This window comes from Wolbachia endosymbiont (group B) of Silvanus unidentatus (assembly GCF_964028615.1).
Taxonomy (GTDB): domain Bacteria; phylum Pseudomonadota; class Alphaproteobacteria; order Rickettsiales; family Anaplasmataceae; genus Wolbachia.
The window spans coordinates 1,038,089-1,095,261 of sequence record NZ_OZ034795.1 but is presented as its reverse complement, the minus strand read 5'-3'; the positions used below and the strand labels follow the sequence as shown (position 1 = coordinate 1,095,261).

57 protein-coding genes, 2 tRNA genes and 6 pseudogenes (2 of these 65 running past the window's edge) are annotated in these 57,173 nt (G+C 34.0%); 34 read left to right on the top strand and 31 right to left on the bottom strand.

The genetic code is table 11. The features are described 5' to 3' along the window. On the bottom strand, positions 1-91 hold the start of the coding sequence (locus tag ABWU65_RS05205) for a complex I NDUFA9 subunit family protein (protein ID WP_213863883.1). Its footprint begins 860 nt before the window's first position; the window shows 91 of its 951 coding nt (coding positions 1-91); it begins with the start codon at positions 89-91; the stop codon falls past the left edge of the window. A gap of 48 nt (positions 92-139) precedes the next feature. Beyond that, positions 140-1,516 carry a UDP-N-acetylmuramoyl-tripeptide--D-alanyl-D-alanine ligase gene (locus ABWU65_RS05200; RefSeq protein WP_019078639.1) on the bottom strand — a complete coding sequence of 459 codons (1,377 nt, stop codon included), beginning with the start codon at positions 1,514-1,516 and terminating at the stop codon, positions 140-142. Between the two features lie 184 nt (positions 1,517-1,700). Between ABWU65_RS05200 and ABWU65_RS05195 the strand changes: the two genes are divergently transcribed. From ABWU65_RS05195 to mdh, 7 genes are read left to right on the top strand one after another with little or no spacing between them, the layout of a single operon-like run. Next, a complete protein-coding gene (locus tag ABWU65_RS05195) occupies positions 1,701-2,435 on the top strand; it encodes a hypothetical protein (protein WP_254229885.1) in 735 nt (244 codons plus the stop codon). Positions 2,436-2,438: 3 nt separating this feature from the next. Continuing rightward, complete coding sequence (locus ABWU65_RS05190) at positions 2,439-2,723, top strand: hypothetical protein (protein ID WP_019236871.1); 285 nt, start codon at positions 2,439-2,441, stop codon at positions 2,721-2,723. Between the two features lie 6 nt (positions 2,724-2,729). Then, positions 2,730-3,098 (top strand): HIT domain-containing protein, encoded by a 369-nt coding sequence (locus ABWU65_RS05185; protein WP_006014413.1) that lies wholly within the window; start codon positions 2,730-2,732, stop codon positions 3,096-3,098. Positions 3,099-3,115: 17 nt separating this feature from the next. Further along, positions 3,116-3,469 carry an NADH-quinone oxidoreductase subunit A gene (locus tag ABWU65_RS05180; RefSeq protein WP_012481929.1) on the top strand — a complete coding sequence of 118 codons (354 nt, stop codon included), beginning with the start codon at positions 3,116-3,118 and terminating at the stop codon, positions 3,467-3,469. Further along, on the top strand, positions 3,460-3,963 hold the full coding sequence (locus tag ABWU65_RS05175) for a NuoB/complex I 20 kDa subunit family protein (protein ID WP_007302257.1): 504 nt from the start codon (positions 3,460-3,462) through the stop codon (positions 3,961-3,963). Before ABWU65_RS05180 ends, ABWU65_RS05175 begins: the two co-directional genes overlap by 10 nt. A 1-nt stretch (position 3,964) precedes the next feature. Next, positions 3,965-4,540 carry an NADH-quinone oxidoreductase subunit C gene (locus ABWU65_RS05170; RefSeq protein ID WP_007302258.1) on the top strand — a complete coding sequence of 192 codons (576 nt, stop codon included), beginning with the start codon at positions 3,965-3,967 and terminating at the stop codon, positions 4,538-4,540. Positions 4,541-4,543: 3 nt separating this feature from the next. Next, the gene (gene mdh / locus ABWU65_RS05165) at positions 4,544-5,488 is read left to right on the top strand and encodes a malate dehydrogenase (protein ID WP_007302259.1); all 945 of its coding nucleotides are present in this window, start codon (positions 4,544-4,546) and stop codon (positions 5,486-5,488) included. Between the two features lie 5 nt (positions 5,489-5,493). Here mdh and ABWU65_RS05160 read toward each other — a convergent pair whose 3' ends face one another. Genes ABWU65_RS05160 through ABWU65_RS05150 form a run of 3 tightly spaced genes read right to left on the bottom strand, consistent with a single transcriptional unit; the run spans position 5,494 to position 7,352 of the window. After that, on the bottom strand, positions 5,494-6,282 hold the full coding sequence (locus tag ABWU65_RS05160; RefSeq protein WP_007302260.1) for a TatD family hydrolase: 789 nt from the start codon (positions 6,280-6,282) through the stop codon (positions 5,494-5,496). Beyond that, positions 6,272-6,760 (bottom strand): RNA pyrophosphohydrolase, encoded by a 489-nt coding sequence (locus ABWU65_RS05155; RefSeq protein WP_007302261.1) that lies wholly within the window; start codon positions 6,758-6,760, stop codon positions 6,272-6,274. The genes ABWU65_RS05160 and ABWU65_RS05155 overlap by 11 nt, the downstream gene beginning before the upstream one ends. Then, complete coding sequence (locus ABWU65_RS05150) at positions 6,753-7,352, bottom strand: AAA family ATPase (protein ID WP_052264674.1); 600 nt, start codon at positions 7,350-7,352, stop codon at positions 6,753-6,755. The genes ABWU65_RS05155 and ABWU65_RS05150 overlap by 8 nt, the downstream gene beginning before the upstream one ends. 128 nt (positions 7,353-7,480) lie before the next feature. Here ABWU65_RS05150 and rsfS point away from each other — a divergent pair, with 128 nt between their 5' ends. Beyond that, positions 7,481-7,798, top strand: a complete 318-nt coding sequence (gene rsfS / locus ABWU65_RS05145) for a ribosome silencing factor (RefSeq protein WP_007302263.1) — start codon at positions 7,481-7,483, stop codon at positions 7,796-7,798. A gap of 228 nt (positions 7,799-8,026) precedes the next feature. Then, positions 8,027-9,289, top strand: a complete 1,263-nt coding sequence (tyrS, locus tag ABWU65_RS05140; protein ID WP_012481931.1) for a tyrosine--tRNA ligase — start codon at positions 8,027-8,029, stop codon at positions 9,287-9,289. 102 nt (positions 9,290-9,391) lie between these two features. On the opposite strand, the gene ABWU65_RS05135 is transcribed toward tyrS, so the two are convergent. Further along, complete coding sequence (locus ABWU65_RS05135) at positions 9,392-10,144, bottom strand: ankyrin repeat domain-containing protein (protein WP_007302265.1); 753 nt, start codon at positions 10,142-10,144, stop codon at positions 9,392-9,394. 509 nt (positions 10,145-10,653) lie between these two features. Between ABWU65_RS05135 and ABWU65_RS05130 the strand changes: the two are divergent. Beyond that, positions 10,654-11,034, top strand: a pseudogene (locus ABWU65_RS05130) (IS4 family transposase); the annotation flags it as partial. Between the two features lie 79 nt (positions 11,035-11,113). On the opposite strand, the gene ABWU65_RS05125 reads toward ABWU65_RS05130, so the two are convergent. Continuing rightward, positions 11,114-11,665 carry a hypothetical protein gene (locus ABWU65_RS05125; RefSeq protein WP_007302267.1) on the bottom strand — a complete coding sequence of 184 codons (552 nt, stop codon included), beginning with the start codon at positions 11,663-11,665 and terminating at the stop codon, positions 11,114-11,116. A gap of 389 nt (positions 11,666-12,054) precedes the next feature. On the opposite strand from ABWU65_RS05125, the gene ABWU65_RS05120 reads away from it, so the two are divergent. Both ABWU65_RS05120 and ABWU65_RS05115 read left to right on the top strand, forming a co-directional pair. Next, positions 12,055-13,074, top strand: coding sequence for an Mrp/NBP35 family ATP-binding protein (locus ABWU65_RS05120; RefSeq protein WP_007302268.1), 1,020 nt, complete (start codon positions 12,055-12,057; stop codon positions 13,072-13,074). Between the two features lie 149 nt (positions 13,075-13,223). Beyond that, positions 13,224-13,451: pseudogene (locus tag ABWU65_RS05115) on the top strand (IS5/IS1182 family transposase); the annotation flags it as partial. A gap of 200 nt (positions 13,452-13,651) precedes the next feature. Here ABWU65_RS05115 and ABWU65_RS05110 read toward each other — a convergent pair. Together ABWU65_RS05110 and ABWU65_RS05105 are read right to left on the bottom strand one after the other, a co-directional pair. After that, entirely contained in the window at positions 13,652-14,215 is a 564-nt protein-coding gene (locus tag ABWU65_RS05110) for a DNA-3-methyladenine glycosylase (protein ID WP_214303133.1), read from the bottom strand. Positions 14,216-14,275: 60 nt separating this feature from the next. Then, positions 14,276-15,265, bottom strand: a complete 990-nt coding sequence (locus ABWU65_RS05105; protein ID WP_007302270.1) for a hypothetical protein — start codon at positions 15,263-15,265, stop codon at positions 14,276-14,278. 157 nt (positions 15,266-15,422) lie between these two features. Here ABWU65_RS05105 and mraY point away from each other — a divergent pair, with 157 nt between their 5' ends. Beyond that, a complete protein-coding gene (gene mraY, locus ABWU65_RS05100; protein ID WP_007302271.1) occupies positions 15,423-16,403 on the top strand; it encodes a phospho-N-acetylmuramoyl-pentapeptide-transferase in 981 nt (326 codons plus the stop codon). A gap of 5 nt (positions 16,404-16,408) precedes the next feature. Further along, positions 16,409-17,002 carry a ribonuclease HII gene (locus ABWU65_RS05095; RefSeq protein ID WP_007302272.1) on the top strand — a complete coding sequence of 198 codons (594 nt, stop codon included), beginning with the start codon at positions 16,409-16,411 and terminating at the stop codon, positions 17,000-17,002. Positions 17,003-17,009: 7 nt separating this feature from the next. On the opposite strand, the gene virB9 is transcribed toward ABWU65_RS05095, so the two are convergent. The 5 genes and pseudogenes from virB9 to ABWU65_RS05070 all read right to left on the bottom strand — a co-directional run bounded on the left by virB9 (position 17,010) and on the right by ABWU65_RS05070 (position 21,275). Beyond that, positions 17,010-17,795 carry a P-type conjugative transfer protein VirB9 gene (virB9, locus tag ABWU65_RS05090; RefSeq protein WP_007302273.1) on the bottom strand — a complete coding sequence of 262 codons (786 nt, stop codon included), beginning with the start codon at positions 17,793-17,795 and terminating at the stop codon, positions 17,010-17,012. A gap of 315 nt (positions 17,796-18,110) precedes the next feature. Then, a pseudogene (tnpA, locus tag ABWU65_RS05085) lies at positions 18,111-18,529 on the bottom strand (IS200/IS605 family transposase). A 346-nt stretch (positions 18,530-18,875) separates the two neighbouring features. After that, on the bottom strand, positions 18,876-20,120 hold the full coding sequence (gene ltrA / locus ABWU65_RS05080) for a group II intron reverse transcriptase/maturase (protein ID WP_007302363.1): 1,245 nt from the start codon (positions 20,118-20,120) through the stop codon (positions 18,876-18,878). Between the two features lie 529 nt (positions 20,121-20,649). Further along, positions 20,650-21,015 (bottom strand): histidine phosphotransferase family protein, encoded by a 366-nt coding sequence (locus tag ABWU65_RS05075; RefSeq protein ID WP_353280642.1) that lies wholly within the window; start codon positions 21,013-21,015, stop codon positions 20,650-20,652. After that, a complete protein-coding gene (locus ABWU65_RS05070) occupies positions 21,000-21,275 on the bottom strand; it encodes a hypothetical protein (protein ID WP_012481935.1) in 276 nt (91 codons plus the stop codon). The genes ABWU65_RS05075 and ABWU65_RS05070 overlap by 16 nt, the downstream gene beginning before the upstream one ends. A 137-nt stretch (positions 21,276-21,412) precedes the next feature. On the opposite strand from ABWU65_RS05070, the gene purM reads away from it, so the two are divergent. Further along, entirely contained in the window at positions 21,413-22,450 is a 1,038-nt protein-coding gene (gene purM / locus ABWU65_RS05065; protein WP_007302275.1) for a phosphoribosylformylglycinamidine cyclo-ligase, read from the top strand. Here the strand turns inward: purM and purC are convergent. Next, positions 22,447-23,169: a phosphoribosylaminoimidazolesuccinocarboxamide synthase gene (purC, locus tag ABWU65_RS05060; protein ID WP_007302276.1), complete on the bottom strand. Its 723-nt coding sequence runs from the start codon at positions 23,167-23,169 to the stop codon at positions 22,447-22,449. The genes purM and purC overlap by 4 nt on opposite strands. 65 nt (positions 23,170-23,234) lie before the next feature. On the opposite strand from purC, the gene trmD reads away from it, so the two are divergent. The 4 genes from trmD to ABWU65_RS05040 all read left to right on the top strand — a co-directional run bounded on the left by trmD (position 23,235) and on the right by ABWU65_RS05040 (position 26,607). Continuing rightward, the gene (gene trmD, locus ABWU65_RS05055; RefSeq protein ID WP_149169005.1) at positions 23,235-23,933 is read left to right on the top strand and encodes a tRNA (guanosine(37)-N1)-methyltransferase TrmD; all 699 of its coding nucleotides are present in this window, start codon (positions 23,235-23,237) and stop codon (positions 23,931-23,933) included. Further along, positions 23,930-24,307, top strand: a complete 378-nt coding sequence (gene rplS / locus ABWU65_RS05050; RefSeq protein WP_007302278.1) for a 50S ribosomal protein L19 — start codon at positions 23,930-23,932, stop codon at positions 24,305-24,307. Before trmD ends, rplS begins: the two co-directional genes overlap by 4 nt. A 252-nt stretch (positions 24,308-24,559) precedes the next feature. After that, positions 24,560-25,813 (top strand): PstA family ABC transporter permease, encoded by a 1,254-nt coding sequence (locus tag ABWU65_RS05045; protein WP_007302279.1) that lies wholly within the window; start codon positions 24,560-24,562, stop codon positions 25,811-25,813. Further along, positions 25,810-26,607: a phosphoribosylformylglycinamidine synthase subunit PurQ gene (locus ABWU65_RS05040; RefSeq protein ID WP_019236865.1), complete on the top strand. Its 798-nt coding sequence runs from the start codon at positions 25,810-25,812 to the stop codon at positions 26,605-26,607. Before ABWU65_RS05045 ends, ABWU65_RS05040 begins: the two co-directional genes overlap by 4 nt. A 106-nt stretch (positions 26,608-26,713) precedes the next feature. Here ABWU65_RS05040 and pdxH read toward each other — a convergent pair whose 3' ends face one another. The 3 genes from pdxH to ABWU65_RS05025 are packed head-to-tail and all read right to left on the bottom strand — an operon-like array spanning position 26,714 to position 28,238. Further along, complete coding sequence (gene pdxH / locus ABWU65_RS05035) at positions 26,714-27,307, bottom strand: pyridoxamine 5'-phosphate oxidase (RefSeq protein WP_006014087.1); 594 nt, start codon at positions 27,305-27,307, stop codon at positions 26,714-26,716. Positions 27,308-27,322: 15 nt separating this feature from the next. After that, positions 27,323-28,138, bottom strand: a complete 816-nt coding sequence (gene mutM, locus ABWU65_RS05030) for a bifunctional DNA-formamidopyrimidine glycosylase/DNA-(apurinic or apyrimidinic site) lyase (RefSeq protein WP_149168767.1) — start codon at positions 28,136-28,138, stop codon at positions 27,323-27,325. Continuing rightward, positions 28,104-28,238: a hypothetical protein gene (locus tag ABWU65_RS05025; protein WP_284143183.1), complete on the bottom strand. Its 135-nt coding sequence runs from the start codon at positions 28,236-28,238 to the stop codon at positions 28,104-28,106. The genes mutM and ABWU65_RS05025 overlap by 35 nt, the downstream gene beginning before the upstream one ends. A 28-nt stretch (positions 28,239-28,266) precedes the next feature. On the opposite strand from ABWU65_RS05025, the gene ABWU65_RS05020 reads away from it, so the two are divergent. Beyond that, positions 28,267-28,339: transfer RNA gene (locus ABWU65_RS05020), tRNA-Thr, on the top strand. Between the two features lie 538 nt (positions 28,340-28,877). Here ABWU65_RS05020 and ABWU65_RS05015 read toward each other — a convergent pair. From ABWU65_RS05015 to ABWU65_RS05000, 4 genes are all read right to left on the bottom strand, one after another. After that, entirely contained in the window at positions 28,878-29,132 is a 255-nt protein-coding gene (locus tag ABWU65_RS05015) for a hypothetical protein (protein ID WP_019236861.1), read from the bottom strand. Positions 29,133-29,197: 65 nt separating this feature from the next. Further along, positions 29,198-30,424: a hypothetical protein gene (locus ABWU65_RS05010; protein ID WP_353280401.1), complete on the bottom strand. Its 1,227-nt coding sequence runs from the start codon at positions 30,422-30,424 to the stop codon at positions 29,198-29,200. A gap of 671 nt (positions 30,425-31,095) precedes the next feature. After that, on the bottom strand, positions 31,096-32,622 hold the full coding sequence (locus ABWU65_RS05005; RefSeq protein ID WP_007302285.1) for an acyl-CoA carboxylase subunit beta: 1,527 nt from the start codon (positions 32,620-32,622) through the stop codon (positions 31,096-31,098). Between the two features lie 124 nt (positions 32,623-32,746). After that, entirely contained in the window at positions 32,747-33,571 is an 825-nt protein-coding gene (locus ABWU65_RS05000) for a hypothetical protein (RefSeq protein WP_353280400.1), read from the bottom strand. Between the two features lie 135 nt (positions 33,572-33,706). Here ABWU65_RS05000 and der point away from each other — a divergent pair, with 135 nt between their 5' ends. From der to lpdA, 5 genes are all read left to right on the top strand, one after another. Continuing rightward, a complete protein-coding gene (gene der / locus ABWU65_RS04995; RefSeq protein ID WP_353280398.1) occupies positions 33,707-35,032 on the top strand; it encodes a ribosome biogenesis GTPase Der in 1,326 nt (441 codons plus the stop codon). Positions 35,033-35,164: 132 nt separating this feature from the next. Then, positions 35,165-36,196: a hypothetical protein gene (locus ABWU65_RS04990; RefSeq protein ID WP_353280396.1), complete on the top strand. Its 1,032-nt coding sequence runs from the start codon at positions 35,165-35,167 to the stop codon at positions 36,194-36,196. Between the two features lie 98 nt (positions 36,197-36,294). After that, on the top strand, positions 36,295-36,786 hold the full coding sequence (locus ABWU65_RS04985; RefSeq protein WP_012481943.1) for a disulfide bond formation protein B: 492 nt from the start codon (positions 36,295-36,297) through the stop codon (positions 36,784-36,786). Beyond that, on the top strand, positions 36,774-37,652 hold the full coding sequence (locus tag ABWU65_RS04980) for an aminoglycoside phosphotransferase family protein (protein WP_019078632.1): 879 nt from the start codon (positions 36,774-36,776) through the stop codon (positions 37,650-37,652). The genes ABWU65_RS04985 and ABWU65_RS04980 overlap by 13 nt, the downstream gene beginning before the upstream one ends. 638 nt (positions 37,653-38,290) lie before the next feature. Further along, the gene (gene lpdA / locus ABWU65_RS04975) at positions 38,291-39,676 is read left to right on the top strand and encodes a dihydrolipoyl dehydrogenase (protein WP_353280394.1); all 1,386 of its coding nucleotides are present in this window, start codon (positions 38,291-38,293) and stop codon (positions 39,674-39,676) included. A gap of 1 nt (position 39,677) precedes the next feature. Here lpdA and ABWU65_RS04970 read toward each other — a convergent pair whose 3' ends face one another. Continuing rightward, entirely contained in the window at positions 39,678-40,037 is a 360-nt protein-coding gene (locus ABWU65_RS04970) for a hypothetical protein (protein WP_012481944.1), read from the bottom strand. 73 nt (positions 40,038-40,110) lie between these two features. On the opposite strand from ABWU65_RS04970, the gene ABWU65_RS04965 reads away from it, so the two are divergent. Next, entirely contained in the window at positions 40,111-41,133 is a 1,023-nt protein-coding gene (locus ABWU65_RS04965) for a UDP-N-acetylglucosamine--N-acetylmuramyl-(pentapeptide) pyrophosphoryl-undecaprenol N-acetylglucosamine transferase (RefSeq protein WP_007302295.1), read from the top strand. On the opposite strand, the gene gshB is transcribed toward ABWU65_RS04965, so the two are convergent. Then, positions 41,118-42,044 (bottom strand): glutathione synthase, encoded by a 927-nt coding sequence (gene gshB, locus ABWU65_RS04960; RefSeq protein ID WP_007302296.1) that lies wholly within the window; start codon positions 42,042-42,044, stop codon positions 41,118-41,120. The genes ABWU65_RS04965 and gshB overlap by 16 nt on opposite strands. A gap of 63 nt (positions 42,045-42,107) precedes the next feature. On the opposite strand from gshB, the gene bcp reads away from it, so the two are divergent. The 4 genes and pseudogenes from bcp to ABWU65_RS04940 form a co-directional block, all read left to right on the top strand. After that, positions 42,108-42,575 (top strand): thioredoxin-dependent thiol peroxidase, encoded by a 468-nt coding sequence (gene bcp, locus ABWU65_RS04955; protein ID WP_007302297.1) that lies wholly within the window; start codon positions 42,108-42,110, stop codon positions 42,573-42,575. 8 nt (positions 42,576-42,583) lie between these two features. Next, a pseudogene (locus tag ABWU65_RS04950) lies at positions 42,584-43,114 on the top strand (AAA family ATPase); the annotation flags it as partial. A gap of 227 nt (positions 43,115-43,341) precedes the next feature. After that, complete coding sequence (locus tag ABWU65_RS04945; RefSeq protein WP_353279985.1) at positions 43,342-44,286, top strand: IS110 family transposase; 945 nt, start codon at positions 43,342-43,344, stop codon at positions 44,284-44,286. A gap of 223 nt (positions 44,287-44,509) precedes the next feature. Then, a pseudogene (locus ABWU65_RS04940) lies at positions 44,510-45,058 on the top strand (DNA replication and repair protein RecF); the annotation flags it as partial. Between the two features lie 15 nt (positions 45,059-45,073). Here the strand turns inward: ABWU65_RS04940 and ABWU65_RS04935 are convergent. The 3 genes from ABWU65_RS04935 to ABWU65_RS04925 all read right to left on the bottom strand — a co-directional run bounded on the left by ABWU65_RS04935 (position 45,074) and on the right by ABWU65_RS04925 (position 48,620). Continuing rightward, on the bottom strand, positions 45,074-46,234 hold the full coding sequence (locus ABWU65_RS04935; protein ID WP_353280393.1) for an aspartate kinase: 1,161 nt from the start codon (positions 46,232-46,234) through the stop codon (positions 45,074-45,076). Between the two features lie 89 nt (positions 46,235-46,323). Further along, positions 46,324-48,042 carry a monovalent cation:proton antiporter-2 (CPA2) family protein gene (locus tag ABWU65_RS04930; RefSeq protein ID WP_353280391.1) on the bottom strand — a complete coding sequence of 573 codons (1,719 nt, stop codon included), beginning with the start codon at positions 48,040-48,042 and terminating at the stop codon, positions 46,324-46,326. 5 nt (positions 48,043-48,047) lie between these two features. Then, on the bottom strand, positions 48,048-48,620 hold the full coding sequence (locus ABWU65_RS04925; protein ID WP_264684874.1) for a thioredoxin family protein: 573 nt from the start codon (positions 48,618-48,620) through the stop codon (positions 48,048-48,050). 102 nt (positions 48,621-48,722) lie between these two features. Between ABWU65_RS04925 and tmk the strand changes: the two genes are divergently transcribed. Next, entirely contained in the window at positions 48,723-49,340 is a 618-nt protein-coding gene (gene tmk / locus ABWU65_RS04920; RefSeq protein ID WP_264684875.1) for a dTMP kinase, read from the top strand. A gap of 132 nt (positions 49,341-49,472) precedes the next feature. Here tmk and ABWU65_RS04915 read toward each other — a convergent pair. After that, a tRNA-Met gene (locus tag ABWU65_RS04915) sits at positions 49,473-49,549 on the bottom strand. Positions 49,550-49,645: 96 nt separating this feature from the next. Here ABWU65_RS04915 and ABWU65_RS04910 point away from each other — a divergent pair. Genes ABWU65_RS04910 through ABWU65_RS04900 form a run of 3 tightly spaced genes read left to right on the top strand, consistent with a single transcriptional unit; the run spans position 49,646 to position 54,451 of the window. Next, positions 49,646-51,670 carry a ComEC/Rec2 family competence protein gene (locus tag ABWU65_RS04910; RefSeq protein ID WP_353280389.1) on the top strand — a complete coding sequence of 675 codons (2,025 nt, stop codon included), beginning with the start codon at positions 49,646-49,648 and terminating at the stop codon, positions 51,668-51,670. 45 nt (positions 51,671-51,715) lie between these two features. After that, positions 51,716-53,521: a hypothetical protein gene (locus tag ABWU65_RS04905; RefSeq protein WP_353280387.1), complete on the top strand. Its 1,806-nt coding sequence runs from the start codon at positions 51,716-51,718 to the stop codon at positions 53,519-53,521. A gap of 18 nt (positions 53,522-53,539) precedes the next feature. Further along, positions 53,540-54,451, top strand: a complete 912-nt coding sequence (locus ABWU65_RS04900) for an RluA family pseudouridine synthase (RefSeq protein WP_353280385.1) — start codon at positions 53,540-53,542, stop codon at positions 54,449-54,451. A gap of 11 nt (positions 54,452-54,462) precedes the next feature. On the opposite strand, the gene ABWU65_RS04895 is transcribed toward ABWU65_RS04900, so the two are convergent. The 3 genes and pseudogenes from ABWU65_RS04895 to carB form a co-directional block, all read right to left on the bottom strand. Continuing rightward, positions 54,463-54,813 carry a diacylglycerol kinase gene (locus tag ABWU65_RS04895; protein WP_063630843.1) on the bottom strand — a complete coding sequence of 117 codons (351 nt, stop codon included), beginning with the start codon at positions 54,811-54,813 and terminating at the stop codon, positions 54,463-54,465. Between the two features lie 197 nt (positions 54,814-55,010). Continuing rightward, positions 55,011-55,839: pseudogene (locus tag ABWU65_RS04890) on the bottom strand (IS630 family transposase). A 165-nt stretch (positions 55,840-56,004) separates the two neighbouring features. Then, positions 56,005-57,173 carry the 3' portion of a carbamoyl-phosphate synthase large subunit gene (gene carB / locus ABWU65_RS04885; RefSeq protein ID WP_264684878.1) on the bottom strand. Its footprint extends 2,107 nt past the window's final position, so the window shows 1,169 of its 3,276 coding nt (coding positions 2,108-3,276); the start codon falls outside the window, past its right edge; it ends in the stop codon at positions 56,005-56,007.

Below are 57,173 nucleotides of genomic sequence, written 5' to 3'. Positions count from 1 at the left end.
TTCTTATTAAATACCCCGCCGCTGCCAAGCGTCTTACGATGTGTTTTCCTATAAATCCCGTTCCACCAAAAATAATTATACGTTTTATCACAGTTAAAACTTCCAATAACTTAACTTTAAATTAATACAATAGTTTTATTTAATATTCTATTGTGAATTCCTGCACTATAAGGTCCATTCTCATTCCATGAGAACCTTTAACTAAAATTACATCATTACCTTGAACAATATTAGCTAAATTACTTTTCAATTGGTTAGAATCATCGAAATGCATGCCTTTTATATTCTCCGGTAAAAGTTTATTCAATTCTAACATAAATTTACCAACTGTATGAACTTTATTCACATTTTGTTCTACTATAGAGTCAAGCAATTCTGTATGAAATACTATGCTTTCATTACCAAGTCCTAACATATCGCCAAGTAGTGCCACTTTTCTTAAATTAGAATATGTACCTAAAGTTCTTATTGCAGCCTTCATTGAAGTAGGGTTAGCATTATAGGAGTCGTTAATCAAATGTACTAATTTTCCATTGTATTTAGCTTGATGAACATTACCTCTACCTTCTGTTACAGTAAAATTCTCAAGTGCTAGTGGTAATTTAGATAAATCAAGTTCGAGACTTTGCAAAACTGCTGTAACAACTAATGCAGAGTATGCAAAATGTTCGCCTTTTACAGGTAAATTACAGTTCATAATTTGACCACTGTTCAGTTTGATTTTTAAATTTAGACCGTTATCGTCTCTTATTAGTTCTAACAAACAAACAGTAGCACTTTCATTCTTACCAAAGCTTACTACATTTCTGTTAGCATTTGATAAGAGATAATCATAATGTTCATTATCCTTATTCAAAACCAAAGTACCATTATTTTTCATACCATGTAGAATTTCTAATTTCGCTTGCGCAATATCAAGTAGAGATGAAAAGTTTTCAACATGCGCAGGTTCAATGTTGGTAATAACTGCAATATCCGGATTGCTAATCTTCGATAACTCTTTTATTTCACCAGCTCTACTCATTCCTATTTCAAGGATTAAATACTGGCAGTCTTCTGGCGCTTTTAGAATCGTAAAAGGCAATCCTATATTATTATTCAAGTTACCTTCATTTACATGAGATACTCCATAATGCAACAAAACAGTGTTAAGCATATCTTTTGTAGTGGTTTTCCCAACACTACCTGTAATTGTGATAACTTTAGCATTAACAAGAATATTTCTAATGTAATATGATGCCATATTATGCAAAGCTTTTAGAGTATCTTGCACAATAATTAGAGGAAAATTTCTATATTTATCTTCGCTTACTACCGCAGCAACAGCTCCTTTTAAAAATGCTTCATGTAGAAAATCATGCCCATCAAATTTCTTTCCCTTGAGAGCAATAAATAAATCACCTTTTTTTATGCTTCTTGTATCCGTTGAAATATTTGAGCTATACACCGAATTACAAACACCCTCCCCTCTTCCGCCAGTAGCATCTATAATATTATTTGCGTTCCATTTTAACATAATTTATCTTTAAAGGTAATTTGAACAAGAAAAGCAGCAAAAATACTACATACTTTGGTAATGTACAAATAATGATTGCTATTTCTATAATTTCATCTTATAATAGATATACAAGCTTAAATATTTTCGTCTATAATTGAGTGTGTTTTACTATCTGATTGTAGAAAGTGACTTGGAGGTATGTATGGCAAAAGATGAGTCAAATAAAAAGTCTATTTTGGCTAAGATAAAAGGCGTGTTTTTTCTTGTGCCTAAAGCACTTATTTATCCTATAAAGAAACCGTTTGCTTCAATTGATGAAATGAAGCATGATGCTAAAGTTTCATTAAAAAACGCTGTGAGTGATTTACCTAAAGAAGAAGAGAAATATGACCCACCTATAAAAACCACAGAAGCTAGTAAGTACCTCGGCATACAAATAACAAAACAAGAAAAAGGTAAGGTAAGTTTTTTAGCGTCAAGAACTTTAACGGGGGATATACCTTACTTGAGTCCAGAGAAATTAGATGAAATAAGGGAAGATCTGCCCAATATAACTATTTTTAGAGAAGAAAACAAAATTGTAATTGAAGTTGATGTTGAAAAAATTATCCAAGAAATAAAAGATAAAAATCTAGGTATGGATGAAAAAGTAATGAAAAAGTACGCTCTTGAAGGAATTTATAATAAGATTGATTGTGATCTTAAAAATTTGGCAAAAATTACTGGTGGAGAGTTTAAAGTTCACACAGATCGGAAATTGCTGTATGGTATTGCAGAAAAGTTGTATAGTGGATATGATAGTAAAAAGCAGAAGTCACAGGAAGTTGTAAGGCCTATGGATAAAGAAAAGTCATCAGAGAAAATTTTAAATAATTGGCAAAAAGCTATTAAACAAGATTTTGAAAGTTGCGAAAGCATAAGAGGTAGGGGGAAATAAATTATGGAGAGTGTTATGAAAGAAGTTCAAATAGAGGAAAGGTATCATAGCCTAACTGTTCCTGGAGATATGTATCATTTACAACCAGAAGTTATTGCTGCAAGAAGGGCAAATAGAATAGAAACTTTTTCAAAAAGACACCAAATGGACTATGGGTCAATTTTGCGTGGACAAGATATACAGCTAAAAGACGACGTTTCAAGTCTTGAAGATGCTTCTAGCGAAGCAGCAATAAGCCCACCTTCTACACCAAATCATAAGCAAAATAGAAGAGGACCAGGAATTTAATAAAGTATGGGTAGTACAGCTTATGATGACACTAATATCTTTGCTAAGATATTAAGAGGTGAGTTGTCTTATGAGGAAATACATAAAAATGAAAATGTGCTGGCTTTTCGTGATAAGTATCCTGATGCACCAGTTCATATTCTAGTTATACCAAAAGCTCAATACGTTTCATACGATGATTTTGTTCTGAAAGCTTCCGAAGAGGAAATAGTAAGTTTTTTTAAAACTGTTAGAGAAATAGCACATAAATATAACTTAGAAAAAACAGGATATAGATTAGTTACTAATCACGGTAAAGATGGAGAGCAAGTTATACCGCACTTTCACATACATATTTTAGGTGGTAAAAGATTAGGAAAGCATGTAAATTCATAGTGTTATATGTTTTTTAAATGAGTGAATATTTAACCATATTAATTTTTATCTGTGTATCAATTGTAGTATCCTTTACTTTAGGTGTATTACCTATGTTTCTTGCAGTCAGTAACCCAGATGGTGAAAAGCTTTCTACATATGAGTGTGGCTTTAATCCTTTATCAAGAGCCAGAAAAAGTTTCGACATAAAATTTTACTTAGTTGCAATATTGTTCATAATATTCGATTTAGAAATTGCTTTTCTTTTCCCTTGGGCCGTTTCTTTATCTAAAATAAGCTATTGCGGATTTTGGTCTATGATGATATTCCTTGCAATACTTACTATAGGCTTTCTTTATGAGTGGTGTAAAGGTGCGTTGGAATGGGAATAAATTTATCTAATGGCGACTGGAATCGTTACAAAAAAGAAGGTTTTCTTATCACTAAATTTGGCGATTTAATAGATTATATAATGAACTGGGCAAGGTCTGGTTCATTGTGGCCAATGACATTTGGTCTTGCATGTTGCGCAGTAGAGATGATGCACACTGCATCCAGTCGTTATGATCTTGATAGATATGGCATAATCTTTCGTGCAAGCCCAAGGCAAGCAGATGTTATGATTGTTGCTGGCACGTTAACTAATAAAATGGCAGCAGCATTGCGTAAAGTTTATGATCAAATGGCAGATCCCAAATACGTCGTCTCTATGGGAAGTTGTGCAAATGGCGGTGGCTATTATCATTATTCTTACTCAGTAGTCCGTGGTTGCGATAGAATTGTGCCAGTTGATGTGTATGTTCCTGGATGCCCTCCAACTGCTGAGGCGTTGCTATATGGAATGCTATGTCTACAAAATAAAATAAAACGAACTAAAAATATATAGCATGGATAAAACTGCAAAATACATACAAAAAAAGACTAAATGTGAATGTATTCAGAAAAATGATGGCACTATTGTAATATATTCAGCTTTGAATGACATTGAAAATCACTTACTCTTTCTACGTGATGATGAAAAGTGTAGGCTTGAATTATTAGTTGACGTTTTTGGAGTTGATTACCCAGATAGAGAAAAACGTTTCGAGCTAATATACAATTTGCTCAGCGTTGTACACAATATCAGAGTGCACATAAAGCTTCAGTTATGTGAAGGTGATATACCTCTAAGTGTAGCAAAGATATTTAACGCAGCTTCGTGGTTTGAGCGTGAAGTATTTGATATGTATGGAATAGAGTTTTCTGATCACCCAGATTTACGTAGGATTTTAACGGATTATGGATTCAAAGGTCATCCAATGTTAAAAGATTTTCCTCTCACTGGCTACGAGGAAGTAAGATACGATATAGAGGCAAAAAAGGTTGTATATAATCCTATAGACTTACCACAAGATTTTCGTATGTTTGACAGCTTATCCCCTTGGGAAGTTAGTAAAGCCACAAAAGTAAATATAAAGGAGTAGAAAATGACAGCACAAAGAAAAAAAATATCTTTGATTGGTGCAGGAAATATCGGTGGGACTCTTGCCCATATGATTGCACTAAGAGAGCTAGGAGATGTTATTTTGCTTGATGTAAGCGATGGAATACCACAAGGTAAAGCACTTGACATTACAGAATCATCTCCTATTGATCGATCTAATGTCAATATTACTGGTACAAATAGGTATGAAGATATAAAAAACTCTGACGCAATTATAATAACTGCTGGCATTGCCAGAAAACCTGGAATGAGCAGAGATGACCTTCTGCAAACTAATGCTGCAGTAATGAAAGAGGTTGGGGAAAATATTAAAAAACATTCTCCAAACGCATTTGTAATAGTGGTTACCAATCCTTTAGATGCTATGGTTTCAGTAGTATACAAATCTTCAAGCCTGCCAACTAATATGATTGTTGGTATGGCAGGAGTGCTTGACTCTGCTCGTTTTCGTTATTTTCTTGCAAGTGAGTTAAATATTTCTGTCGAAGATGTATCTGCTTTTGTGCTTGGAGGACATGGTGACACTATGGTACCACTAATCAATTATGCTTCAATTGCTGGCATTCCACTTACCCAAATCATTGAGATGGGTGTGATTACGCGAGGAAAAGTTGATGAAATAGTTGAGCGCACTCGTAATGGTGGAAAAGAAATAGTTGATCTACTTAAATCTGGATCTGCATACTATGCTCCTGCATCTTCAGCCATAAGCATGCTAGAATCATACTTAAAAGATAAAAGGCGTATATTACCATGCGCTGCTTATCTTAATGGTGAATATGGTGTGAAAGACTTATTCATTGGTGTTCCTACTATTATTGGCAAAAATGGAGTTGAGAAAGTTCTAGAAGTTAAAATGAACGATAGTGAACAAGAGATGTTTTATAAATCTGTAAGTGCAGTAAAAGAGCTCTGTCAGCTAAATTAATTGCCCTATAGAATTTCTTTGAGCTCAAGCTTCGAAAACAGTCTAAAAAAATTATTTGTAGTTATTTTTGCTACTTCTTCTGGCGATTCATTCCATAATTTCGCTAAACAATTCACAACGTATTTCACCATTGCTGGTTCATTTTTTTTTCCTCTGTAAGGCTCAGGTGACAGGTAAGGTGCATCAGTTTCAACTAAAACACGCTCACGTGGCACATTTTGTGCAATTTCTCTTAGTAAGTTCGCATTTTTAAAAGTAATAATTCCAGAAAATGAAATGTATAATCCCAAGTCCATAGCCTTATAAGCAAGCTCTTTAGAAGAAGCAAAGCAATGCATTACTCCACTAAAAGCGTCCTTCTTCATTTCTGAATTTAACATATCAATCATCTCACTATCAGCACTTCTAGTGTGAATAACTAAAGGTAACCCTGTTACTTTTGCCGCTTCTATGTGTGATGCAAAACTTTTTTTTTGATTGCTTTTGTTATCAGATTTATAAAAATCTAATCCGGTTTCACCGATACTAATTACCTTTTTGCCCTTAGTAAATTCAATCAATTCATCAGCATTTATACACTCACCTTTTTCCACAGTAGTATCAAGCGGATGTATACCAACGGAGCAGTAGACTTGATCATAGGATGAAGAGATTTTTAATAATTTAGGGATATCATTAATGCTTATACATATGTTATGCAAAATTCTCACACCATTTTGCTCTGCTCTTGAAATTACCTTTGGTATTTCATCATCAGAAAAATAAATTAGATGACAATGAGAATCAACTATCATAAATAGATCCTTTTATGATAGAAGAAAACTCTTCTATCACTTTTTTATAAACTTCTTTTTTGAACGGTATAGCACTGGCTACCAAATCATCCACATTTTGCCAACGCCACTCTTTGAACTCTGGATGATCAGTATAGTTAATATTAATATCCTTATCCTTCCCACAAAATTTCATTAAGAACCACCTTTGCTTTTGGCCAGAATATCTCCCATTCCAGCATATCGGTATAACTTCCTCGGGTAAGTTGTAATATATCCACTCTTTATTTTGAGCCACAACTTCTGCTTCATCAGTACCAACTTCCTCCAATAGCTCACGTAGCGCTGCCTGCTCTAGCTCTTCACCTTCATCAACTCCTCCTTGTGGCATCTGCCAATAAGAGTCACTATCAAAACGTTTTCCAATAAAAATATTTCCCTGTTTGTTAAATAACATTATGCCAACACAAGGGCGATACTCTTTCTCCTCACTAATCACAAATACTCTCTGTTGCTAAATTATCTATCATAGAAGTTCCAACTACTTTTTTACTATTCATTTTTTCAACAATTTTTTTTGCAACTTCTTTTGCGCTTAAGTTTGAGCTATCAATTTCAAGTGAACCTTGAGGGACAAATAGTTTCTTTCCTTTAATTCTTCTCATAGCAAAATCTGAATCAGTAATTTTTCTCTCCTGCTCTCTTTCCTTTAATTGAACGCGCTTTACTAGTTCTCCACTATTACAATATAACACCACAGGGAGAATCTCCACGTTCATTTTTTTACTTAAATTCACCACTGAGTTGTATACTTTTTGATCATAGGAATCACCTTTTATCAATTCGTTTGTAAATATATAATGCTTTGATTCTATATGGTATTTTTCCAATATTGCTAACATATTCTCTCTAATCACAAAAATTTTTTCCCATATTTCACTTGTAACCTCAGCATTTCTGAAGTCAATCATATCAAATATAATATTATTAAACAGGTTATTGTCTACTATCACCCCATCAATAATATTACACAGCTCTTTTGCAATCGTAAGTTTGCCACTACCCGGAAATCCGATTAAGTAAATGATCATACCATCAGAAAACTATCATATATTACAAATATATGTATTATAAACGTTACACTAGAAACATATCAAAAATAGTTCATATTCAGAAATTTTGAGTGTATCATTACAGATAAATTATATAATTTAGAATAATGAATGGTGATACAGAATCAATAAAAAATACAATTGTAGATGTAATAGATCAAAACAAAGGTCAAGATATAGTTACTTTTGATGTACAGAATAAAACTGTCATTGCAAAATATATGATCATTGCATCCGGTGATTCGAGCCGCCATGTAAAAGCATTAGCTGAGCACGTGATGAAAAATCTCAAGCAATATGATAAAATAGATGTAGAAGGTATGGATGAAGGTAACTGGGTGATTGTGAATTTTCAAGGTATAATGGTTCACCTATTCAGGCCAGAAGTAAGAGAATATTATAAGATAGAAGAGTTATGGAATTGATTATCCAGGTAGCTGGTATACACTTTCAAATGTTGTAATTTTGAAGGCAACCCTTATGAAGTTGGTGGTGTCATTCCAGTGCTTGACGCTGGAATCTAGAAAACTTAATCATAAACGAGCACACTATACAACATTTTTGATGAAATTTCATAATAAACTGGATTCCAGCGTCAAGCACTGGAATGACACCATCGTTAACAACACCGTTTACACACAAAATAACATATTATGAAACATAAATCCGAGTTTTTAAACTTCATTCAAGAAAGAGGATACCTATATCAATGTACAAACATTGATAGGTTAGACCAGCTATTATCACAAGATAATTATATAATTGCATACATTGGGTTTGATTGTACGGCACCAAGTTTGCATATTGGCAGTCTCATTCAAATCATGATGCTCCGTCACCTACAAAAATTCGGTTATAAGCCAATAGTTCTACTTGGAGGTGGCACAACAAAAATTGGTGACCCATCTGGTAAAGACAAAGCAAGAAGCGTCTTGCCGATAGAAGATATCAATCAAAATATACTTGGTATAAAGAAAACCCTCGAGAAGATGATATCTTTCGATTATGGAAAAACTGGTGCAATCATAGTAAACAACGCAGATTGGTTAGATAACATAAAATATATAGACTTTTTGCGTGATATAGGGACACATTTTTCTGTAAATCGCATGTTAGGCTTTGATAGTGTGAAAATTAGGCTAGATAGGGAGCAAAATCTAAGCTTTCTCGAGTTTAATTACATGTTGTTACAAGCCTATGATTTTGTCGAGTTGAATAAAAAGTATGGCTGTCGTTTCCAGATTGGAGGGTCAGACCAATGGGGAAATATAGTAAACGGAATTGAACTTAGCAAAAAGTTAAATTTACCTGAGCTGTTTGGTCTTACCACACCTCTTTTATTAAACGCACAAGGAAAAAAGATGGGCAAAACTGAAAGTGGGGCAGTATGGCTTGATGGCAGCATGCTAAATTCTTATGATTACTGGCAATATTTTCGCAATGTTGATGATCAAGATGTTGGTCGTTTTTTGAGGCTTTTCACTGATTTACCAATTGATGAAATTAAAAAACTAGAGTCCTTGAAGGATCAAGAAACAAACGAAGCAAAAAAGGTTTTGGCAACAGAAGTGACGAAAATATGTCACGGTTGCAAAGAAGCCGAACTTGCACGATCTGCTGCAATCTCTGCTTTTGAAAATGAAGACAGTTCATTGCTTTCTGGTTACACTATTACAAAAGAACAAATTGCAAATGGTATACCCTTGATAGACCTGCTGTATGACACCGGTTTTGAACCTTCAAAAGGTGCAGCAAAGCGTTTAATACAAGGCAATGGATGCAAAGTTAATGATAATACTATAAACGATGTTAACTATACAATAAACTCTGAAAGCTTTAAAGGTCAGCCATTTATAAAATTATCTGCAGGAAAGAAACGACATATTAAAATTTTAGTGAGTGAAGTAAGAAAGTAAATTTGTCTCTGTTCAGCAGAATAGCAAAATAAGGTAGCCAAGAAAAGACAATTATAGGAACAAATGGATATCATTAAAGCAGCTGACACTGTGACAGAATCGCTAGGCAACCCTACTATCGCTAGCAGTTTCTTGCTGTCGATTTGCTGAGATTGGTTTATCAACTTGAGTGTCAGGCTTTGACAATTTATATATAGCATTGCCAACTATTAATGCTGTTGCTGTAATTGCAACTACTGCTATAACTATAGGTATTAACTCAGCTGTAATTGCTCCGGCTGTAAAAAGTGCTATAGATATAGCAGTACCTAATAATGCAGTTACTCCACCGGCAATCCACCCTTTCTTAATTGCTGGACAATTAAGATAGTATAAAGGAGTCTCTCCCCACATATCTACTGCATTAACATTGACACCTCTTTCTACAAGAGCATCTATTATGGCCATACTGCGAAATAAAGCAGCATAGTGTAAAGGAGTCCTTCTCCATATATTTATTGCATTAACATCTGCACCTTTTTCTATGAGAGCGTTTGCTATGTTTATACTATCAAGATAAGTAGTATTATGTAAAGGAGTATCTCCTTTTACATCTTTTTCATTAACATTTGCCCTTTTTTCCATGAGAGCCTTCGCTATATTTTCTAGGTTAAAGGAAGCCACCAAGTGCAAAAGAGTCGCTTTTTCACCATCTTTAAACACATAATTTATATCAAAGCCAGACTTTTCCCACTCTTCATATTCCTTTGAATATCTTTTCAGCTCATTTTGTATTTTTTCAATTACGTTATCTTTGCTTAAATCTTTGTCAACATTAACTAAACTCAATAATTCGTGCCAATTTGAAATTTCCATTGCTATAACCTTACCTTTAATTTTCAATAATGTATTTAATTATATGATAAGAAGTCAATTTAAATAAATTACACATACATGGAACTTATCAGATAAATATATAATATGAACTAGATTCCAGCGGGCTTTGTTGCATCACTATCTATGAAAGGCTAACTATACAAGCAGCTTATTGAAAATCTTATTTTTTGCAATCTATCTGATTAAATTTAAGAATAGTAATTTATTGTTTGTACTAGTAAATTTAATTCTACTTAAAATAGCTAAAGCATTGAAATTCTTGAATTCTAGCTAGATTAGTGAATGATAGTAAAACTTCTTTTACTTAAATTTAGATATTTACTGATTGTCCTTACTATAAATGCTAGAATAATAAGCTACTGATATTCTACATTTTATCTTTTATTCATCGTAGATAGCGATGCAACAAAGCCCAATAGCGTCAACTTAAGAAAAGATGTTAAGGAATAAAATACTGTAAAAAATAGGACCTTTGGTTTCTATTTTATTTCAATAAAGAAGATATCAGTAAAGCTTATCTATTAAGTGTCACATAGAGGAGTGCTATAAACGACTCAAAGTAGAAGCAGAATTAGAGAATTTTTCTGGGATAAATTTAGAAACAAGAATTTTGTGCAAACTTGGTCATGTGCAATACTTCATATGTGTAATGCACAAGAGCCTTGGAACCCAGATCAAATTGCTGAGTATCGTTTAAATTTTTCAGTTTTATTTGGTGTAATGAGACAGAAACTTTATCAGGTGCTTATTAGCACCAAAAAACTTTCAAGCCCTTTTTAAAATACGCACTAAAGTTAACGTGAAGATTGTATAGCCGCAATAAAGTAGATAAGCCTAAACGCCATAATGTCTTTAGGAGAGCTTGCTAATTCATTCTCTTAAGTTAACGCCATTGCCTGAACAGATACATAAAAAAGTAGTACTTGCAAGAAAGAGTTACTTAAGAAATTAATTAACTTTGCTATTTTCTCTAACATACCTAGAAGAAATAGATACATTATCTAATGCAGTCCTAATACTAGCATTGTTCTCATTAACAACTACAGCTAGCTCACAAGCATTCAAAGTATATCTACCATATGGAAACAGTACAGTACTTACTTCAGTAAATGCATCTTGTAGCATGCTACTATTTTTAGCTCGTATTAAAGTAGAATTGACACATTCATTATTACCTTTATATATAGCAAAGGCAAATGGTTTAATGACATACGTCACGCCTGGAAACTGCACAATATCTTTAGAAGTAAGGATATTTCGTAGTGTATCACTATTTTGAACTCGTATTAAAATAGAATTGATACATTCGTTATTGCCTTTATATATAGCAAAGTTAAGTGGCGTTAAAGTACACGCTATAATACTTAAATACTGTACAATATTTCTAGAAGAAAGAATATCTTGTAATATACCATTTTCTTGGGCTGTTGTTAAAATAACATTAATATACCTTCCCTTATTATGATGTATGGCAAAGCCAAGCGATGTTAAGGTGTACATCAAACCATTTTGATAGTTTATAATATTTGGAGCAGTAAGAATATCTTGTAGTATACCATTGTTTTGAGCTTGTTCTAAATAGAATTAACACATTCATTATTGTCTCTATGTATAGCTAGGCTAAGTAGTGTTAAAGTGCGTTCCCCACCTCTTGGAAATTGTGTAGTATATCAAGTGATAAGAACTTTAGTAAATCATTTCCTGAAACTGCTTCCAAGATATCGCTGATGCTCCTTCCATTCCATATAGATCTTTTTAGCTAAAAATACAAATCTTTTTGTTTTCGTGTTAAATTTTGATGATTTAGCATATTCTTGTAACCTCGTTTTAAAGTCAGTGCAGTTTAATTATTCTATGTTAGTATACACCAATAGAAAAAATTTCATCATATGTTCTGGAAAAATTTTACACAGGTTAATGAGGAAATCGTAAGAGAGAGCCTAAAAAAGGTTATAGAGAAGAAAAGTGGTAAGAATGTTGGTGTAGTATCCTCAATTGTTATTAAGGGTAAAGATGTTGCTTTTGCTCTTGAAGTTACTGAGCCAAATGAAGAATTAAGAAAAAATTGTGAGCAAGCTGTTAAGGCGATACCGGGAGTAGAAAAGGTTACTGTAGTTGCTACTGGTCAAAAACAAGCTAGGCAACAAAAAGCTAAACTTCATATCGAAGGAGTGAAAAATATAATTGTCGTTGCTTCTGGTAAAGGAGGTGTGGGTAAGTCGACAGTTGCACTAAATCTAGCTCTTTCGTTAGCAGAATTAAAACATAAAGTTGCGCTAGTTGATGCAGATATATATGGTCCTTCGATTCCTAAAATGTTGGGCACTGAGAAATTAAAACCAGAAATACAGAGTGGTAAAGCAATGCCTATAGAGAAACATGGTCTCTATACTATTTCAATTGGCTATTTTATTGATAAGGACCGCGCAGTAATATGGCGTGGACCTATGATCACAAAAGCACTTTACAATTTGCTAATGGGAACAAGGTGGTCTGATATAGAATATTTAATCATTGATACACCGCCTGGCACTGGCGATGTACATTTAAGTCTGATGGAGAATTTTAGTTTAACTGGAGCAATAATAGTTTCAACTCCACAGGAGCTTGCTTTAATCGATGCACAAAAAATTTATGATATGTTCACAAAGCTCAGCGTGCCAATTATCGGCATTGTGGAAAATATGAGCTATTTTGTTCAAGATAATTCAAAAATACACATATTTGGAAAAGGTGGTGCAAAAAAAATGTCTGAAGAGCTGGGAGTCAAACTCTTGAGCAGAGTTCCTCTAGATCCGCAAATATGTAGTGCTTCTGATTGTGGAAATCCTTCAATACTAAGTGAGGATTTAGTAAGGATTTATGAAGGCATTGCTAAAGATGTTAGGTCTTTTGTATGCAGTCTATAAAGTTTTTTTAAACTACTTTTAAAATAGGTAGAATGTAATTTTAGGTGAATAAAATATTTCAAATGGCAGCAGCTACCTCGTATCTGAACAGACAATAGACTTCTTGGATAACTTAAGAAACAAGTAGTAGAAGCAATATTAGGGAAGGTATAAATTTTGAGCAGGTAAGTAAACTTGATGAAGAGAAGCTTCGAAGACTAAGAGGAGTAAAAAGAAAAACATTGGAAAAATAATAGAAATTTTAATAGAGGAAGAGGCCAAGAAAAAGGCAAGAGGAGGAAAACCAAATATATTTATTAATAGCACTCGAATATTTGTGTAAATACCGTACATATTTCCATATAGTGCAAAGCTATGGAATAAGTGAAAGTTCTTGCTAACGGCTGAATAGAAGATGCATTGATAAAACATCCAGATTTCAGAAAGATAAAGAGCTATTAAAGTTAAATAGGAGTATGCAAAAGTTTTATAAAAAGGGAATGTTCAACTCCCCCATAGAAGATCAAAAAATATCCTTAGGTTATCCAAGAAGTCTATTGTTGGTAAACATAAAAGGCTATTTGCCTTTTTATCTAGTTTATGCAGGAGGTCTATATTTATTGTTGAGTGTGATTTTAGGCATTTCTGCTAAAACGCAACTTTTAAATCGCCAAAATTTCTCCTTGCCTTTACTAATTCCGATTCTTGGAGTGCACACATAATCTGGTTTGAGGTGATATTCATAGAGACAAAATTCATGACTTATAGTAAGGTCTTGTTTATTATGTTCTTTTGTAATGTTTAATTTTTTGCACAGTATGCCTGGCCCGCCTAAATTTGCTTCAAGCGGTTCAGTGAGCTTTAATCCTCGTATTAACACTGCTGCTGGGAATCCTTCTGCTTCTGTTACAATATTTAGACAATAGTACATTCCATATATAAAATATACGTACGAAAACCCTGGCGTACCAAACATTACTGAGGTTCGATTAGTATAGCCTCTTGCTGCATGACAAGCTGGATCATCCATTCCTATATACGCTTCAACTTCAGTTATTATTCCACTAAAATTAGAAAATTTCAGCATCTTCCCTAGCAGCTCCCCAGCTACGGTTAAAGTTGGCCGTTCATAGAAATTTCTTGGTAATATTGTGTTATTCATCATAGAAGTACAAGTTACTTACATTTGCAAGCAACTCATACTATTTTCGCTTTTCCTTATTTAGATAAGAGGATACCTACATCTCTGAGAAGTAGAAGTTGGTGTTGTTGTCACATTTGTTACATCTGTTGAAGGCTGCTGTAAAACCTTGACTGATTCAGAGCTCTTTTGTTGCAATTGCGGTACTAACGCTTCATATAAAGATTTTGGTTCACGTCTCTTACCTATTTTGACTTCTTTATTTGCACGCAACTGCTCTGCAGTAACACCGTTGCCTTCAAGGAGAGTTACACCATTATTACCATCAATGTTAACTTTAATTTTGCATTCTCTTCCATCAACATACCACTTTAAAGTCATTTCATATAACCCACTAATTATTTCATAAACTCTTTCCTCATTATCACTATCATTATTAATATAGCAACATGCCCCTCTCTTTTTTTCTTGATTAGGATGACAAAATGTAATTGTTCTTACACCATACTCTTTACATATACTACCGCCTAGAAGTTTAGCTATATCTACTCCTTCTTTATTGGCATGTAGCACAACTCTTACGGTAGGATAAACAATATTACCTTCCCTTTTGCCTTCTTTTATCATTATGGACTCTATGGTATATACCTTCGATATCTCTGCCTTAATTTGGTCAGCAATCTTGCCTACAATCTCTTTACCATGATAGTGAGATTCTCCTTTCTTCGGAGAAAAAGGTTCTTTGTTCGTAATATTAGTGTCAGAATCATTCTGTAACTCAAAGAATTTATCCCATTCTTCATCACTGTCTAATTTGATATATCCACGCTTGTCCTTGCCTGATACTGCATTCTGAATACTAGACGATCCTTCTGTTACAGTTGTACCAGAGCTATTGCCTTTACCTTTTAGAAGAACAAGATGCTCTTCTGACCTTTCTTCCTTACTCAACTTTGAAGCTGCATCACCAAAAGAAGGTTTCTCTACTATATGCGTGTAAGAACTTTTAACTCGACTCTCATTATCAGGTACTGTATTAGCCCACAAAAGCTTTTTAATATAATCTAACATATGCCACCTCTTACCATTAACTAAATATCAGTATGCAAACTTTGCTATAACTAATCAATAACTAAATTTACTCCAAATAAAATAAGCTGATAAAAAGGTATAAATTGAGATTAGGTAAAGCTTTTGGTATAATATCTAGTTAATTTTGAATAGGCAGGTGATCTCAGCTACAAAGACGTTTTTTATCTCATTTATTTTTGGGTTTATTCTCTTTCCCTATTTTATAAAACTTCTAAAAAAGATAAGTAAAGATGGACAACCAATCAGATCATATGGACCAGAAAGTCATTTAATAACAAAAAAGAATATACCACCTATGGGTGGAATAATAATACTAACTTCTGCTTTATTACCAATCCTGCTTTGGACTCAATTAACACCAGAAATTTCATTGCTGGTATTTATAACTCTATTTTTTGCTCTACTTGGATTTATTGATGACTATTTAAAATTGAAGACAAATCACCACCGAGGTTTAAGTGCAAAAACCAAAATACTTATTCAGTTTGTCGTTACTCTGGTCTGTATGTTTATACTTAAGCTACAATCTGCTGAAGGTTTTACAAAAATTTCTCTATTTAGAGAAGTAGCAATCGACCTTGGCTATCTATATCTTCCGTTTGCTGCATTTGTTATTGTTGGCTCTTCTAATGCTGTGAATCTTACAGATGGCCTAGATGGCCTTGCTGCAACTCAAGCCATTACTTCCTTTGCTTTTTTGGGGCTAATTGCATACATCACTCAGACAGATGTAAACATTACTTTATTCTGCATTGCATTTATAGGAGCTATTTTAAGTTTCTTGTGGTTTAACACACATCCAGCAAAAATATTTATGGGTGATGTTGGAAGCCTATCAATCGGTGCAGCTTTAGGACTCACTAGTGTTCTAATTAAAAAAGAAATGCTTTTTGCCGTTATTGGAATAATCTTTGTAATAGAGACTTTATCTGTGATTATTCAGGTATCATATTTTAAATATACAAAATTTAGATATGGAGCAGGAAGAAGAATTTTCCTTATGACACCAATACATCATCACTTTGAAAAGAAAGGGTGGTCAGAAAATACAATAGTTATAAAATTTTGGATAATTTCTATTGCTTGTTCGATTTTTGCTTTAACTTTCTTATTATAGGAATTATGAAATATCCAGACTTTTCATTAGAAAATACATTATCAGGAATTATAGCAGGAGTAGATGAAGTTGGAAGAGGTCCGCTTGCCGGTCCAGTGATATCTGCAGCTGTAATATTTACTGATAGAGATACGGTTATTGATGGAATAAACGACTCAAAAAAGCTAACCCCTAAGTGTAGGCAAGTTCTATACGAAAAAATAACGTCTGTTGCAAAATTTGGTATAGGAATGGCAAGCGTAGAAGAAATAAACTCATACAATATTTTGCAAGCAACAAAGCTTTCAATGAAACGTGCGTTGGCAAACTTGAATCTAGAACTAGATTATGTGCTAGTTGATGGTAATCAACCACCTGAAGTAAAATGGCAAGTAAAATCTATAGTGAATGGTGATAGCTTAAGTATATCAATCGCAGCTGCTTCAATCGTTGCAAAAGTTACAAGAGATCGGCTTATGGAAGAATTGCATAATAAACATCCTCAATATAATTGGTATAAAAATAAGGGATATGGAACAAAAGAACACCTCAGCGCTATTGGCCTTCATGGAATTACGAAGCACCATAGAAAGAATTTTGCACCTATAAGAATACTATAGCCTTTAATCACTTACCTTTTTTGAAAGGTATGTTTTCATTAAACAGGCAGACTGTGCTTGATCCGTTTCTTAAGGTAAATACCGAGCTTACTCTTTCAATTATCAGGTAGTCATCAACTGTACGAAAATTTATCAAGGATTCATATCCTGCAGAATCAACCATAAAAACTGCCGGGAAATCAGAGTTTATTTTATTAAATTGTAGATATGTAAATTTTCCGTCATCAAAAACCTTAATTGGTATTATTGATTGACTGCCTTTAACGTGCGAGATGGAATAGTTAAAATTCAAGCCTTTCTTTATAACCTCAATATCACTTATATCAGGGATAGTGGTATGACTAGCTTGCTCTAGAATATCACCGTTACTCGTTGAATAAATTTCATCACTGTTGAACAGTGGATAAAGAAACCTTACTTCATATGCTAACCTTGGATCATCTAGCCCGTTTGCTTCTTCAGCATGAAATTCGAAATAATAAACTCTTTTATTGGTAATTATAGTTGCATTAGTATCGGCAATATCATCTATAGGCTTAATAAATAATCTATTACCTTGAGGAAGGAGTTGCCAACCGGTTGCATCACCCATTGAAAGACTCTCTATTACCTCCCCTGGCTCAAACAATATGCTGGATTGATAACCATAAAAGCCCGTGTACTTATGTATAGCCTGTGGATTATAATTCATTACCTTTATGTGGTTATCACCAGCTATTGGTCTTGGTTCCTGTTTTGCAAGTGCATAACCACCACAAAAAAATAATAGTGCAACAAAGAGTACCCTAATCATAGTATCAAAATAAACTGATCTTTATTTTATCATTGATAGACATGTACTGCAACTGTCAAGCTATCCCAGTAGTAAGCGACAGAAAATGCAAGCTTCATAATAATTCATTACTGCAGGAAAAAATTCTTTAAACATTATTTTCATATATGTTAAAATGAGTTGTGAGGTAAATTAGGGAGTGTTAAATAAAGTTATTAATTTATAGATTCTTCTGAAAAAATTATCTTCTTCTAGATAAGAACTCCCTAAAAAAATAAATGTAACAATTCAACCACTATGGATTAAAATCCAAAGATTGAGAGAGAGCATAGAATGCTAACTTTCGACTTGAAAGTCACCAAATTTATCCTCTTTTTTAGAGTGATTTTCAATATAATTTTTTATCATTTCGTCAGTTACATTTCCGCTAGTCCTGACAAAGTAGCCTACTGCCCACAACCCAATATCTCTTTTTTAGCTCTGGAAAGTTTTGCTGGATTTTTCTGGAACTTTTTCCTTTTATTAACTGCACTAACTTACTAATACTTAAGTATGGGGGTACAGAAACGTATACGTGTACATGACTTGACGCAACTCTACCTCTGATAATTTCTACTTGATTATTTGCACATACTTCTTGTACAACTTCTTTAGCTTTCTGTCCAATATCTCCAACTAGTACTGGATATCGATATTTTGTTATCCACACTATGTGATATATATACAGAGTGACTGCTTTTTCTATAATATTCCACATTCTTTCAGATTTTTCACCTTAAAATTATATTCTTAAAAGGATGGACTTCAAGTTCAGGGTTTTTCTCCCAAATTTGGGACAATAAAATGCCCATCTCAAATGTTGCTATATTTCACGATATTTCCTTAACTTGACGCGTATGGTTTATTTAATACTTCCTGCAAATTAACTACAGATTTTATGTCTAAGTTACTCCACAAAATTTTTCCTTTCCTTATCCAAGATTCAAATTTATAGTATCGATTCCCTTTTATGAAATATGAGGAGAGTAGACCGGCGGAGCTTCCCCACCAGTCTCTCGCAGAACTGCACGGAAACCTCTCGGCTTATACAGCTCCCATTATTTAGCCTTTTGATCCTAACCCAAGTGTCCAATGATAGAAAATACTTGGAGACCTCTTTCTCACTTTTCCTAGAAATTGCTTTGCTAGTCTTCCGTGATCACGAAGTTTCTTATATTTTGTCCTGACCCATCTTATGAGGTATCTCTCTATATTTCTAAGAGATGGATACATCTCTGATTTATAAAACCTGCCATAGTACTGAAACCAGCCTCTGACTATTGGATCTATCTTCTTCGATATTTCCTCTAGTGTGGTCCATGTAATCCGATGTATTCTCCATGACTTTATGGTTTTCTTGATCTTCTTCTTGGCTTTGTTACTAATTGCAGGTAGAAATGAGATGAAATAATTCCTCATCTTATTCTTTGCTACTCTAGGTCTAAAAGTATAACCTAGAAAATCAAAGCTTTGTTTAGGAAATTGTTCTTTTCTATCATCATCCTTACTGTACACAATCTGTGTCTTTTCAGGATGTAACTTCAATTTACACTTAGCCAATCTTTCTTCAATCATTACTTTCATAAATCCTGCCTGTCTTTTAGTTCTGCAGTGCACTATCGCATCATCTACATATCTTTCAAATGGTACTGTTGGATAATTTTGTTTCATCCACATATCAAACGCATGGTGCATAAATATGCTTGAAATGATTGGGCTTATTGAACCTCCTTGCGGAACTCCTTTATCCCTTGTTACCCTACTGCCATCTGCTTGCTGAATGGGGGCTTTCATCCACCTCTCAACATACAGTATGACCCATTTGCAGTCTGTGTGTTTCTTGATAGCCTGCAGTGCTAAATCGTGGTCCAGATTGTCGAAAAATCCAGATATATCAAGATCTACCGTCCAATCATTTTTCCAACATCTCTTCCGTGCTGTGTATACCGCATCCAGCGCAGACTTATTTGGTCTATAACCATATGAATCTTCGTGAAATTTCGGTTCTACTAACGGCTCAAGATACATTGTAGCTGCTGTTTGCGCTATTCTGTCGAATACTGAAGGCACACATAAAATTCTTTGCCCTCCTGTATCTTTTGGTATCGCAACAGCTTTTACCGGCTCTGGAAAATAACTTCCGGATGACATCCGATTCCATAATTTGTATAGATTATCCTTTAGATTTTCTTCAAACTTTGTTATCGAGACCTCATCTACACCTGCTGCACCTTTATTTTTCGATACTTGTTTATAAGCTCTCCAAATAAGTTGCTTCGGTATATCAAAAGACTTTGTTTTATTCATTAACTCCTCCCTTTCGGTTGATAAATAATTAAAACTAAATAACTTAGCCCCTTCACTCCATTTCCATTACAGAAACTTCTTCGCTACTACGAGCTAATCCGCCCCTGTTTTTCGCATCGGTACTCTCATCCTCAGAGATCAGCTCTTTGGACTTCTCCCTTTTCATCGAAACGACAGGTTCCCGTAGTTCCATGCAATAGCCTAAAATAGATTCACGCCACTTTTATGCCGGACGCCACCTACCCAGTAAACAAGCTCCCAGTAGATTCATCCCAGGTTAACGACTACCCCCTGGTTTTGACGTCGTCTCTACGCTTTCGACACTTCATCAGTGGTTCACTTGCGTTCGTCTCTCTATTTCATACATGACACATAATTGTGCCTTTTCCATAACGCTCACTACCTTAGCTCTTTACCAAAGCAGCTTATGGCTGTTTGAAGCCTGCTCTTGCAAACCGGCTCCGAGGGGCCCTCCCTCATCTACTGCACAGCTTCAACACTTTCCGTGTTTCTACGGCGCACAGCCATCTCAATTTATAGTTAAGCCTATATTCAGTGAATTACTTTCACAAGTGCAATTGATTTTAGTGTTATACTGTTCTAACAGTAAAGAAGTCATATAGATAATAATGTCTTTTGTATCCAAACGAATATCATTTTTTTTTGTTAATTTGCTCACTAATAATGTACTTATTGATTTATGTTCATTTACTACTTTTATAGTGAGTAGTGTTTTATCTTCTGTTTTAGTCAGTAAAATAGACACTAATTCAATTTGTGCCACTGCACTGATTATAGTTATCACCATATTGGAAATTATCTTATTTATTTTTTCAATTAAGTTTTCTGTAGGACATTCACTTACTCTCCACTGAAGCTTTACTTTTTTTTTAATAAATAATTTTCTATATTGGATTTAGTCTTAACAAAGCTGCAATTATCTGATGAATGAGAATACGCTTGCTTCATAACTTTATATTTATATATTAAATCATCGGAGCTTTCTTTAAGCAATGACAATGCTTCGTTTTGCATATTAGGGTTGTTTTCTTCAAGCTCTTCCAATCCACCCACTATTCCTTGCATAGAACTAGCAAAATCATGAAGAATTCGTCCTGATAGGCACTCTGTTATTAACATTATGTTTTTATTCATTGGATAAAAGTATAAATGATTTAAGTTAACCCTATATTGGTAGGCATGTAGTAGTCAATTTAAGAGAAAGTTTCGTTGCGCTTTTTGTGTCAAAGCATTAATGTAGTATTAATAATTATAAGATTTGTGAAGGCGTTATGAATACTTATGCTAAATCTGGAATAGACCTTAAACTATATAATGAACTAATAAAAAAAGTTAAACCTATTATTGAAAAGACTAAAGGAGAAGAAGTAATTAGTGAAGTAGGATCATTTTCCGCATTGTTTGACTTTTCTTCGCTGAGTAAGAAATACGACCATCCAGTACTTGTTTCCTCAACTGATGGAGTGGGCACAAAACTATTAATAGCTCAAGAGGTGAATAAGCATGATACTATAGGTATAGACTTAGTTGCAATGTGTGTAAATGATTTACTTGCACAAGGAGCAACACCTTTATTTTTCCTTGATTACTTTGCAACAGGCGTTTTAAACAAAAACGTTTTATTGTCTGTAATCCAGGGCATTGCAGAAGGGTGCAAGGAATCTAAAATAGCATTAGTTGGTGGAGAAACTGCAGAAATGCCTGGAATGTATGGTAACAATCACTATGACCTTGCAGGGTTTGTGGTTGGTGTTGTTGATCGAAAGCAAATTCTTCCAAATTGTAGTATAATGAAAGCAGGTGACTGTGTAGTTGGTTTAGAATCAAATGGAATTCACTCAAATGGATTTTCTTTGGTGCGCCATATTTTTAAAAGCTTAGATATAAATTATAATGATATATCTCCATGGAATAATAAATCTTGGGGTGAAATATTACTTAAGCCAACAAAGATATATGTTGATTCTTTGTTGCCTATTATGCCAAAGGTAAAAGGCATTGCGCATATAACAGGTGGCGGGTTAATAGACAATATTCCAAGAATTCTCTCAGGAAATTTATTTGTAGACATAAATATTAATTCTTGGAAATGGCCAGATATATTTTTATGGCTGAAAGAAGAAGGCAAAATAGAAAAGAGAGAAATGTTAAAAACATTTAATTGCGGCATAGGTATAGTACTGATTGTAGATCCCGATAATATGAAGGATGTGGAAAGCCATTTCCAAAAGCGTGGAGAAAAAATTGAGATTATTGGAAAACTTGATGAAGCATGTCAGCCTCCACTTGATAGAGTAGTATTTAGTTAGTCTAACTTTACCGACAGTCTTTTTGCAACTTCTGAGTATGCTTCCTTTAAGTTTCCTAGATTTAAACGGAAAACATCTTTGTCTAGCTTTTTATGAGTATTTTTATCCCATAGCCTACAATTATCAGGGCTGATTTCATCGGCTAAAATGATTTTAGTGCTGTTGTTTATCAATTTGCCAAATTCTAACTTGAGATCAACTAAATATATATTTGCATTTGAAAATAGGTCGACTAAGATTTTGTTGATCTTTAAAGTTGTAGTTTTAACTTCTTCCATTTCTTTATGGGATAACCAACCAAAATATAATATGTGATTTTCATTCACCATTGGGTCGGCTAGGTCATCATTTTTGTAAAAAAACTCGATTATAGGAGATGTAAGTGCCTCACCTTCTTTGATATTAAAACGTTTGCAAAAGCTGCCAGCTGCAATGTTTCTAACCACTACCTCAAGAGGTATTATCTTGAGCTTTTTGACTAGCTGTTCTCTTTCGTTTAGAGTGTTTATAAAGTGCGTGCTAATTCCTGCTTCTTCAAGCTTTTCCATGATAAAAGCACTAACATGATTATTAATTATTCCTTTGCCCTCAATAATTTCATATTTTTCCTTGTTGAACGCTGTAACATCATCTTTAAAGTACTGTATAACAGTTGATGAGTCTTCAGTTTCAATAATGACTTTGGCTTTACCTTCGTATATCGTTTTATTCAGTGACATGATTAATTTAGCTGTATACTATAAGATAATATCAAATTGCTGCTTAGTTTACTACAAATTTGCTAATGACGTTTAGTGTTACAATATTAACCATATTTCCAGAAATGTTCCCCGGATTTTTGAACTATTCTCTTGCTGGAAGAGCGTTGGAAAAAAAAATATGGAATCTTGAAATAGTAAATATTCGTTCTTTTGCTAAAGATAAACATTCAACTGTGGATGATATTCCATATGGAGGTGGAGCAGGGATGGTTATGCGCCCAGATGTGATTGGTAATGCAGTTGATAATGTGCTTTCTGCTCATAAAAATACTAGATTTATTTATATGACTCCATCTGGTACAAAATTTAATCAGAGAATTGCGAAGGAGTTAACAGAAATTCCTCATGTAACAATATTGTGTGGTCGATTTGAAGGTGTTGACCAAAGAGTAATTGATGTGTATACTCCTTATGAGTTAAGTATTGGAGATTATATACTTTCGGGAGGTGAGCCAGCTGCGATGGTGGTTCTTGATGCATGTATTAGGCTTCTTCCAGGTGTAGTAAATAATTTCGATAGCGTTGCTGAAGAAAGTTTTAGTTATAGTGGTGGTATACTTGAATATCCTCAATATACTAGACCTGAGCAGTGGAGTAGGTACAAAGTTCCTGAGGTTCTGTTGTCTGGCAATCACAGAAAAATAAGTGATTGGAGAAGGGAACAGTCATATGTTAGAACAAAGGAACGTCGACCTGAATTGTTGAATGGAGATGATAAATGACAAACTTACTTGAAAAATTTAACGAACAACAAATACAAAGGTTAGCCAAAGAGATGCCAGCTTTTTGTCCTGGCGATGATTTGAAGGTCACTTTTAAGGTAGTTGATAGTACGGGTGAGCGTATACAGATATTTGAGGGCGTATGTATATCAAAAAGAAATCGTGGATTACACTCTTCTTTTTCAGTTAGAAAGGTAAGTCATGGAGAAAGTATAGTATCACAATTTTTTGTTTACTCTCCTGCATTAATTTCAGTACAAGTGATGAGAAAGGGAAAGGTCCGTAGAGCAAAATTATATTATCTGTGCAAGCTATTTGGGAAAGCTGCAAGGATCAAAGAACGTACTACTTATGTTAAAAAAAAATCTAAGTAGATACAATAGGGAGTGATGTCAATTGTATCATCTCAAAACTCTCTCTTATTATCCCAGTGTGTGGCGCACAACTGTACTTTCCCTCCTGCTGTGGTGTCATCCCAATGTTTGACACTGGGATCCAGATTCTCCTTTTGGTTTGTGCTTTCATGGAAAATATAAAAATTATTTGCAGGCAAAGCCTGTTAGATCTCAGTTCAAGCACTGGAAAAAGGGGAAAGTCTTTTCAAATCCTCATGTAAAGAAAAGTAAATGGGTATAATAAAGAAAAACTTTCTTAAGTTACTTCAATCTAAGCGCGTACATGCTCGTGTAAAAAGAAAAAATAAAAAGAACAACATTTTATGCTTTTGCTCTTTTACAGCACTGATTGTCTCAATTGGGTGTCCTATATGTATATTACTAAGTATATTAGTTAACTCTTACAGTGCTTTAACAGTAACGAAAATTTTATTACCAGTTGAAATAAATGCTGATCTTATTTTAACTAATAATCCTGGTGATTTACGATATAAGTCCATTGGCTTACTCAACAATTCTTTACGTAAGGTGTTTGAAGGAACTGATTTTAAAGACGGTGACGAAATTTTAAGTCGTAATTCTTACAAAGAATTAGAGAAATTTTTTCATAAGAAAGTAAAAGATAGTGGTGAATATGAGATCTGGTTTACCGCGTCAAGTATAATTAATTCAATAAATAAATATAAACATTTGAATGATCATTATGCTAAATTACTTGATTGGTTAAAAGAGAAGGGAAGAGTAAGAAAATTTTTTAATAAGTCTCTGTTTCTTAAGTCTGATTCTTGTGAGCCTGAGAATGCAGGGATTTTAGGGGCATTTATCGGTTCATTAATGACAATTATAGTATGCTTAGCGTTGGCATTGCCAATAGGAATTATGTCAGGTATCTGTCTTTATGAATTTATGCCTAGAAATAGGCTAATAACCAGTATTGTAGAAATTAGCATGAATAACCTTGCTGCAGTGCCTTCGATAATATTTGGTGTGGTAGGACTGACTCTCTACTTGGGCATATTTGGTTTACCCCGTTCTTCACCGCTTGTTGGCGGGATGACTCTTTCATTTATGATGCTGCCTAATATTATTATTGCAACAAAAAATGCCTTTACAAACGTTCCTATTGCAATAAAAGATGCAGCGTTTGCGCTAGGTGCACCTCACATCAAGGTGATATTGGATCACTCTTTACCGATTGCGTTGCCACGGATAATACATGGTGCAGTGCTTGCAATTGCAAGGATTTTAGGCGAATCTTCCCCTTTACTTATGATAGGCATGGTAGCATTTATTGCTGATACACCTACATCCTTCTTCGATCCGGCAACTGTTTTACCTGTACAAATATACATATGGTCAAGTAGTCCTGAAATTGCATTTATTGAGCTTGCTGCCATTGCAATTATAGCTTTATTGTTAATGCTATTTGCTTTGAATTTAATAGCAAATTTTGTAAAAAGAAAGTTCGAGTTTTTTGATTCATGAAAATTACAATCCTATCTGGTTATGGCTTAAATTGCGAAAAAGAAACTGCATTTGCATTTATGGAATGTAGCAGAAAGCTTGGTATTAATAATATTGAAGTAAAAATCGTTCACATTAATGATATTATAGATAATCCAAGTGAACTGAAATTAAGCAATATACTTGCAATTCCAGGAGGTTTTTCCTATGGTGATGACACTGGTGCTGGTAATGCGTTTGCTTTGCGTATAAAAAACAACTTGTTAGACGAATTTCAAAATTTCTTATCTCAGGATAAGCTTATTATAGGGATATGTAATGGTTGCCAGATATTAGTAAAGTTAGTTCCAGAATTCTCTAATCTAGCTTTAACCTCTAATGATATAGGTAATTACCAATGTCGTTGGATTAGAGTGAGAGTTAATCCGCAGAGTAATTCTGTTTGGCTACGGGGCCTGAGTGAACTATATCTCCCTATTGCTCATGGGGAAGGCAAATTTTTTATGGATCAAGATACTTTGAATCAATTGATTGAAAATAATTCCGTTGCACTGCGTTACGTTGATGAAAATGGTGACTATGCAAATTTACAATTTCCTTACAATCCAAACGGATCTATATACGACCTGGCAGCTTTGTCAGACAAAAGTGGTAGAGTTTTAGCTTTAATGCCTCACCCAGAGAGAGGAATATTTTTTACTCAGCAGGACAACTGGCCTCTTGAAAAAGAAAAATGTAAACGTTCAGGAGTGGCTATGCCAAAATATGGTGATGGAATGCTCATATTTGAGAATGCACTAAAATATTTTGCGTAAGTATTACAATACATTACATACAACAAGTTTTTAAACCATAAAAAGTTACTTGATCAGGATGACAATAAATCTTTATTTTTGATCTGCAGAGTAGCTTTCTCTAACGTTAGGGATATAATTGTTCCACTTTCCAATTGCTTTTCTCAACAAGAGTATATCTAAATCTAGTGTGTCTCCTATATTCACCTTCTTGCCAAAATTCAATTACCTTTGGGATTACGCAAAATCCCACCCAAAAGTCAGGACGAGAAACTTGTGTATTGTGAAATTCTTTCTCTTTCAATTCTATAGCCTGCTCAAAATCTTGCCAATTTTTCAGAACTCTTGATTGTTTTGAGCACCACGCGCTAATTTGACTATCGCGTGCTCGAGAGGAGAAATATTCGTCAGCCTTTTTGCCGCTTAGAAGCCTAACTTCTCCTTCAATTCGTACTTGTCTAGAAAATTCTGTCCAATGAAATACGAGTGCAGCTTTGGGGTTCTCAGTCAATTCTTTTCCTTTTCTACTGTTTACGTTAGTAAAGAACACAAAACCTTCTTTACTATACTCCTTTAGTAATACCACTCTTGCAGATGGAATGCAGTCTTTGCTACACGTTGCTAGCGTCATTGCAGTTGACTCTTTACACGGAAAATTAAGTACTTCTTGATACCACTTTGAGAACAAATCAAAAGGATCTTTTTCAGGTAAGAGTGTCATATGCAAAAATAAAATTTAATTCTGACATGCATTGCAAAAATAAGTGCTACGACCATTTTGTCGTATAAGTGTTATGATATTGTTGCAGATTCTGCAAGGTTTTTGCACTTTACCATATACGTAAAAGTTATTTTGAAAGTATCCAGCAGATCCAGATGGTTGTGCATAATCTTTCAGTGTTGAACCACCAGCAGCAATTGCATCACTCAGAGTATTTTTTATTTCGATAGCAAGTTTTTCGCACTCTATATATGTTAAATCTTGTGCTAGCCTAAGTGGTGATATGCGAGCTCTAAATAAGCTCTCAGAAGCATATATGTTACCTACGCCAACTATTAGCTTATTATTCATTAATACTGATTTGATATTTGCTTTTCTGCTCTGTAGCAACTTCTGTAAATAATTTCCATTAAATTCATCTGTGAGGGGTTCTATTCCTAGGTTATTAAAAAAATTTAGTTCTTGCTCTCTGTTTAAAACAATCACTAATCCAAACCTTCTTGGGTCATTAAAGATTAGTGAAGTGTTGTCAGAAAATAAGAATATCACATGATCATGTTTGTTCTGTGCTTGATTGTCTTCAACATATATAAGCTTTCCGCTCATGCCAAGGTGTATGATTACAGCCATACTAGCATCTATATTCGAGATTATATATTTACCTCTACGCTTGATATCATTTATAACTTTGCCCTTTAGCAAATCATCAATATTTTTTGTTATTGGTACACGCAAATTCCAATTATTGACTGTAACATTGCTTATTTTCTTATTTTTGATTTTATCAAATAAGAAGTTAGAGATGACTTCCACTTCTGGGAGTTCTGGCATCTTGTCTACTCTGTTGCTGTTTTTTTCTTTTTAGAATATTTTGCTTTAAAGCTTTTGCCAATCTTTTTCTCTCTTCTTCTTTTTCCTTATTTTTTTTCATGTTATTCATTATCATAATACGTGAACTTGCCGTTGTAGCTCAGGTGGTAGAGTACGTCATTGGTAATGACGAGGTCCCAAGTTCGAATCTTGGTAACGGCAGTTTAGAGGACGATATTCATAAAGTCAATCCTCTAGATGCTAATTAGATTATAGAAAAACGTCTAGTAAATACCTTTTATACACTACCATTAAGCTGCTTTTTCAGTATTACTATTCAATAATACCTGCCGTAATTTTTCTTTAGAAAATCCATGCATTAAAAGAAATTGTATAATCCTTTGCCAAAAATCCCTCACAATATACTGAAGGATTATTAAAACTTACGTTGGCAGGGTTAAACCTGTTACCATAACTTCCCCCACCACAAATATTTTCATAACAACACTGCTTACAATCGTCAGGCCTGTTTTCCATATCACTCAAAAAGTTATTAAAAAATTTATCTGATGAGAACTTAGCCCAACTAGTATTGCTTATGTTATATTCAACAAACTTATGAGGGACACATGTTCTCAAATCATCTAGTGGGCCGAGATTACCATTATTGGAAACACATATTAACGGTAATACAAAAGGACTTCTTTTGCCAAATCCTTCAACTCTTGAATAATTACCGTAAAATAGCTCTAATGAAAAGTTATATAGAAATTTCTCTATCCTTTTTATGATAGTTCTCAGTCAGGTCTTCTTTTATCTTATCTGCCCAGCATATATTACCATGCCCTCCACCATCTCTATCAAACTGACAATGGCTATTGTGATTATTTCTACCATGAAAATTATCTGAAAGCTTTTCTATTCTTTTAAGTATGACACTACTACTAACTTGACCGATATTAGCGCTAAGAAGCTCTAATAATAAATCCACTTGTTTTTCTTTATTGTTTACCATAATTATTTTGCCTTAAAATAGCAAAGTCTAGGTTTACTATAGCTTTTGTCAAGCATTTATCTGAGCTATTTATATATTGGAATGCTACTCGTCATTTTATTTGCTTTCAAATGTATAACTTTCGGTATCTTGTTTTCAAGGACTTTTAACTTAATATTACCACTATTAAAGTCAATACTATAACACTTTAGTTCTTGACCATCCTTGAGTCCCATATTATGGCAATCACTACCTAATTTAACCCCACGTATCTTTTGTAGCTCTAGACTTCTGGTTAAGTTAAAGCATATATCACTATACTTATCAGTATCTTGGAAAGTTAAATTTTTATTGAGTAATCTACTAGGTAACAAATTGAGAAGTATGCTAGAATCTCTTATAGAGGCTATGATATCTTTTATAAAGGACTCTGATAAGTAATGTTTTAAATGACTTGCAAATAAGTCAACATTAAAATTAACTTTCTTTGAAGTTATTTCACTTATTATATTATTTATAGTAGTCAATAAGTTATACCTTCCATTACTAACCTCATTTAATTTCTCATCTATTATCATTGCAAGAATAAAACCTTTGTTATAACTCAACATGCTTATGTTTTGATCAAGTAAATGCTTTTGATTTGTTTTTTCGAAATCAATATTAGGTATTAAAGAATTAAAATACTCTTTTAAAGTAATATTAATTATTTTTAAGTACTCATCTTTATTAATAAATTTCGTGTCAAGTAAGGTTTTCACTCCATAAAATTCCGTAAATCCTTCAAAAAACCACTTATATTTTATTTCATTTTTCTTATCGTTGTCTTGCTCTATTATATGTCCTATATATCTGTGAATTAATTCATGTGATATCACTCTAGTATAATCTTTGATATTTTTTTTTAAGCTTCCCTCAATAATTACATAGTCCTTTCCTGCAGCACCTGTAGTTCTACTAAGATTGGGATTATCAACAAGTACTATATTATACGGCTTACTTTCTAGTATGAATAAGTTATCTTGAGCTAAGATAATTTTATTAATAATATTTACAAGACTGATACTATTATGAGCATTGGTATAAAGCTTATTTCTTTTATCAAGATCAAAACTTCTAAAATTGTCAGTTCTAATAATTTTTTCTATATTATCAAAAGGTTTTCTAAAAGGTAAAAAATTAGGTAAGTTTTTTAAATGTGATGAAGAGTTACCTAAAGCAATAGCAGAATGCATATACTGAATGTATATAAGGAAAAAACAAATAATATAATTTAATAGACTGTGTACATTTTTAAGCTTAATGTTTGCCATAAATAAAACAGGACATTGAGAAGTGTAAGTAATTACGATTAAGCAAATATAATTTATTGCTAAGTAGGTGATAAGGATAATTTTAATTATCTCTTTAAAACTTTACTCTTCCCATATTATTGAACACCTTATAATAAAGACTGAGAAGAAAGTTACAAAGGATTGTATATTCTTATCATCATAGCGCTGTTACTACAGTAATAACACTAAGAATAACTATAAGTTTCTTTGAATGATAGTTGAATTTTGATTGAAATTTTGAGGCTATAAAAACCGCAGGTACCAGTTGGTTTTTATTAGCTAAAGTAAACGTCAAATATCTGGAATTCTGGACATAAAATCCTCCTTTGAAAAAAAAGATTAGAAAAAAATGCAATGCACATACGACAGAAATTAAGTATGTGTGTATGCACCCACATACGCTGAAGAGGATACGCTACATTTTTTTATGAGTTTGATTGTTTAATAAAAAAAAGTCTGCAGACAAAGATAAATTTTTGAGCTCTAAAAGTATCTCTAATTGTCATTATAATCAGATTTAGAATATGCGGAAGTAATTTTTTAGCTATAAGAATATATTATAGAAAAAAGGAACCCAAAAGTTAGCGTTATTGGTAATCCAACTTGGTGTAACGGCACTGTAGACCTTACAATAAAGACTGAGAGTAAAGTTACAAAGGAAGATTATCATGCTTCTTCCATATTCTTTCTACTTTCTTGTTTTTAAGTAGCTCTAATGCTTTGTGAAAGTGATGCCTTGTTTTACTTGGCACTATAATGTCATCAATGTATCCATGTGATGCAGCAAAAAATGGATTAGCAAATTTCTCTTTATATTCTTTGATTAACGTTTGCTGGTCTTTTTCATGCCTAAATATAATTTCAACTGCACTTTCAGGTCCCATTACAGCTATTTCAGCGGTTGGCCAAGCATAATTTATATCACCTTTTAGATGCTTTGAGTTCATAACAATATATGCACCACCATACGCTTTTCTAGTGATAAGGCTAATTTTCGGCACGGTCGCTTCAGCATAAGCGTAAAGCAGTTTCGCTCCGTGTTGTATTATATTATTGTATTCTTGATTTGTACCTGGCAGGAAACCTGGAACATCAATAAGTGTGATGATGGGAATGTTAAATGCGTCACAAAATCTTACAAACCTCGCAGCTTTTCTTGAAGAGTCAATATCCAAGCATCCTGCAAGGTGCATAGGTTGATTTGCAACAACACCAATAGTATTTCCTCCAATTCTGCCAAAGCCAATTATGATGTTACGGGCAAAATCGGGTTTTAGTGCAAAAAATTTCCTTTCATCACACACCTTTTCAATAAGTTCATACATATCATAAGGAGTATTAGGATTACTAGGAACTAGAGTGTTCAAAGATTCATCAACATCATCAATTAAGTTGCAGATTGGTACAGATTTCGTTGACTCTTGATTATTTACTGGTAAAAAGGTAAGGAATTCACGGATTCTCAGCAGCATTTCAACATCGTTATTGAACGCAAAATCTGCTACTCCTGTTTTGCTTGTATGAATTTTTGCTCCACCAAGATCTTCGTGGCTTACATCTTCATAGGTAACTTTTTTCACTACATCTGGTCCGGTTATAAACATGTATGAGCTATTTTTTACCATGAAAATAAAATCGGTTAGCGCTGGAGAGTAAACTGCACCGCCAGCACATGGGCCCATGATTAGAGAGATTTGTGGTATAACGCCTGATGCATTTACATTCCTTTGAAAAATTTCTCCGTAACCAGCAAGGGAATTTACTCCCTCTTGAATTCTAGCTCCACCAGAGTCGTTTAGTCCGATAATTGGAATCCTGGCATTAATTGCCATATCCATAATTTTGCATATTTTTTTTGCATGTGATGCACCAAGTGATCCACCAAAGACAGTGAAATCCTGAGAATAAACAAAAACTTTTCTGCCATGAATAGTACCATGGCCAATTACAACTCCATCACCTAAAAAATCAGCATTTTGCATGCCAAAATCAGTTGCGTGATGCTTCACAAACTTATCATACTCTTGAAATGAATTTTCATCGAGCAATATACTCAGCCTTTCTCTAGCGGTTAGCTTTCCTTTTTCATGTTGCTTATTAACTCTATCAGGACCTCCTCCTTTTTCGGCTTCTAATGTTTTGATCTTTAGAGTTTCTAGTATTTCAGAGTCTTGCATGTAGTAAAATAACTTTCAAATTGGTTGTAAACTTTATTGAGCTTACAAATCCTATTGATTATACACATACACCGTTACTGCATGCAACGGTGTATGTGTACGATAATTAATGCGCTAGCAATTTCTATTTAATATTTTGAGAATGCTGAGACTCACTAACATTCTGTGCACTTGCACTTGTTACACCTGTTGATGGATTAATTGTTATAACTTCTCTTTCAATTCCTTGTAAGTTTGAAGCCAATGAGACCAATTTTGCTAGAGTCATGTCATTATATTTATCCATCTTCTTATTCTCATAATAGCCAATTTTTATTTTTACAGCTTTGTTTTCCTCGAAGTCCTCAGGACTTATATTATCACTTAAATCAGTACAAAATACGTTACCATTTCCACTAATATTTAAAGCAATACTGCAATCTCTATCACCCACTTTCCAGTTAAATTTAATTATACAAGACTCATTTAGTATTTGATAAAGCCTTACACCATCATCACTTTGTGAAACACGCACCAACCTTTTATCTTCTGGAGATACCAATGTAAAAGCTCCAATTTTTGGATTACTATCCTTTAAGGCTTTACCAGGAAATGAGTTATCAAATTTTAACTCACCTCTGCCTTCTTTTAACGATACCCATGCAGTAAATGATTTATCTTCTTTTCCTCTCAACCTCACATCTATAGAATCATTACCTGTATATTCAGCAATTCCTTTTCGAATTACACTCAGAAATTTCTTAGTTTCTTCATCATTGTCACTCAAAAAAAGCTCCTTATTTTCATGTGACCGGGATGGATCATTGAGATTTTCCAATGCTTTAGCCAAAGTTATATAGTTATATATACGTGTCCTTTTGTTATAAGGTGTCCCTAATTTATAAATTTGAGGAGTTAATTGAGCAACTTGACCGAAATTCATTATTAAAGTTTCATTTGCATTATGCATAGCGCCTCCAATTCTACATAATAAACTTAAGATAAAATATCCTAATTTTAGGATAGGTATATAATCTATCAAGTTAATAGTTAAATTAAAAAATTTTGATTATAATTTACTATTTATAAAATACGCTCTTAAACTATGCTGAAAATAGTCATAATAGGCCTTCCAAATGCAGGCAAGTCAACTCTATTTAATAGGCTGGTGGGAAGAAAAGCAGCGGTAGTTAGTGACATTCCAGGAGTAACGAGAGATAGGCGTGAAGGAATTGGAAGAATTAGTGATTTAGAGTTTAAAGTCATAGATACAGGAGGATGGAATGACCAAACCAGTTTTTCACTACAAGTTATTGAACAAATAGAGTTTTCTTTGTCGAGTGCAGATGTAGTTTTCTTTCTTGTTGATGCAAAAGTGCAAAACGAGCAGAACAAAGAGTTTGCAAAGTGGCTGAAGAGAAAAACAAATAAACCTGTAATACTAATAGCAAACAAATGTGAAAGTCATAAATCGGAAAATGTTGATTATTTGCAGTTTTTCAATTTCATAGGTCCGGTATACATCTCAGCCGAGCATAATCTTGGCATGGTTGATCTTTATGATGCATTAGCTGGTGTGATTGAAGGTCTTAGCGAAGGCACTGAGCTGCCTGAAAGTGAGTCCATTAGACTGAGGATTGCGATCATCGGTCGCCCAAACGTTGGAAAATCAACTTTTTTAAACAGTTTACTTGCAGAAAATAGACTAATAGTAAGCTCAGAACCCGGTACCACGCGTGACTCTGTGGATATTTCATACGACCATAATGGGAAATTAATCACTCTCATCGACACTGCGGGAATCCGCAGAAAGGCAAATGTTGTTGATAACTTAGAATCAAGATTTGTTGAAAAAAGTATAGAGTCAATAAAGCGCTCTCATGTAGTGATTTTAATGCTAGATTCCTTGCTTGGCGTTGAGCAGCAGGATTTATCAATTGCTGAAGCTGCAATTAAAGGGGGGAAGGGAATTATCATTGTTTTAAATAAGTGGGATTTAATAGGTAAGGATGACAGAAGTAAGTTAATAAAATTTGTCAAACAACAGGAAGTGACTCGGTTATTTTTGGAAGTGCCAACTGTAACAATTTCTGCATTGAAAGGTATGCGCTGTGGTGATGTGATAGATAAGTGTCTTGAAGTGAGTGAATCCTTAAACAAGAAGATCAGCACTGCAAAACTGAATAATTGGCTAATAGATGCTGTGGAAAAACATTCTCACCCACTTATAAAAGGTAGAGAGATTAAAATGAAGTATATTGCTCAAATTGGCACCAAACCTCCAGCTTTTTCTTTGGTATGCAACGTCCCGGAAAGTGTTGATGAGAGTTATAAACGTTATTTGACTAATGGTCTTAGAAAAAACTTCTTTGTTGAAGGTGTACCAGTTAGATTGCTTTTGAAAAAGAATAAAAACCCCTATGTAAAGTAGATAATCTTGTTTTACTAATAATATACTTTTTTATCTTAGTAATATTATTAATAAGTAAATAATATTACTTAAATAAGTAGTTGATAAATTAATATTATATAGTAAAGTATTAACTTGTTTAGTACTTTTGCTATGAATTATAAAGGACAAGATTTAAGGCCTGGATCTCCACATACTTTCACGGTTGATACACCTTTAGTATTTCAGTGGCTTCCAAAAAGATATGGATACCCGATTCCAGAAAAATATTTGGAAAGATTGAGCAATTGGGCAAAAAGGGAAGATACGCGTGTAGTGAAATTAGTAATAAATGGATCTGGTTTTACTCCTACGCAACGTAAAGAGTTGGAGAATAAAATATCAAACAGAGAGTTTAACCCAAACAAAAACATAGAGCTTATAGACTTTAATGAGCTGGATTTAGGAGAGTATGAATTTAGCTTTCACTTACAAACAGATAAGAAAACAAAACTATCTAAATGTCCTTTATACAATGTATCTCAATATTTCAAAGATCTATACTCTATTCCAGAAGATGAAAGATTATCTTTTGGTGTTGAGATAGACAGCATGCGTATATTTATGTTGTTGGTATTGAAATCTCCTATGATCTATTTTGATTTTGATATTTTACCTAAAGAAGATAAGAAAGTTGGTGAGATTCAGGCTGTGCATGGCTTTTTGGTTGCTGAAAATGACAGAAAAGGTTATGACTATGATGGTATAGCAAGTATTGAAAATGCTATCATTGCTCTAAGCGATGCTGGTAGAGTAAAAATTATGGAAATTTACAATGAAGTAAAGAATAAGTTTCAAAAAGATTATCCTTTGTTTAAGTTATCAGAACATGAGATTTACAAAATTATGGAAGAGATAGTATATTTCACTCTTTCTAATGACGTTCTTCTTCTTATATCTAGCTATCAAGATTCTAACAAACGTTACAACAGACGTTTGGAAGAAGCAAGATTGCTTATGCAAGAAACATTTGGGTTTAAAACCAATGGAGGAGAAGTTGATATTCAATATGACAATAGCTGGACGAAAAACAAGGATGAATTGTATACCAAAGAAGAAATTGCAAAAATAGATAGTGATACTAGGGTTGTAACTAGTATGCAAACTAAATCAGTATCTAGCTGTGAATACATGCATAGAGGCTAGATAAAAAAGTTATAGAGTGATATGTGTCGCTTTATAATTATATAGAACATTATTAAACAAAAGTTGACTTTTTCGGTTGTTGTGGTAATTCGTTAATTATGTCAGATATAAATAACAGTTCTACAATCTTTTTGCTGTCAAGTGCCGCTGCTCTGATTTTTGCATATGTGCTAGAGTATTTCTTCAATATGCTACCATGCAAGTTATGCATATACGAGCGAGTAGTTTACTATGTTACAGGGCTACTTGCAGTTGCGTACATGTTCAAAGACAACAAAATCCTAATCTATGCGATGTTTTGCAGCTATCTCATTGGTGCAATAATATCTTTTTATCATGTAGGTCTTGAACTCCACTTATTTCATGATGTTTTAGGCTGTACAGAGCAAGCAAGTGGTAACGTTAGCATAGAAGAGTTGAGAAATAATCTATTAAACCCCAATTACTCTCCGTCTTGTGACAGGCCTCATTATATTTTTGGTGTTTCATTAGCAACATGGAATCTTATTTATCTTATAGTAGCCCTGTTTGTATCAGGTAGGATATATTGTAAAGAAAGAAATTTAAGGCACAATTGGTGCAAAAAGTAGCAAGAGTAGATGCTGCATTTGTACACCGCTTAGTTGTCACCCAGTTTCCGCAATTTAAAGATCTGTCTATCTGCCAAATCGTGCCCGGTGGATGGGACAATAGAACATTTCGTCTGGGTGATCACATGCTTGTGCGTATGCCAAGCGCTGCAAAGTATGCAATGCAGGTGGAAAAGGAACAAAAGTGGTTACCCAGGTTGGCACCTTTACTGCCACTTTCAATTCCAAAGCCTTTGGCAATGGGAGAGTCGTGTGAGGGTTACCCATGGCAATGGTCTATTTACCAATGGATTGATGGCAACACCGCTGCATCTGTGCACATAGCAGATCTGAATAACTTTGCAACCAGCCTTGCTCAATTTCTCGCTGCTTTACAACGCATAGATACCACAGATGGGCCTCTTCCCGGACCACATAATTTCTATCGTGGAGGGGTACTAACAACCTATAATGCTGAGACAAAGCAAGCAATTGCCGTTCTAAAAGATAGAATAGATGCCAATGCTGCAATCGAGCTCTGGGAAGCAGCGCTAGCAAGCGCTTGGAAAGGTTTGCCAGTGTGGGTCCATGGTGACGTTAGCGCTGGCAACCTATTGGTGCAAGAAGGAAAATTGAGTGCCGTCATTGATTTTGGAGGATTGGGGATCGGCGATCCCGCTTGCGATCTAATGATTGCTTGGACGCTGCTTAGAGGAGAAAGCCGAAAAATCTTCCGTGCAATGCTTCCGTTGGATGCTAGCACTTGGACTCGTGGCCGTGCCTGGGCTTTATGGAAGGCTCTTGCTGATATTACCACAAACACGAACGCTGTCGAAGCTTGGCACACTATTAATGAAGTGTTTAGAGATTATAAACGCAATTCATAAAGTATATTTGTATGAACATTGTGATTTGAGAGCAATCTCCACTAGAAAGGATGTAATCTCAGTATTGAAATCCAGTTTTTTTATCAAAAAATTTTTTGTATAAGGAAGGTGTCATACTAGTCACAGCTGTACGAACATTGTGATTTGGGCTAAAAAGATGCGAGTAGCCCCTTCGGTGTCATCTTATGTTTTTGTCATCCCAGTGCCCAGATACTGGGATCCAGAACAGGTAATAAGAAGTGCTGGAATGACATCCTGAAATTTTAGCTACAAATATTAAGAAATTTACCAAATAGAAAAAAGGCAAAAGAATCCCCCAGTAGTGAGTTTTGACCCTATAATAATGTAAATTGGCGTTGTAATAATGTGCTAACGCTTATTTAAAGCGCGTTTTGGCTGAATGTAGAAAAAATAAAAAAAGACATGCAGCCGCTATAATTTTTTGTAATTTGCCAATAAATATCTGAGTTTTTACTGAATTTTGTTGTTAAATCTGCAGAGATTAAAAACAAGGATAAATACTCCTATTGATATGATAAGGAACGTGGGAAGGTTTGTCAAGTCGCTTCTATACACCTGAGCATTGATCATACGGGTTCCATCTGTTATATATAGTCTTTTGCATACGAAGAAAACTGATGAATGAGTATGATATTACAGTTATAGGCAGCGGTCCTGGTGGTTATATAGCAGCAATTAGAGCGGCGCAGCTTGGACTTAAAACTGCAATTGTTGAAAAGGAGGAAAATTTGGGTGGTATATGCTTAAATTGGGGATGTATACCAACAAAATCGCTACTTAGAGCATCTGAAATTTATAGATTAATAAGAAGATCAGAAGAATTTGGCATAAAAGTAAAGGATGCAAGTTTTAATATACAATCAATGGTGAAATATTCAAGGAACGTTGTTGGCAAGCTATCAAGTGGTGTTGAGTATTTGATGAAAAAAAATAACATCAAAGTCCATCAAGGCTTCGGTAAACTTGCAGGTAATCGTACTATAAAAATTCTTAATGACAAAAAGGAGGAGGAAATTTCTTCCAAGCATATCATTTTAGCAACAGGTGTAAGGGCAAGAAATCTTCCTGGAATCGAAGTAGATGGAGATTTAATATGGAATGCGCAGCACGCTATGACTCCAAAGAAGTTACCAAAATCTCTACTAATCATAGGTTCTGGTGCGATAGGAATAGAGTTTGCAAGTTTTTATAGTACTTTGGGAGTTGATGTAACAATTATAGAAGTAAAAGACACTATTTTGCCGCTGGAAGATAAAGATATTTCAAATTTAGCACAAGAAATATTCACAAAACAAAGGATAAAAATATATACAAACAGTAGCGTAAAAGCTTTGACTAAAAATAAAGACTTTGCTCAAGTGTTACTAAGTAGTGGTGAGAGCAAAGAATTTGATAGGGTGATTGTTGCAGTTGGCGTGCAAGCAAACACTGAAAATATAGGTTTAGAAAATACAAAAATTAAGTTGAGTTCTTCTGGTTTCATTGAAACGAATGAGTGGTATGAAACAAGTGAATCAAGTGTGTATGCAATAGGTGATGTAGCTGGTCCCCCATGTTTAGCGCATAAAGCAAGTCATGAAGCTGTAATCTGTGTTGAGAAAATTGCCGGTAAAAATGCTCATAAGTTAAAAAAAGAGTGCATACCAAATTGCACTTACTCTCATCCGCAAGTAGCAAGCGTTGGCCTTACTGAGGAACAGGCAATAAAAAGTGGATACGATATAAAAGTAGGAAAATTTCACTCCAACTTTAATGGTAAATCTATTGCACTAAGTGAAACTGAAGGTTTAGTGAAAACAATTATAGACAAAAAAACAGGCGAACTTCTGGGTAGCCACATGATAGGTGCGGAAGTAACAGAGTTAATTAGCAATTTTGCTCTTGCAAAGCAACTAGAAGGAACAGACTTCGACATAAAATCTACGATTTTTCCTCATCCAACCATTTCAGAGATGATACATGAGTCAGTACTTGCTGCAGATGGTGAATCGCTGAATAGTTGAACTAACGTTCTATCGTTTTGGAGCTACAAGTATCCTGATTAGGCGATTCAATTCTAATAGATTGATTACCAATATCAGATTTTTCTAACTTTTCTTTTAACCCTTCAGCTGCTTCTTTCACTTCAAGCTTTTTTTCCCGATTAAGATCCTCTGGGCTTTTTCTTTTACTGTCTAAACCTTGTTGTCTATCAATATTTTTATTGAGTTGTTCTTGCTGAGGTAGATCAACAACTGAGTTAAAAAGAGCTTTTATTATGTTTTTTAATAAACCTCCGCTTCTGCTTTGCTCTTGAGGCTTATTTTTTACGTTAGATTCTTTTTTACTGTCACTACTTTTAGGCATTTTTAACTCAACTATCATAAAGCTTGATAAAATTTTACATGCAAAGTATTAAAAAATAATTAACAATCTATTATCAAATTACTACTTACAGATGACTATTATTCTAGCAACAGGCGGTACAGGTGGGCATGTTTTTCCAGCTATAACCTTAGCAAAAGCACTAAAGGTACAAGGGCACAATTGTATATTATTCACTGATCAAAAAACCATCAATATAGAAAGTTATATTTTACCATTGTGCAAGCCAAGTGGCAACAAATTGAAGTTTCTCTTTTTGTTAATGTATAGTTGTGTATTAGCACTGTATCAAACGAGAAAATTAAAACCAAAGCTAATCATTGGTTTTGGTAGCTACGCTTCTTTTCCAACTCTTCTTGCAGCAAAGATTCTTTCTATACCTATAGTTTTACATGAACAAAACACAGTTTTAGGGAGAGTAAATAGATTCTTTTTCAAGAGTGCAAAATTAATTGCAACTAGCTTTCCAGAGACTAAGTATGCAGAAGGTAGTAAATGCGTTTTTACAGGAAATTTTGTCGATATAGAAGCACAAGGCTATTCTAGAGCTGAAACAGTTTTAAACGTGTTAATAATAGCAGGCAGTCAGGGTGCAAATTTTTTTGATGATGTAGTGAGCAGCGTAATTTGTGATCTACCTGTTGAAGTAAAAGAGAGGATTAGAGTAACGCAGCAATGTACGAAGAAAAATATAAACAAGGTCAAGAGTCTATACAAAAGTGAAGGAATTGATTGTGAGTTAAGTGAGTTTTTCGATGATATGGAAAATAAACTGGCCAATGCTCATTTGGTAATTAGCAGAGCGGGGGCAACTTCAATAGCAGAGATTACTCTTGCTGAGCGTCCTGCTGTATATATTCCTTATCCTCACTCAAAAGATAACCATCAATTTTATAATGCAAAACATATTGAAGATTCGGGAGCAGCTGTAATGGTTGAGCAAAATAGTAACGCGAAAAAGAATCTAGGAGAGTTGCTAGTTGATTTATTGCAAAATTGTCAAAAATTGCGTGATATGGCTAATAATACTAAGAAAACAAGAATAAGGAATGGAGTTACTGAATTTATTAAGGCAATAGCTCAAGAACTTAGTTGACGAATTGCTTTTTCTTCAAATGCATCCCATAGTTCTTTTTCTAGTGATTTACTATACAACTTATTGATATAAACTACTCCCGTAGGCGAAGTTGTGTTAATTTCAAGAAGGAAGTCATCTATAATATCAATACCAACAAATATTAGCCCTCTTTTCTTTAGCTCAGGACCGATTTTATTACATATTTCAGTGTCTCTATCATTCATTTCAATAGATTCAAAACTTGCTCCAAGCCTCATATTTGTTCTGATTTCTCCGCTAGACTTTGGAACTCGCTTCATTACTCCTATTGGCTTTCCATCCAGTAGCAGTATTCTTTTATCTGTATTTATCTTTTTACAAAATGCTTGTGCAATTACAGGACATTCATATTTTGCAATCATGAGATCGACTACCACTTGAATGCTATTTTGGTCTTGTATTCTTATTACGTCATTTCCTCCATAGCTATATAGTGGTTTCAAGATGATATCTTGATAGTCGTGACAAAAATTTCTAATCATCGATATATTTTCAGTGATCAAAGTTGGAGGAATTAGCTCTAGAAATAGTGAAGTAATTAATTTTTCAGGACAGTTTCTTATTTCTGTTGGATTATTTATTACTAACGCAGTAGTCTTTTCTAAGATATAGGTTGTTGTAATGTACCGCATATCAAAAGGTGGGTCCTGCCTGATAAGTATGATATCCATTTCATTCAAATCTATAGTTACATCTTCTTTAGAAGTAAAACCAAAATCATCAACGCTGACTTTCTGAGCAAGAGCAATTGACTGATTTAACTTGAGTGCTAGATTATTAGGAACATAGACAAAAATTTCGTGCTTTCTCCTCTGCGCTTCTTTTATTAATGCAAATGTAGTATCAGTTTCAAAATTTATATTTTCATCCATTTGAAAAGCTACTTTCATTTATCCTCCCTTCCTATTACAATATACTATAGTACCATAAAAGTGTTAATAATGGAGCAAAGTATGGAATTAACAGTAGGAAATAATGCACCTGATTTTAGTTTGCCAACAGATTCTGGCGAAATTTTATCGCTGAGTGAATTTTTTGATAAAAAAAATGTAGTCCTTTATTTTTATCCTAAAGACGATACTCCGGGCTGCACAATGGAGGCAAAAGGCTTTAGAGACAATATAGAAAATTTCTCTTCTTTTGACACAGTGATAATTGGTGTATCAAAAGATAGCGTTAAGTGCCACGCTAACTTCAAAGCAAAATATTCTCTGCCATTTTCTTTAGTTTCTGATGAAAATGCTGAAATGTTGGAAAAGTATGGTGTTTGGGTAGAGAAAAGCATGTTTGGCAAAAAGTATATGGGAATAGAGCGCACTACTTTTTTAATCGATAAAAAAGGTAAAGTAGTGAAGATCTGGAAAAACGTAAAAGTTAGTGGACATGTTGATGAGGTTCTAGAAGAAGTAAGGAGAATATAAATTAAAGAATGACTACCCATTGCTATATAAAAAAACTGAAATTATATAACTTTCGTAGTCATTCAAACTTTGAACTGGATTTAGATGATAGACCAGTTGTAGTAACTGGCAAAAATGGTATTGGAAAAACTAATATACTTGAAGCAATCTCATTGCTTGCTAAAAGCAACGGAATGAAAAAAGCAAAAATCAATGAGATGCAAAATAGGCGCAGTAATGAAAGTTGGGTAGTGTATTATGATTTTTTCAATGGAGCAGAGCTTAACTCAATTGGTATAGGAAAGAATCTTAATAAGAAATTAATACAAATTGATGGGAAAACGCAGTCAAGCTACTCATCTTTGTATAGAATATCTAATGTAATATGGCTAATTCCACAAATGGACTATATTCTTCTTAATTCTCCAAGTGACAGGTTAAAATTTTTAGACCGTATAGTTTCACTATTTGAAGAAAATTACACCTATTGCTACATGAAATATAGAAAAGCTAAGCATGAGCGAAGTAAATTGCTTAGAGAGAATATTTTGGACGAAAGTTTGTAAGTTAAAAATGTGATATAAAAGAGATAAGAGGGAAAGATAACCCTACTCACTATAGGAATAGGGCTATCACGGGCGTGTGCGACCGAATGAAAGTTGGTATTACAACCGTAGCCATCAAGGTAAACTAGCCCCATCTCTCGATACGTTTGAATAGTTGCATGGGACATATGTATGCACCCGTTTACAATCTTAAATTAATTAAACTATCGAGGTTATTTATTATGATTACATCTTATCAAAATTTCATTGGCATTGATATCGGAAAATTTAAAAATGTTGCTGCAGCTTATAACCAAAGGAGAGCTATCAAGTTTGACAATGATGCTACTGGTTGGCAACAGTTGTTTCAAAAATTTTCAGATATCCTACCTAATTCTCTAGTAACTTTAGAAAACACTGGAAAATATGAGCTTGGCTTAGCACATTTTCTTGTTGATAAGAATGTTGCTGTACATCGAGCTAATACTCGTAAAGTAAAAAGTTTTATCATATCACATGGAACTTTAGCAAAGACAGATCAATCAGATGCAAGAGCCCTTGCTCAATATGGTTTTGAACGCTATAGTGCTCTATCTCTATTTGTGCGTATGTCAAAAGAACAAACCGCCTTAGTTGCACTCTGTCAACGTCGTGATGACATTACGCAAATGAGAACTCAAGAGAAATGTAGGCTTGCAGCACCTGAAAACGACTATATAAAGGAAAGTTGCCAAAAAACAATAGACTTTTTTACCAGTCAGATAAATGAGTTCAACGATGCCATACAAAGAATTATTGATAAAAATCCAGAGTTACAAAAGCGTCAAAAAATCTTGAGAACAGTGCCAGGAATAGGTCTCAAGTTATCACAAGTTTTTGTGTGTCTAATGCCAGAACTTGGCCACCTAAACAAAAAAGAAGTTGCAAGTCTTGCTGGAGTTGCTCCACATCCAAAAGAAAGCGGTAAAACTATTGGTTATCGAAGGATAACAGGTGGTAGAAGCAACGTTCGTGCAAAGCTTTTCACAGCTGCTATGGCTGCTGCAAGATCTAAATCTGCACTTGGTGCTTTTTATTCTGATCTTATTGGTAGAGGTAAAAAGAAGATGGTAGCTATAACAGCTCTAATGCGAAAAATCATAGTAATTGCCAATGCAAGACTTAAAGAAGCAATTAATATGAAATAAAAAAAATCTGTATAGAAAATAGGTTAACGAATATGTGCGTCTACACACATTTAAAGCACATATTCGTTAACCATAAAATCTAAGCAGTGCTTGCTGTTTGATATAAATTTCTTTCTGTATAAACTAGGGTTTTTGTTGCCAAAATACATTTTTCAATTGAATAAAAATACAAAATTATCAACAAATGAGACTAAATTCAAAAAATTTTAAAAAACATAGTTGATGGCTCTCTAGTCTTGAAAACGTCATGGCTACCAATGCAATTGATATTTTACGTATGCGATCATCTGTTTTAAAGATATTACAAGACACAATTGATAACCATTCTTGTGAGTTTTTTCCAAAGGCAAGTTTGAAATTTAGCAGTCAGCTAACTTTGAACGATACTGCAGAATATTTTCAGAATCGTCTAAAGGAAAACAGAGAAAAAGACTCATTAACTGGTAGAGTAACCTTTTCTGTACATAATGATAATTTTTGGGTTTTTTGCCAAAAAGGGGACATGCCAATAAATCTTTGTTCTACTGGAGAGCAAAAGCTATTACTGCTTTCTATCATCTTATCTAGTGTAAAAGCAAGGTGTATTCATTACAATAAAGCACCTCTTCTTCTGCTTGACGATATAATGTCGCATCTGGATAAAGATTACAGAAAGGTGTTAATGGAGGAGGTGTTAAGCATTCAATGTCAAACTTGGATAACCGATGTAAATCAAGATAATTTCAATAACTATCTTTGCTCTTTCAAGTTTTTTGAATTATCAAGTAAATAAATTTCAAGCGTGCTGTCATACATCAAGCTCATATTCGGTATGTAAATCTCTAATTAAAGCCTCAGCGTGTTTTTTTTGAACAACTATACTGATCTTGATTTCGGACATTGTGACAGCAAGTATTTCTATCTTTTTTTCGCTTAAAACCTTGAGTGTGCGGTACATCACTTCAGTGTTAGACATAACACCAATACCAATTATTGAAATTTTAGCTATATTATTGTTTACGACATAATTTTCATTTTTGTTCAATAACTTTGTCATTAAATCAACATCAAATTTAGAAATCAAAAAGCTTGACCCATGTATCATGTCAATTTTAACGTTTGCTCCTGCTATATCTCTTAAAGTATCCAGAGTATTTGCAAAGTTAGTAAAAGTTACAAGAGCTTCGTGAGTGCTATAAGTTATTCCAGTAATTAAGTATCTTTCCAGTACATCTTTTTCGTGTAGTACTGTAGTGCCTTCTACTTCCTCAAAAGTGGATAACACCTGCACCTTAATATTATGCTTCATTGCAAGTTGTACTGAACGATTATGCAATATTTTAGCACCAGATGACGACATCTCCAATATTTCATTGTAAGAGATAGATTTAAGCTTGCGTGCCCTTGGAACAATTTTTGGGTCTGCTGTATATATTCCGTCAATATCAGTAAAAATTTCACAAGTCCTAATACCAAAGACTACAGCAAATGCAATTGCTGAGATGTCAGATCCTCCTCTACCAAAAGTAGTGATTCTATCATCGTGTATACCCTGAAAACCAGCAATGATTGCAGCAGTATAACCCTCAGCAAAAGATCTTTTTACATGGTCAATTTTTATCTTTTTTATTTTAGACTCAGAATAAAAATTATCCGTTAGAATTGGTAACTGCCAGGCGAGCCATGATTTAGCATTAACTCCAACAGACAGAAGAGTGATAGCTAATAACCCGCAAGAGATTTGTTCTCCTGCTGAAAGCAGGACATCATACTCTGATAACTCTTGTCTACAATTTAAATTTGAAATTTGCCTGGCTTGAAAAGCCATTTGGTCAGTGAATCCTGCAGCAGCAGATACAACAGCAATTACATTATAACCTTTTTCAATATCGTTTTTTATTAGATTTGCAACTCGATTTAAGTCAGTTAGCGAAGTACCACCAAATTTTTTTATTATTATTTTGTTCATAGTTACAATAAGGTCAATTTCACCTTTCTAGAGAGTATAGTTGCTTAATTAAATGTGTTTTTCTGGTCACTAATTAAAGTGATAGAGGATTATTCATCTTTATCACTACCAAGGTCTTTTAACATACTGTAGTTGCCTTTTCTAAATTTACCTTTTAAAGATGTAACTCCGCTTTCGCTAATTCCACTTAAGCTTAATGCTGCTCCACCTAGCTGCAATCCAATCTCAGACGTCTCGGGAATAATTTTACTAGCCCCTAGATCTTTATAAACCTCCACATTATTCAAATCTGGTAAACGTATTATAATATTTACATGTGGGAAGTTTGTTGCAACTAGAGAAACTATTTTCTTTATAGTGACTTCGTTCTTTATTGAAACCACAAGAGCTTGAGCTCTTTCTATTCCTACTGATTTTAAAATTTCATATCTTGTAGCATCTCCAAGATATATAGGGAAACTGTCATTTTTTCCTTCTTTCACTATTTTTGATTGAATATCTACAACAACATAACTTAAATGCTCTGCAGTAAGCATTTTCGTTACCATATATCCCACTCTACCAAACCCGGCAACTATTACGTGGTTATAAAGATCTTGTGTGTCTGTTTCGATTGCTTCATCGTCTAGTATTATTTTTTCAGTGCTAAATGAATTTGCTATCCAGTCTCCTATTCCCGATAAAAGAGGAGTAAAAGCCATAGTTACTGTAGTTACCATCATAAGCACTTGAGCGATTTCACTTGATAGTACATCTAATTCATCTGCTAAACGGAATAAAATAAATGCAAATTCACCGCCTTGTGCAAGCAGTAATCCAGCTTGTATTGCAGGTGCACTTCTAAATCCAAAAAATCTACACAATGTATATATAATGGACGTCTTTAAAACGATAAGGATAATTGATAATAAAGTAACGAGTGGTAACTTATTGAGTAAAAGGTCAATATCAATAGACATGCCAACAGTCATAAAGAATAAACCAAGAAATAAGTCTTTAAATGGCAATACTGCATGCTCTACCGAATTCCTGTGTTCTGTTTCTGCAACTAGTAACCCAGCAACAAATGCGCCTAATGCCATTGATAAATGAAATTGTTCAGTAATAAATGCTGATCCTAATATTATCAGAAGTGTTGTTGATATAAAGATCTCATTACTCTCCATTTTGGCAATAACCGAAAACAATGGCCTCAGTAATAACCTACCAGTTACAAATATCAACACCAATGCAATAGCTGCTTGCACTAATGAGCCTGCCAACGAGCTTATTAAGCTGTGTTCAGAATTGCCAGTAAGCAGAGGCACTAGTACTATTAGAGGTACCACTGCAAAGTCCTGCATTAGTAGCACTGCTATTGACAATCTACCAACTTGGCTTGCTTGAGAACCCTTTTCTTGCAGAACCTGCAACACTATTGCTGTTGAGGATAGTGCAAGTCCACCACCGATAACTGCTGCCATGTTTGTATTTACTCCAAAGGCAAGAGCAATGCACCATATTGCTATCATGGTAACTATAACTTGAAGGGAACCAAACCCAAACACATGCCTACGCATAGCGATAAGGCGTTCAAATGTCAATTCAAGACCTATAATGAACAATAGGAAAACTACGCCAAACTCTGCAAAGTTATCCATTACTTCAACTGAATTTATCAGATTAAACCCATGAGAACCAATCAACGCACCTGCAACAAAGTAACCAAGTACTGGGCTAATATTCATTTTCCAAAACGCTATGACTATAAACACAGCAGCAGAGAGTAAAATTATAATATCAAACAAATGCTGAGAGCCGCTGTGCATAATATTCAACCTGTAGAATTAGACCATTTTATTGAACAACCAATGCTTGATTTTTGGTCAACTGGAGGATTGCTAGTTTCTGCAATAAATTTCATGGCTTGAAATAAATCACTACTTCCTACTTCGTAATTTTGAACTTTCTCTTTTTTTGTGTTGTTAAAACGCCCGCGATAGCAGAGGGCTAGTTTGGAATTAAAGCCAAAAAAATCAGGGGTACAAACAGCACCATACTCTTTAGCTACTTCTTGGTTATTGTCAATCAAATATGGAAATGTAAACTTATTTTCCTTGGCAAAATTAATCATGTTTTCAAAGGAGTCTTCTGGGTACTCATTTACATCATTTGGCATGATTGCAACGGTGTTTACCTGATAATCTTTTTTTAACAAATTAACATCGTTTACTAGATTGCTAATAATTGATTGAACGTAAGGACAGTGATTGCATATAAACATTACAATGAGACCATTTTCCCCATAGCAGTCACTTAATGTATAATATTTGTTATCCACTCCCAGGAGATTGAAATTCTTTGCAGTAAAGTCTAAATTTATCTTAGGAGTGTCTAGCGTAACCATAGCTCATAGAGAATTGTACACCATAATTTATGATCTTATTGCTTAAATGTCAAATGGTTTCTATGTAAACTGTTTGCATTTAGCATTGTAATTATAAAATTTATGTTCATAACCTTTGAAGGAATAGATGGTTCTGGTAAAACAACACAGTCTGAGTTACTTGCAAATTATTTCAAGCAAATTCACGGTGAAAATAATGTCGTATTGACTAGAGAACCAGGTGGTACTGATTTTGCAGAAAAAATAAGAGGATTACTACTTAAGGATAATATTGATCCTATTTCTGAACTCTTGCTGCTTATCTCGATGAGGCACGAACATATGAAAAAATTAATATTGCCAGCTCTTTTAGAAGGGAAAATAGTGATTTGTGATCGGTTTATTGACTCAACTATTGCGTATCAAGGGTATGGACTAGGTGTTGACTTAAGTCTAATAAGAGACTTACACAAATTAGTGGAAATTAAATATCCAGATATCACATTTATTTTAGATATTGATGTTCAAGTTGGACTCAGCAGAGCAAAGGATAAAAATAAGTATGAAGAAATGAGCATTGATTTCTATCATAAAATTCGAAAAGGATTTCAAGAAATAGCTATAAAAGAATCTAATAGATGTAATGTTATTACTGGAATTGCAGATAAAGACAACAATAAAGTGTATAGTGAAATTATTGATGTAATAAGAAAAAAGAAAAAAGGCATGCAGCCGCTATAATTTTGTCAATAAATACCCTGAGTTTTTTACTGAATGTTACGATTGAGCCTACAGGTCAAAAACAAGCTTTGAGTCAGAAATATCATTGCTATTATAATTAAGAGAAATCGCGATGTTTGTACAATTGCAAGATGGTTGCGGGAGTAGGATTTGAACCTACGACCTTCAGGTTATGAGCCTGACGAGCTACCGAGCTGCTCCATCCCGCGTCGTTGCTTATTTATTATTATATGCGTAATAATAATAAATAAAAGAATAAAATCACACTATTACATATATTTATATATCTATTAACCTTTCTTAACATGATAGTAAATTATATACATAACAATCTGTGCAATGAAAAATATAACTTGATATTGTGGTTCCCTGTTTTTCAGTGTGCAGGAATTTTAACATATTTCTCATTAAATTTTGAACCAAGCTGTGCTTTCACTATATCTATTTTTCTCTTGCTTTCACCTATACTAATTCTGATTGCAACATTATACAGGAAGTACGTAATATTATGCATTTCTTTAATTGCAGTGCTCATAGGATTTACAGCCAGCAAATTCAGAACAGATTCAGTTAATACTCACATTCTTGATAAGGAAAGGTATGTGAAAGATATTGTTGCTACAGTGAAGGATATTAACGATAGGAGCTCATATAAACAATTTTTGCTTTATGAAATAAAAAACACGAAGTTCAAGCTGGATAACATCAGAATATCAGTTAAAACCAAAGCGGAAGAAGGCATTAAAATAGGGGATCAAGTAAAATTATCAGCAAAACTCTTTCGTCCAAAAATTGCGCCTTCGGAATATGCATATGATTTTGCAAGAATAGCATATTATCAGAAAATAAGTGCAACAGGCTTTGCAACAAGCAAAATAGTCCTGTACAAAAAGGCTGAAGCAAGAAAATTTCAAGAGTATATAGAATCTTTCCGTCAATATATCTATGAAAACCTACAGCAAAATACCAAAAAGCCACACGCGGACATAATCTCTGCATTATTAATTGGCAAAAAAGACGGGATAGATCAAAAAACTATGAATGCGATACGAGATTCAGGTATAGCACATTTATTCGCTATATCTGGTTTACATTTATCGTTTGTTGCTGGTCTATTTTTTATAGTATTCCGTAATTTATTTGCAATATCTGAAACTTTGACTCTTAAATATAACACTAAAAAAATATCTGCATTCTTTACTATCTTGCCAACTACCTTTTATTTGTTGATTACCGGTATGCAAATTTCTGCTCAGCGTGCCTACATCATGGTGATCTTGGTACTTGTTGCAATAATCATAGAAAGGAAATATCGAGGATTAATAGCAATTGCGTTTGCTGCTTCGGTGATACTCATAGTGGAGCCAGAAGCAATCTTAAAGCCAGGTTTTCAAATGTCATTTTCTGCTGTTTTGGCACTAGTTGCCAGCTATCAGATCAATGCTAATAAGTTATTCAAAATAAAAATAATAAAATATTTTGTGTCGATAATGATCAGCTCAGTCATAGCAAGTTTAGCAACTGTTCCGTACACAATATACAATTTTAACTATTTTTCAATCAGTGGCATTATCACAAATTTGATTGCTATACCAATAGTTACACTCATTATTATTCCACTTGGAATAATTTATGTTTTATTGATTCCTTTAGGTATTGAATGGATTATAGCGCCATTTATAGAGCGCCCAATTGACAGTATCTTGTGTATAACAAATGCAATCGCTAGTCTTCAGTATTTGGTTATTCCCACTCGCACTTTTCCTGGCTCATCAATTATTATAATAACACTTGGGTTATTGTGGCTATGCTTGTGGGAAAGGAATTGGCGTTTTTTTGGAATTTTCTTTATTGTGCTGGGTATTTTCTCTAGCGCTATGTATAGAACCCCTGACATCCTGGTCAGTATTGATAATCTTGCTGTAAAAGAAGATGACAGTTTACTATATTCTCTTACTAGGAAAAATAGGAACTTTGTTGTCAAAACATGGGCTAAACAAAACGGGCAGAATCAAATTTTGAATCACACTAAATTCAGTAATTCAAACAAAAGGCTAAAATGTAATGATTATGACTGTACATATAATAAAGGAAATAATAAGTCAGTGTTGCTAGCTCATAAAAGAGAAGATATTTTAGAAAATTGTAACAATGTCGATCTAGTAATTCAGTTAAGCAAGTTTAACTATCCAGCTTGCAATACTAAAATCATCAAATACTCTGACTTAGAGGCATATGGCACACACTCTGTTTGGCTAGCAAATAGTGGCATAAAGGTTAGCAAAGTCCGTTCTAATCGTCCTTGGCATAAGCCAAAAACTTGTTTTTAAAGTATCATTTATATATAATTACTTAATTAGGATGCAAGGAAATTTATGTCTTTAGATACAACAAATCCTTTCAATGTTAAAGTAGATCATAATTTTGCCAAAATAGATGATGCTATTGGTTTTTTTCCTAGGTTATGGCGTGCAACAAAGAAATATTCTGTAAGTAACACTCTACCCATAGCGATTGTAAATACTTGGCTTCAATTTTCTTTGGCTTATGTAGCTGCAATAATAATAACTAGTAATAATTTAAGCTTTATTACAGATATTTTTAACCCAACATTCATGCCAATTTACACTTTGGTTTCTATTATTCTTTTAACAACTTTTGTAGCCTCTTCTGCTATGAGATATATGCATAAGCAGAAGATAAAAGAAGGAAAAAAGCCGATAGAGGAATTAATAAATGATAAAATTAGAGGTGGCAAAGACAACGAGATAAGTGAACTTGCTGAAAATGCTCTAAAAATAGAGATAAAACCAAATTTAAGTCTTATAGGTCGCAAAAAAGCAAACTTTTCAATAATTTTGCCAATTTCTGAAAATCAAAAAAAAACATTAGATGATCAAAGACAAGAGAATAAAAATAAGGCCATTTTTCTTACCATACCATATATAATTAGCACTGTAATTATAGTTGGCGCATTAATACAAAATAGATTTAGCTTTGCGAATGTTCAGGATTTGGAATGGGCCATAGTTGCACTGGCTAGTATCATTGCTATTGTTGGGATATGTATAACATTCAGCAAGCTAAAAAACAATGAGATAAACAATAATCATAATATTGTTAAAAAGTTTAACAATTTGGATATTCTCTTTCCATTCAGAAGAGGTGGGGTTGTATCGGTAATAGAAAAAAAGACAAAAGATGAGGAAGAAAATGATTCTATATCTCGATTGATAAAATTACTTGATAAGCACTTGACTGATTTTACAGATAAAATTGTTGCTTCATTTGATAAGCAGCTAGATGAAGTTAAAGATCTACTTGATAATAGCCTTCTAAAGCCTGCAAATGATGAAATTCAAGAAACACTTGTTCATCTACAAGGAATTAGAGGAGACATCAAAAAAGATTTAGATAAGTTGCGTAAGGAAATGATGGTCATTTTAAGCGAAGCTAAAGGGTTGGCAAAAAGAACAAATTCACTAAACATTGAAAGCATTTTTTCTAGTTTAGAGAATACTATTAAAATCGCTGAAGATAAGGTTGAGCGATTTGAACCAAGCAGATTTGTTGGCTTTTTTCAATCTAGAGAAGAAATAATTAGCAACGACAACGATTTTTTTTGTATGTTGAAAAAGCAAGAAGAAGCGGAAAAGATAAAGAAGGAATTAGAAGAAGAACTAAAAAAAGTAAAAGATGAACTAGAGGAATTAAAGAATAAACAAACAAACGAACCTACTAGCAATGAAGACAGTGCTATTCCTCCTTCTCCTCTTGAAGAACAGCGAGATGAAGAGAGAAAAGCAATAGAGAAAAATAGACTATTAAAATCAAAAAAAAGGACAAAAGAACTGGAGAAAGAAAATGCAAAATTGGAAAAAGAATTATCTGAACAAGAAAAAACAGATAAGTGGAGAGAAAAAATTAACGGCAAAGCAAGTGAGTTTTTCTTCTATTTATTAGAATCTATTAAGTTGGAAGAAAAAGATGATAAGGGAGAAAAAGTCAGTGAGGTAACATTAAGAAATTTTGATAATAAGGTAATAATCCACTGGAAAGATGGCTCTCAAATGACTTTTAATATCCAGAAACAAGATGGGCTTCAAGCTCAACCTAACACAAAAGTTGATTTTGTGGATCCAGATGTTCATGCAGCATTTGAAGTAGCTTTTGCAAGATAGATATAACCTTAGATATTGATGAGAAGGCTAGATGTTTACATAGCTGAAAAGTGCAATATATCGCGCAGTAAAGCTCAAAGATTGATACAAAATGAGCAGGTGAAATTACTTGGCATACCGATAATTAATAATGATTACATAGTAAAACCAGGTGAAGAGTATATAGTACATCTCGTTCAACTTGACATATCCACATCAATTGAGACTAATTATGACATAAAACTTAATATCGTCTATGAAGATGAAGACATTATAGTTCTGAGTAAACAAAGTGGATTAACGGTACATCCAGGTGCTGGGACAAACAATGATACGCTTTTGAACGCAGTTATCGCTCACCTTGGTAAAATCCCATATACCCATGTAAGACCAGGAATTGTTCATAGACTCGATAAAGATACCAGTGGGCTAATGGTAATTGCAAAAAATGAGGAAGCCCATGGTTTTTTGTCTGAATTGTTATCAAATCGTAAAATAAAGCGAGAATATTTAGCAGTAGTTTGGGGAGCATTATCTTCCCAGCAGGGAACTATAGAAACTAACATTGCTCCCAAACGCGGTAATAAAGAAATGATGTGTGTAACAAAAACAACGGGCAAATTAGCAATCACTCATTATTCAGTGAAGAAAGTTATAGGGCAAGCAAGCCTGGTTAAATGTACTTTAGAGACAGGCAGAACACACCAAATTCGAGTACACATGAGCCACATAGGACATTCTGTAGTAGGTGATCAAGTTTACGGAAAAAATAGTAGTAAAAGTGCAAAATATGCTAAAAATTCTGACTTTATCCGCAACTTCAACAGACAGGCACTACATGCTCACACGCTAGGCTTATATCATCCAAAAAGTAAAGAATATATGGAATTTGCTTCTGATTTACCACAAGATATAAAAACTCTAATCAGTGAATTTGACAACATATCTTAATAACATTCGTATTAACCTGTCAATATTATCATCCATGTTATCAGGAAGTTAATTAATGAAAGAAAAACTGCTGCACTACCTAGATCTTTCACCTTTTTTGAAAGTATGTGTTGTTCACTGGAAATACGCTCAATTGTCGTTTCAAAAGCAGTGTTAACAATTTCCACAATTAACACCAGGAATAGGCTGCTTATCATTACTGCACGTTCTAGATTACTTACATCCAAAACAAACAAAACTGAGACACATACTATAAAAAGCAGTAACTCCTGTCTGAACGCAACTTCTGATACAAAAGCTGATTTTATTCCTTCACAGGAGTATTGAATTGCTTTTATTAGACGAGTAATGCTTTTCTTCATTATCAATTTTGGAAACTCAATGAATTACACTTATTGCACTCAGGTAAAAAATGCATGAAAACACCTTTCAGCCGTGATCACTTACAAAGATTTTTAAGTTAAAGTCTAGCATATTGTTTGAATCAAGAAAATTAGTACAAAGCCTTTCAACAAACGCTCAAGGCAGTTATAGCATTTCTCATAATAGTCCGAACAGGTCATAGGAAGGCAGAATCAACAGCACGACGAAAGGATTCGAATAGAGGAATGTTTTTCCTGGCTCTGTTTTTTATAGCAAACCAATAATGCTCAATTTTGTTGAAATCTGGAGAATATGGAGGAAGATATAAAATTTCTGCACCAACTCCTTTAGCAAATCTTATTAGACTTATGAAAAGTAGCATTATCAAGGATAACAGTTTGTCCAGGTTCCAAAATCGGTGTCAGAAACTGCTCAAACCATTTATTAAAGATATCCATATTGCAGTGGCCTTTAAAGGTTAACGGAGCAATTATTTTTCTTCCACTTAAGGCTGCAACCATGCTAATTCGTTGAGTTTTCTTTCCAGATTTTAGGGCATAAAACCGCTGTCCTTTCTGGCAATACCCATAGGTTCAGTGTTATCAATGCCAGACTCATCTATATACACTAATTCTTTAGGTTCTTTTGTTGCTATAACCTTTGAAAATTGAGCTCGCTTTTCTTCATTTCTTTCTTTATATCCGTAGGTCTTTTTTTTCTTGTGAATCCTATATTTTTAAGTGCTCGATGAATTGTTTGTCTACTAATATTGCCCCAGCATCTCTGACTGAGTTTTGCCACCTTGCTCATTTGCAAATTCGGCAAATGCATTCCAGTCGGTAATTTTATGCCACGCTTCCAAGCTTTTTTGATTGAAAATCTCCCGTTTTCTCACGTCTTTTCTTCCACTCATATAAAGTTGTTTCTCCAATCTTAAATCTCTTGGCAACAGTTTCTCCACTCTCTCCTTCATCCAATGCTTCCATTACCTTTTTCCTTAAGTCATAACTATATGCTGCTGGCATACTTACCATCACTACTATAAATCCATATCTTACCTTTTTTGGACTATTATGAGAAGTGCTATATATATTGATACTGACACAAAAATCCTTTAATTAAATTTCTCTCGCCTTAGCTTACACGATCCTCATTTTGAAATAAGTAATAATTTATTATAGTCTTGATATTTAAACATTTTGTATCTGCTGTAATGATTTCACTTCCAATTTGCTATTCTTTACATATTGAATTGCAAGCGCTAACGCTTTACTCCCAGAAGCTGTGGTGCTATAAGCTATATTTTGCAAAATAGCAGTTCTCCTGATATCTTTGCTATCTGAAACTGATTTCACACCTTTTGAGGTATTGATTACTAGATTTATTTTTCCATCTTTGAGCATATCAACTATGTGGGGTCTGCCTTCTCTCACTTTATTTACAGCTTTTGCAGCAATGCCGTTATTGTTCAGATACGAAGCTGTGCCTTTGGTGGCATATATTTCAAAACTCAGTTCTTTCAACATTCGTGCAACAGTCAATATATACTCTTTATCATCATCTTTTACTGAAATCAGAGCTGTTCCTTCTGTTGGTAACTTGTATCCTGCAGCCATGTGCACTTTTGCAAGTGCAGCTTCGAAAGATGAGTCAATTCCCATCACTTCTCCTGTTGATTTCATTTCAGGACCAAGTAAAGTATCAACTCCTGCAAAGCGGGTAAATGGAAAAACAGCAGCTTTAACTGCAAAATGATTGAAAGGCTTGTTTTCCTGATTCAAAATTTTACCCAAAATAACCTGAGTGGCAAGCTTTGCAATAGGAATATTGATTACCTTGGAAATAAAAGGAACGGTTCGACTAGCTCGTAAATTTACTTCAAGTATGCATACATCACTCTCTTGAACAGCAAACTGAATGTTTATCAGACCTTTCGCTTCTAGTGCAAGAGCTATTCTTTCAGTTTGGAGCTCGATCTCTTTTATTACTTCGTCACTCAATGTGTTTGTCGGTATTGAGCATGTTGAATCGCCAGAGTGGATACCAGCTTCTTCAATATGCTCCATGACCGCTGCAATGAAAACTTTTTCCCCATCACACACAGCATCAACGTCAACCTCAACTGCATTGACTAAAAATTTATCAAGAAGAAGCGATCCGTGTTCAAAAATTTTGGTTTGATTCAAGACATACTCTTTAAAGCTCTGAGTATCATGTCTAATCGACATAGACTGACCGCCGAGGACATATGATGGCCTAACTACTAGTGGAAACCCCACCTTTTCTGCGTTGGTTAACGCTTCTTCTACTGAATGGCAGATAGAACTTTCAGGTTGTTTTAAATTAAGTTGCAAAGCAA

What these genes read in the sequence shown, in the direction of transcription:
- ABWU65_RS04990 (WP_353280396.1), top strand. Translation starts at nt 35,165, where the DNA reads ATGAATTATAAAGGACAAGATTTAAGGCCTGGATCTCCACATACTTTC.
- ABWU65_RS05185 (WP_006014413.1), top strand. Translation starts at nt 2,730, where the DNA reads ATGGGTAGTACAGCTTATGATGACACTAATATCTTTGCTAAGATATTA.
- ABWU65_RS05160 (WP_007302260.1), bottom strand. Translation starts at nt 6,282, where the DNA reads ATGATAGTTGATTCTCATTGTCATCTAATTTATTTTTCTGATGATGAA.
- ABWU65_RS05000 (WP_353280400.1), bottom strand. Translation starts at nt 33,571, where the DNA reads ATGCATAATGCAAATGAAACTTTAATAATGAATTTCGGTCAAGTTGCT.
- ABWU65_RS05005 (WP_007302285.1), bottom strand. Translation starts at nt 32,622, where the DNA reads ATGCAAGACTCTGAAATACTAGAAACTCTAAAGATCAAAACATTAGAA.
- ABWU65_RS05045 (WP_007302279.1), top strand. Translation starts at nt 24,560, where the DNA reads ATGGGTATAATAAAGAAAAACTTTCTTAAGTTACTTCAATCTAAGCGC.
- mutM (WP_149168767.1), bottom strand. Translation starts at nt 28,138, where the DNA reads ATGCCAGAACTCCCAGAAGTGGAAGTCATCTCTAACTTCTTATTTGAT.
- ltrA (WP_007302363.1), bottom strand. Translation starts at nt 20,120, where the DNA reads ATGAATAAAACAAAGTCTTTTGATATACCGAAGCAACTTATTTGGAGA.
- ABWU65_RS05170 (WP_007302258.1), top strand. Translation starts at nt 3,965, where the DNA reads ATGGATAAAACTGCAAAATACATACAAAAAAAGACTAAATGTGAATGT.
- ABWU65_RS05135 (WP_007302265.1), bottom strand. Translation starts at nt 10,144, where the DNA reads ATGGAAATTTCAAATTGGCACGAATTATTGAGTTTAGTTAATGTTGAC.
- der (WP_353280398.1), top strand. Translation starts at nt 33,707, where the DNA reads ATGCTGAAAATAGTCATAATAGGCCTTCCAAATGCAGGCAAGTCAACT.
- gshB (WP_007302296.1), bottom strand. Translation starts at nt 42,044, where the DNA reads ATGAAAGTAGCTTTTCAAATGGATGAAAATATAAATTTTGAAACTGAT.
- ABWU65_RS05180 (WP_012481929.1), top strand. Translation starts at nt 3,116, where the DNA reads ATGAGTGAATATTTAACCATATTAATTTTTATCTGTGTATCAATTGTA.
- rsfS (WP_007302263.1), top strand. Translation starts at nt 7,481, where the DNA reads ATGAATGGTGATACAGAATCAATAAAAAATACAATTGTAGATGTAATA.
- ABWU65_RS04930 (WP_353280391.1), bottom strand. Translation starts at nt 48,042, where the DNA reads ATGCACAGCGGCTCTCAGCATTTGTTTGATATTATAATTTTACTCTCT.
- virB9 (WP_007302273.1), bottom strand. Translation starts at nt 17,795, where the DNA reads ATGATTAGGGTACTCTTTGTTGCACTATTATTTTTTTGTGGTGGTTAT.
- purC (WP_007302276.1), bottom strand. Translation starts at nt 23,169, where the DNA reads ATGTCACTGAATAAAACGATATACGAAGGTAAAGCCAAAGTCATTATT.
- ABWU65_RS05095 (WP_007302272.1), top strand. Translation starts at nt 16,409, where the DNA reads ATGAAATATCCAGACTTTTCATTAGAAAATACATTATCAGGAATTATA.
- ABWU65_RS05105 (WP_007302270.1), bottom strand. Translation starts at nt 15,265, where the DNA reads ATGTTAGATTATATTAAAAAGCTTTTGTGGGCTAATACAGTACCTGAT.
- ABWU65_RS05190 (WP_019236871.1), top strand. Translation starts at nt 2,439, where the DNA reads ATGGAGAGTGTTATGAAAGAAGTTCAAATAGAGGAAAGGTATCATAGC.
- pdxH (WP_006014087.1), bottom strand. Translation starts at nt 27,307, where the DNA reads ATGACACTCTTACCTGAAAAAGATCCTTTTGATTTGTTCTCAAAGTGG.
- ABWU65_RS04985 (WP_012481943.1), top strand. Translation starts at nt 36,295, where the DNA reads ATGTCAGATATAAATAACAGTTCTACAATCTTTTTGCTGTCAAGTGCC.
- tyrS (WP_012481931.1), top strand. Translation starts at nt 8,027, where the DNA reads ATGAAACATAAATCCGAGTTTTTAAACTTCATTCAAGAAAGAGGATAC.
- ABWU65_RS04970 (WP_012481944.1), bottom strand. Translation starts at nt 40,037, where the DNA reads ATGATAGTTGAGTTAAAAATGCCTAAAAGTAGTGACAGTAAAAAAGAA.
- ABWU65_RS05110 (WP_214303133.1), bottom strand. Translation starts at nt 14,215, where the DNA reads ATGAATAACACAATATTACCAAGAAATTTCTATGAACGGCCAACTTTA.
- ABWU65_RS04925 (WP_264684874.1), bottom strand. Translation starts at nt 48,620, where the DNA reads ATGGTTACGCTAGACACTCCTAAGATAAATTTAGACTTTACTGCAAAG.
- ABWU65_RS04905 (WP_353280387.1), top strand. Translation starts at nt 51,716, where the DNA reads ATGTCTTTAGATACAACAAATCCTTTCAATGTTAAAGTAGATCATAAT.
- ABWU65_RS05025 (WP_284143183.1), bottom strand. Translation starts at nt 28,238, where the DNA reads ATGAAAAAAAATAAGGAAAAAGAAGAAGAGAGAAAAAGATTGGCAAAA.
- ABWU65_RS05175 (WP_007302257.1), top strand. Translation starts at nt 3,460, where the DNA reads ATGGGAATAAATTTATCTAATGGCGACTGGAATCGTTACAAAAAAGAA.
- bcp (WP_007302297.1), top strand. Translation starts at nt 42,108, where the DNA reads ATGGAATTAACAGTAGGAAATAATGCACCTGATTTTAGTTTGCCAACA.
- ABWU65_RS04910 (WP_353280389.1), top strand. Translation starts at nt 49,646, where the DNA reads ATGATAGTAAATTATATACATAACAATCTGTGCAATGAAAAATATAAC.
- purM (WP_007302275.1), top strand. Translation starts at nt 21,413, where the DNA reads ATGAATACTTATGCTAAATCTGGAATAGACCTTAAACTATATAATGAA.
- ABWU65_RS04895 (WP_063630843.1), bottom strand. Translation starts at nt 54,813, where the DNA reads ATGAAGAAAAGCATTACTCGTCTAATAAAAGCAATTCAATACTCCTGT.
- trmD (WP_149169005.1), top strand. Translation starts at nt 23,235, where the DNA reads ATGACGTTTAGTGTTACAATATTAACCATATTTCCAGAAATGTTCCCC.
- mdh (WP_007302259.1), top strand. Translation starts at nt 4,544, where the DNA reads ATGACAGCACAAAGAAAAAAAATATCTTTGATTGGTGCAGGAAATATC.
- ABWU65_RS05195 (WP_254229885.1), top strand. Translation starts at nt 1,701, where the DNA reads ATGGCAAAAGATGAGTCAAATAAAAAGTCTATTTTGGCTAAGATAAAA.
- tmk (WP_264684875.1), top strand. Translation starts at nt 48,723, where the DNA reads ATGTTCATAACCTTTGAAGGAATAGATGGTTCTGGTAAAACAACACAG.
- ABWU65_RS05120 (WP_007302268.1), top strand. Translation starts at nt 12,055, where the DNA reads ATGTTCTGGAAAAATTTTACACAGGTTAATGAGGAAATCGTAAGAGAG.
- ABWU65_RS04965 (WP_007302295.1), top strand. Translation starts at nt 40,111, where the DNA reads ATGACTATTATTCTAGCAACAGGCGGTACAGGTGGGCATGTTTTTCCA.
- ABWU65_RS05010 (WP_353280401.1), bottom strand. Translation starts at nt 30,424, where the DNA reads ATGGCAAACATTAAGCTTAAAAATGTACACAGTCTATTAAATTATATT.
- ABWU65_RS05200 (WP_019078639.1), bottom strand. Translation starts at nt 1,516, where the DNA reads ATGTTAAAATGGAACGCAAATAATATTATAGATGCTACTGGCGGAAGA.
- ABWU65_RS04935 (WP_353280393.1), bottom strand. Translation starts at nt 46,234, where the DNA reads ATGAACAAAATAATAATAAAAAAATTTGGTGGTACTTCGCTAACTGAC.
- ABWU65_RS05070 (WP_012481935.1), bottom strand. Translation starts at nt 21,275, where the DNA reads ATGAATAAAAACATAATGTTAATAACAGAGTGCCTATCAGGACGAATT.
- lpdA (WP_353280394.1), top strand. Translation starts at nt 38,291, where the DNA reads ATGAATGAGTATGATATTACAGTTATAGGCAGCGGTCCTGGTGGTTAT.
- ABWU65_RS05150 (WP_052264674.1), bottom strand. Translation starts at nt 7,352, where the DNA reads ATGATCATTTACTTAATCGGATTTCCGGGTAGTGGCAAACTTACGATT.
- rplS (WP_007302278.1), top strand. Translation starts at nt 23,930, where the DNA reads ATGACAAACTTACTTGAAAAATTTAACGAACAACAAATACAAAGGTTA.
- ABWU65_RS05015 (WP_019236861.1), bottom strand. Translation starts at nt 29,132, where the DNA reads ATGGTAAACAATAAAGAAAAACAAGTGGATTTATTATTAGAGCTTCTT.
- ABWU65_RS04900 (WP_353280385.1), top strand. Translation starts at nt 53,540, where the DNA reads ATGAGAAGGCTAGATGTTTACATAGCTGAAAAGTGCAATATATCGCGC.
- ABWU65_RS04945 (WP_353279985.1), top strand. Translation starts at nt 43,342, where the DNA reads ATGATTACATCTTATCAAAATTTCATTGGCATTGATATCGGAAAATTT.
- ABWU65_RS05125 (WP_007302267.1), bottom strand. Translation starts at nt 11,665, where the DNA reads ATGTACACCTTAACATCGCTTGGCTTTGCCATACATCATAATAAGGGA.
- ABWU65_RS05040 (WP_019236865.1), top strand. Translation starts at nt 25,810, where the DNA reads ATGAAAATTACAATCCTATCTGGTTATGGCTTAAATTGCGAAAAAGAA.